The following is a 57,671-nucleotide window of genomic DNA, read 5'->3' as shown; positions in this document are numbered from 1 at the left end:
TCAACTTGCGGCAGATCAGGTCCAGTTTGTCGCGCTGGGCGTCCTCCAGGGTGCCGCCCTCGCTCCAGTACGCGCAGGAGTAGACCATCGACGGCCCCAGGACGATCTCGTAGAACGCGTTGCCCACGTCGTAGTGGTGGCTGATGGCCTGCTTGTCGCGGCGCCTGGTGTGCAGCCGGCCGGTGCGGCGGCGCAGTTCCTCGGCGGGCGGGGCGGGCGGCGGCAGCGGTCCGGCGAGCCGCAGCAGCTCCAGGGCGGCGGCCCGCAGCCTCGGGTCGCGTACGGGATGGACCGCGTCCTCGGGGTGGCCGCCGCGCTCCCAGAGCAGCCCGGCGATCAGGTCGAGGGCCAGATAGAGGTCGCCCTCGATGTCGAGCTCACCGGCCACCCAGGCGCGGGCGAGGCCCAGTTCGCCCGGGCGCCACAGCAGTCGGCGCAGGGCGCGGCGGTGGCGCAGGACGAGGACCGGCGCGCCGGGGGGACCGGCCTCGCTGCCGTCCCAGGCGCGGATACGGACCGGAAGCGGCTCCCCGAGGAGCTTGTCGGCGAGAGCGGTCAGCCGCGAAGCGGCGTCGGCCATGGTCCACACCTCCGTGAAGTCGAGCCCACGATTGCCCGGCACCCCGGACAACAGTGCCCCGGCCATCGGTCATCCCGCTACAGCGCCACGGGCGTACAGGACGGGCGTGCAGGTGATCGGAAGCGGCCGCGGGTGGGCGGGCACGCCGAGGGGTGATGGGAAGCGGTGGGCGGGCACGCCGAGGGGTGACGCGAAGGGGCCGGAGCGGTGGCCGGGTACGCCGAAGGGGCCGCCCGCACCACGGATGGCGGACGGCCCCTTCGGGGTACTTCTCAGGTGACCGAGGTCAGGAGGCCTTGGCCTTCTCCTCGACCTTCGCGGCCGGGGCCGGAGCGGGCTTGGCGGCCTCGTAGAACTCCTCGCGCGGCGTCTCCATGGCGCCGAGCGAGACGACCTCGCGCTTCAGGAACATCGCGAGGGTCCAGTCGGCGAAGACGCGGATCTTGCGGTTCCAGGTGGGCACGGCCAGACCGTGGTAGCCACGGTGCATGTACCAGGCGAGACGGCCCTTGAGCTTGATCTTCATCTTGCCCATGACGATCATCGCGACGCCCTTGTGCAGGCCGAGACCGGCGACCGCACCCTTGTTGGCGTGGCTGTACTCCTTCTGCGGGAAGCCCCGCATACCGGAGACCACGTTGTCGCCGAGGACCTTGGCCTGGCGCAGCGCGTGCTGGGCGTTCGGCGGGCACCAGGCGTTCTCGTTGCCCGCCTTGCGGCCGACGAGGTCCGGGACCTGGGCGTTGTCGCCCGCGGCCCAGATGTAGTCGGTGCCGGTGACCTGGAGGGTCGGCTGGGCGTCCACGTGGCCGCGGGGGCCGAGCGGCAGGCCGAAGCGGGCCAGCGCCGGGTTCGGCTTGACGCCGGCGGTCCACACGATGGTGTTGGAGTCGACCTCGAGGCCGTTCTTCAGCACGACGTGGCCGTCGACGCAGGAGTCCATGGAGGTCGAGAGGTAGATCTCGACACCGCGGCCCTCAAGGTGCTCCTTGCCCCAGGTGCCGAGCTGCGGCCCGACCTCGGGGAGGATCTTGTCGGCGGCGTCGACCAGGATGAAGCGCATGTCCTCGCGCTTCACGTTGGTGTAGTACTTGGCCGCGTCGCGGGCCATGTCCTCGACCTCGCCGATCGTCTCGGCACCGGCGAAGCCACCGCCGACGAAGACGAAGGTCAGCGCCTTGCGGCGGACTTCCTCGTCGGTCGTGGAGTCGGCCTTGTCCAGCTGCTCCAGGACGTGGTTGCGAAGCCCGATGGCCTCCTCGACGCCCTTCATGCCGATGCCCTGCTCGGCGAGGCCGGGTATCGGGAAAGTGCGGGAGACCGCGCCGAGCGCGATCACCAGGTAGTCGAAGGGCAGCTCGTAGGCCTCGCCGACGAGCGGCGCGACCGTGGCGACCTTGCGGTCCTGGTCGATGCTGGTGACACGGCCGGTGAGCACCTCGGCTCCGCGCACGACGCGTCGCAGCGGGACGACGACGTGGCGCGGGGAGATGCTGCCTGCGGCGGCTTCGGGGAGGAAGGGCTGGTACGTCATGTACGACCGCGGGTCGACGACCGTGACGGTCGCCTCGGCGTAGCGCATCTTCTTGAGAATGCGCCGTGCCGCGTACAGGCCTACGTACCCACCGCCTACGACGAGGATTCGGGGACGCTCCGTGGTGCTCATGCCATCGAGTATCCACCCCCCTCACACCCCTCGCTCGTGCGCCCCTTCACAAGGTCTGACGAGCCCTCTGCTACACTTCGCGGCCCACGTGACCGAGGTCATGGCGTCGGGAGGGAACCACGGTGTAGTGGGGAACGTTGTTCACCCCTTCTGAACTGGCCCTCACAGGGTTGTACGGGCTGGACCACACCCCCGCGACACACGCAGGTAACACGCCAACGTTGGCGCGTTCCGCGCCCTCCTGAGCTGTAAAGCCCCCATAAGAGACCCCCAGGACCCCTAAATGGCCTCCGCCAGCGGGTTTTCCTTGTGAAGAAGTTCACGAACTTTCTTCGGGCGGGGGGCCGGAAGGCCCCTTTCGGGGCCCTCCGGGGTCTGCCAGGGGCCTTCTCAGGCGATCGACCAGGCGATTCCGTCGAGGATGTCGTGCTCGCTGACCACGACCTCGGTCGCGCCCGTGCGGTCCATGACCGCGAGGAGGACCAGGGCGCCCGCAGCGATGACGTCGATGCGGCCCGGGTGCAGGACCGGGATCTGCTCGCGGTCCGCGTGGGTGGAGGCGAGGAGGCGGTCCGTCACCTCCTTCACGCGCGCGTAGGAGATGCGGGCGTGGTGGATCGCCGTGGAGTCGTACGCGGGGAGGTCGAGGGCGATCGCGGCCACCGTCGTCACCGAGCCCGCCAGGCCCACCAGAGTGCGGGGTTCGCGCAGCGGGACCGTCTCTTCGGCCAGGTCAAGCGCGGCCTCCACGTCCGCCCTTATCGCCGCGATCTGCTCCGGCGTGGCCGGGTCGCCGGGGTGGTGGCGTTCGGTCATCCGGACGCAGCCGACGTCGACCGAGCGGGCCGCGCGGACGTGCTGCGAGCCGACGACGAACTCCGTGGAGCCGCCGCCGATGTCGACCACCAGGTAGTCCCCGTCGCTGTGGAGCTCCTTGGTCGCGCCGGTGAAGGAGAACTCGGCCTCCTGGTCGCCGGTGATCACCTCGGGCTCGACGCCCAGGATGTCCAGGACGCCCGCCACGAAGTCGTCGCGGTTCTCGGCGTCGCGGGACGCGGAGGTGGCCACGAAACGCAGGCGCTCGGCGCCGAGTTCCTTGATGACCGCCGCGTACTCCCGGCACGCCGCGAAGGTGCGCTCCAGGGCCTCGGGGGCGAGACGGCCGGTGCGGTCGACGCCCTGGCCCAGGCGCACGATCGTCATCCGGCGGTCCAGCTCGGCCAGTTCACCCGTCGCCGGGTCCACGTCCGCGACCAGGAGGCGGATCGAGTTCGTGCCGCAGTCGATGGCGGCGACGCGCGTCGTCGTCACTTGTCCGACTCCCCCGTGCACGGCGTCACGCACGGACCCTTCGCCCACCACTCCGGCAGCATCGCGATCGCCTCGTCGCCCAGCGGGTTCACCCCGGGCCCGGCCACCAGCGAGTGGCCGACCAGGACGTGCAGGCACTTGACCCGGTCCGGCATGCCGCCCGCGCTCGGGAAGCCCTCCAGGACCTCGATGGCGTCGCGGCGGGCGATGTAGTCCTCGTGCGCGGCGGCGTAGGCCGCGGCGAGCTCCGGGTCGGCCGCCAGACGCTCCGTCATGTCCTTCATGACGCCGTTGGCTTCCAGGGTCCCGATCGCCGACGCCGCACGCGGGCAGGTCAGGTAGTACGTCGTCGGGAACGGCGTGCCGTCGGGCAGCCGGGGGGCCGTCTCGACCACGTCCGGGTTGCCGCACGGGCAGCGGTGCGCGATCGCGCGCAGACCGCGCGGCGGGCGGCCCAGCTGCTCCTCGAACGCGGAGATGTCCGCGGCGGTCGGCTCGGTGCTCGGCGTCTGGGGCGGAGGGGTGTGCATCTGGGTTTCTGTCTCTATCTATAGCTGGCTGTCGCGGGAGTGGGTCGGGTGGGTCAGTCGGCCGGGCGGTCGGCCTTGTCCACGCCGTCCCAGAGGTTCGAGTGCCAGGCGCGGCCGGTCGCGGCCTTGCCGTCGCGGCGCTCCTTGCCGGCCGCCGGCTCGGTCACGGTGTAGCCGGTCTCGCCCGGGAACTGCATGTGCAGATGCTCGCGGGCGAGCCGCTTGATGTACGCGTCGTCCTGGAGCCGCGCCTTCTCGTCGCGCAGCCGCTCGACCTGTGCGGCCGCCTCGCGCTCCTTGCGGCGCTGCTCGGTGATGTCGCCGCGCTGGGACACGTACTGCCGCATCGGGTACGCGAGCGCCACCACGAGGGAGCACATCACCAGGGCGAGCAGCGCGGCCCGGCCGGTGAGCCGGGAGCGGCGGGCCTGGCGCTTGGTCTGGGAGCGGTAGACCCGGGCGGCGGTCTGCTCGCCGAGCACCTTGAGCCGGGCCGCCGTGGAGAACCGGTCCCGGTTGCCCTTGGCCATTCGCCCCGCTCCCCTCACGTACGTACAACGTCCCCGGACACGGTACGGGACCGCGGCCGGGGACGTACGTACGACAGGGCGGTAAGCCCATGTCAGGACTGGTCGGTGCTGCTCAGCCCTTGAAGCGCGGGAACGCGCTGCGGCCCGCGTACACCGCCGCGTCGTCGAGGATCTCCTCGATGCGCAGCAGCTGGTTGTACTTGGCGACGCGGTCCGAGCGGGCCGGGGCGCCGGTCTTGATCTGGCCGCAGTTCACCGCGACCGCGAGGTCGGCGATGGTGACGTCCTCGGTCTCGCCGGAGCGGTGCGACATCATGCACTTGAAGCCGTTGCGCTGGGCGAGCTCGACGGCGTCCAGGGTCTCGGTCAGCGAGCCGATCTGGTTGACCTTGACGAGCAGGGCGTTCGCGGAGCCCTCCTCGATGCCGCGGGCCAGACGCTCCGGGTTGGTGACGAACAGGTCGTCGCCGACGATCTGGACCTTGGCGCCCAGGCGCGAGGTGATGGTGTTCCAGCCGGCCCAGTCGTCCTCGTACAGCGGGTCCTCGATGGAGACCAGCGGGTACGCGGAGACGAGCTCCTCGTAGTACTCGGTCATCTCGGCGGCCGAGCGGGACTTGCCCTCGAACTCGTACTTGCCGTCCTTGTAGAACTCGGACGCGGCGACGTCGAGCGCGAGCGCGATGTCCTTGCCCGGGGCGTAACCGGCTTCCTTGATGGCCTCAAGGATGAGGTCAAGGGCGGCGCGGTTGGACTCCAGGTTCGGGGCGAAGCCGCCCTCGTCGCCGAGGCCGGTCGACAGACCCTTGTTCTTCAGGACCTTCTTGAGGGTGTGGTAGACCTCGGCACCCCAGCGAAGGGCCTCGGAGAAGGACTCCGCGCCGATCGGGGCGATCATGAACTCCTGGATGTCCACGTTGGAGTCGGCGTGCGACCCACCGTTGAGGATGTTCATCATCGGCACCGGGAGCAGGTGCGCGTTGGGGCCGCCCAGGTAGCGGAAGAGCGGCAGGTCGCTGGCCTCGGAGGCGGCGTGCGCGACGGCGAGCGAGACGCCGAGGATGGCGTTGGCGCCCAGCGAGCCCTTGTTGTCCGTGGCGTCCAGGTCGAACATCGCCTGGTCGATCAGGCGCTGCTCGGTGGCGTCGTAGCCGACGAGCTCCGGGCCGATCTGCTCGATCACGGCGAGGACGGCCTTCTCGACGCCCTTGCCCTGGTAACGGTTGGGGTCACCGTCACGCAGTTCGATGGCCTCGAAGGCACCGGTGGAGGCACCCGAGGGGACGGCGGCACGGCCGGTGCTGCCGTCGTCGAGGCCGACCTCGACCTCGACCGTGGGGTTGCCTCGGGAGTCCAGGATTTCCCGGGCTACGACGACGTCGATGGACGGCACGAGCATCTCCTTCTGGGATGTGACGCGAATACGCCGGGCCGCGTGGTCCGGCACCCCTGAGCCTAACCGTCTCCGGGGCATCGGCCAGTCCACCGACCGGCCCGTGGGACGAAACGGGGGGCAAAATGTTCCTGAACGAAACAAAGCCCCACCGCGGCTTGTACGGGGGACGCGGGGGTGGCGGGAGTTCTGTGCGGGTCCCACCCCGCGGCCCGGGTTCAGCTTTCAGCTGAGCGAGGTCGCTGCGCGTTCAGTGCGAGCCGGTGGGGGCTTGTCGCGCAGTTCCCCGCGCCCCTAAATACCCAGGGGCGCGGGGAACTGCGCGAGCAACCCAGCACGGTCCGCAGCCGAACCGCTTAGCTCAGGTGGAGCTGCTGACCCGGGTAGATCAGGTTCGCGTCCTTCACGACGTCCTTGTTCAGCTCGAAGAGCTTCTGCCAGCCGCCCTTCACGGAGTGCGCCGCCGCGATGGAGCCGAGGGTGTCGCCGGAGACGACCTTGTACTCGCCGTCGCCCGTCTTGACCGGGGCCGGGGCCGGGCGGGACTCGCCACGGGACGCGGGGGCCGACTCGCGCTGCGGGGCCGGGGCGGACTTCGGCGCGGCCTTCTTCGGAGCCGCCTGCTTCGGAGAAGAGGACGAGCCCGACGTGTCGACGTTCGCGGACGCGCCGCCCGACGTCAGGTTGCCCGCGCCCGCGCAGGACCAGGCGCCCGGACCCTGCATCGCGAGCAGCTTCTCGGCGGTGGCTATCTGCTGGCCCTTGGTGGCCAGGTCGGCGCGCGAGGCGTACTGGGTGCCGCCGGCGGCCGCCCAGGAGGACTGCGAGAACTGCAGGCCGCCGTAGTAGCCGTTGCCGGTGTTGATGGACCAGTTGCCGCCGGACTCGCACTGGGCGACCGCGTCCCAGGTGGCGACGGAGGCGGCGGAGGCCGAGCCGGTCGCCATCAGCGGGGCGGCGACGGCCGCGCCGGTGACACCGGCGAGCGTGGCGATACGGGTGGCCTTGCTGGGGCGGCGGTGCTTGCCCTTGCCGGAAAGCAGCATGGAGTGTCTCCTCACCGACGCCTGCGAGGTGAGCTGTCGGGTTCGGGCGTGAGTTGCCCGGCCGCACCTGATGGCGCGTCTTCACCCCAAGCCGGTCCGTGGCCGTCTCGTACGTCTCGCCGTATGGCGTACGTCCCTCAACGGCCGGGCCCGGCGCTTACCTTGGGTCCCCCGCTCCTGCCTACGGCGCGTCAAGCGTCGACTGTTCCCCCGCGACCGACGGCAGGATTCGGCGTTTCCGGTCGGAGGGGCTCGTGGTGACGAGCGCTCCGACCGTAAACACACCAACCCCCGATGTTCAAAGGGGCACATCGGGGAGAAATCGCCCGCGGTCACCCTTCCGTAACGCCTGTTTCCGCAGGTGAGGGGCGTCCCGTACGTACCGGACGTACGGGGCGCACCAGTTGACGGAAAGAGACTCATGTCTCACTTGCACAGAAGTGGACATACGCCCCTGAACTACCCGTGGGTGATGGTCGGGTTGTCCGTCTTTGTCGGGTTCAGGTCAAGGCTCTGGCCGGGCAGGATGAGGTTCGGATCGGAGCCGATCGTCTTCTCGTTCGCCTTGTAGAGCGCCGACCAGCCGCCCTCGACCTTGTGCGAGCGCGAGATGTCCCACAGGTTGTCGCCGGCGCGGACGGTGTAGTCGCCGGGCGCCGTCGTGGCGTCGCCCGCCGTACGTGAGTCGGCGTCACCTCGCGAGGCGCGGGGCTGCGCCTCATGGGTGTTGTCCACGGCGCCCGGGTCGGTGGTCGCGGGCGCGCCGGTCTCGGCCGGGTCGGGGGTGCCGCGGTGCTTGCCGCCGGACGACGTACTGGGCGCCGGGGTCGCCTTGTCGGGCGCGGACGGCGTCGAGCCCGTCTTGCCGTCCTTGCCGCTCTTGCCGTCCTTGCCCGTCGACGGGGCCGTGGACGGCTTGGGCGCCGTGGAGGCGGAGCCGGAGGGCGTGCCGGGCGCCGGAGTCGTCTTGGCGGGCGCGGACGGCACGTCGGCGGACGGGGACGTGGGCGCCGCCGACGCGGTGGTGCCCGGGTCGACGCCCGGCGTGCCGCCGCCGCTGGTGAGCCCGGAGACCTCGGTGCAGCTGGTGAACGCCTTCGGGCCCTTGGCCGCGAGCACCTTCTCGCCGACGGCTATCTGCTGCGCGCGGCTGGCCATGTCGGGCCGCTCGGCGTACGCGGTGCCGCCGTACGCCTCCCAGGTCTCCTGCGAGAGCTGGAGCCCGCCGTACAGGCCGTTGCCGAAGTCGGCGCTCCACGAGCCACCGCTCTCGCACTCGGCGACCCGGTCCCAGGTGGTCGCCGAGGCCGCGTTCGCGCCGCTGGCCGCGAAGAGCGGCAGAGCGAGGGCGGAGCCCGTCACCCCTGCCGCGACGACGAGGGCGGGAGCCTGGCGAGGTCGTCGGTGACGTCCGTTCCCGGAGCGCATGCTGTGGCCTTCCGTGTGACTACGTCGGTGACCGCGGAGCCGGTTGGTGAACCGGTTGCCGAGTCGAGGGGTGAACGTAGCCGTACTCGAACGCTTGTCACAAGTCGATGCACCCGCGATAACGCGAAAGTCACAGTTTTGACGGACCGTCAGGTTACCGGCGGTGCGACGGGGGTGTGAACTCGACCGGGAGCGTACGCAGTCCGCGCATGATGAGTCCGCCGCGCCAGCGCAAATCGGCAGGATCCGCCCCGAGCCGCAGGTCAGGAAGGCGCCGCAGCAACGTCGCCAGCGCCGCCTTCGCCTCCAGGCGGGCCAGTGGCGCGCCCAGGCAGTAGTGGATGCCGTGCCCGTATCCGAGGTGCTGGTTGTCGCGGCGGCCGAGGTCCAGCCTGTCCGGGTCGTCGAACCGCTCCGGGTCGCGGTCGGCGGCGGCGAGGACGACGAGCACCGGGTCGCCCGCGGCGATGTCCTGGCCGCCGATGCACAGCGGGCTCGTGGCGAACCGCCAGGTGGCCAGCTCCACCGGGCCGTCGTAGCGCAGCAGTTCCTCTACGCCGGTGTCCAGGAGCTCCGACTCGCCCGCCGCGAGGGAGGTTTGCAGCCGCTCGCGCTGGTCGGGGTTGCGCAGCAGCGCGTACATCCCGTTGCCGATGAGGTTCACGGTCGTCTCGAACCCGGCGAACAGGAGGATGAAGGCCATCGCGGCGGCCTCGTTCTCGGTGAGGTGCTCGCCGTGGTCGCTGGCGCGGATGAGGCCGGAGATCAGATCCTCGCCGGGATTCTCCCTTTTGCGGTGGATGAGCTCCAGCAGATAGCCGCGCATCTTCTTCACCGAGCGGGCGACACCGCCGCGCGGGCCGCCGCCGTGGCGGATCATCATGCCCGCCCAGTCGCGGAAGTCGTCCTGGTCCTCGCGCGGCACGCCGAGCAGGTCGCAGATCGCGTAGATGGGGAGCGGGAACGCGAACTCATGGATGAGGTCCGCCTCCCCCTTCTCCGCGAACCGGTCGATCAGACTGTCCGTCAGTTCCTGCACCCGGGGCGCGAATTCGGCGACCGTACGGGGAGTGAACGCCTTCGACACCAGCCGCCGCAGCCGGGTGTGGTCCGGCGGGTCGATGTTCAGCAGATGGGTCATCAGATCGGCTTTGCGCTCGCCCGGGATGCCCGTCTTGCCCTTGGCGTGCGCGGGCTCGTCGTGGTGCGCGGGGTTCTTGGAGAGCCGCTGGTCGGCGAGCGCCTGCTTGGCGTCCGCGTACCGGGTCACCAGCCACGCCTCCACGCCGCTGGGCAGCTTGGTGCGATGCACCGGCGAGTGCTCGCGCAGCCAGCCGTACGCGGGGTAGGGGTCGGTGGCGAACTCCCAGGTGAACATCTCGGGGGCGGGCGGGATGTCATGGCCGGGCGTGGTCGGGTCCGGGGTCGGCGGGGTGCCCGGCGTGGTCGGGTCCGGGGTCGGCGGGGTGCCCGGCGTGGTCGGGTCCGGCACCGACGGTGTGGGGTCCTGCACCGGTTCAGCCCGTCTCCGCCGTGCGGATCGCGTCCCGGTACGCGCGGGCCGCCGCCCGCAGGGCCGCTTCCGGGTCCGTGCCGTCGGCCTCCGCCGCGACCGCGAGGGCCAGCAGGCGGTAGCCGATGCCCTCGCCGGTGGGCAGCGGGACGTCCAGGCCCGCCATGCGCACCCGGGACGCCAGCTTCGCGGCGAGCGCCAGGCCCGGCTGACCGACGGGGACGCCGTCGGTCACCGACTCGCGCTGCTTCTCCGCCGCCTTCTGCCGCAGCCAGTGCTCCTTGACCTCCTCCGGCGTCTCGGCGCTCTCGTCGCCGAAGACGTGGGGGTGGCGGTGGATCAGCTTCTCGACGATGGTCCCGGCGACGTCGTCGACCGAGAAGGGCTCCTCTTCGTCCTCCTCCGCGATGCGCGCGTGGAAGACGACCTGGAGGAGCACGTCCCCCAGTTCCTCGCGCAGCTCGTCGCGGTCGCCCTCCTCGACGGCCTCGACCAGTTCGTACGCCTCCTCAAGCGCGTACTTCGCCAGCCCCTTGTGGGTCTGCTGCGCCGACCACGGGCACTCGCGGCGGATGCGGTCCATGACCTGGACGAGGTCGAGCAGCCGGGCGCCCGGCAGGTCGTACGAGCCGGGCAGCAGCTCCAGGTCCGGCATGGAGACCCGGCCCGAACCGGCGAGCCGGGCCAGGCCGTCGGTGAGCCGCCGGTCGCCCTCGCCGGACTGCAGGACCACCACGGTCCGCCCCCCGGCGCACTCCTCGACCAGCTCCTGCGCGGCGGGCGCGGCCGTGGTGACCTCGACGCCCGCCTCGCGCAGATACGGCAGCTGCGGGTGCGCGGGGTCGGCGCAGAGCACCCGGTCGGCGGCGCGCAGCGTCTGCCACGCGGGCCAGGACAGCAGTCCGGGCGCCACGCGGTGGCTGGCGGTGAGCAGGACGACGCGGCCGGGTTCTTCGAGAGTCACCTCTCGAACCTACCCCGACCCGTTCCCTCCCGATCCGTCACCCGGTGGCGGCGGCGTCCGCCCCCGACTGGTCCGGCTTCGTCTTGGTGACCTGGGTGAGCCAGGGCGTCTTGTAGTCGGTGAGCTGGATCGCCTTGTTGTCCCAGGTGCCGTACCGGGGATTGACGTCGATCTTCAGCGCCTTCGACGCGGCCGCGAGCGTCTTCGTGACGGCCGCCTGGCCCTGCGGGGTGCCGAGGTCGGCGCCGGTCGCGGCGGCCAGCTTGTTCAGCTGGACCTGTTCGCGCACCGCGTCGTCGATCTGGTCGGGGGCGACCCCGCGCTGCTGGAGCAGCATGTCGGCGAACGCCTGCGCGCCGCCGGCCTGCTGGGCCATCGCGACCCGGGCGTCCTGGAGCTCCTTGCGGCTGACGCTGACCCCGGCGTCGGAGGCGGCCCGGTCGAGGACCTTGTCGAAGATCAGCCCGTGCAGCTTGGCGCGGCCGAGCTGCCCGGTGTTCTTGATCAGCTGCGCGGCCTGGGGCGACGCCTGCTGTGCCGTACGGACGTCCTTGACCTGGTCCTGGAGCGCGGAGACGGCGATCCGGTCGCCTCCGACGACGGCCGCGGCGCCCGGGTGGGCCTCGCTGCCGCAGGCGGTGAGAAGTGGGCCCGCGCCGAGGAGCGCGACGGAGAGGGCGAGTGCGGTGCGACGGCGGCGGTGCAAAGGAGCCTCCCGGCGGATCGTGCGACAGTGCAGCGACCTGATGACCTTGCGGTGATCGATGTTAGGCAGTCTCAGTGGCCCGGGCCACTGATTCGCCCAACGATTCGGCTGCCCCGGGGGTCTCGGGCCGCAGCATGATCGTCCGGGAGAGGACGAAGGTGACCGGAATCGCCGCCGCCGCGGCGATCAGCGGCGACCAGGTGCTGCTCAGCCCCAGCACGCCGACCAGCACGTACATCCCGGTCGTGGTGATCACGAAGTTGGCCGCGTTGGTGAGCGGGAAGAGCAGGAACTTCCGCCAGGTGGGACGGGTGCGGTAGGTGAAGTACGAGTTGAGGAAGAACGAGCCGACCATGGCGAGCAGGAACGCCGTGACATGGGCGACGACGTACGGCACCCAGCGCAGGAAGAGCAGGTAGAGCGCGTAGTACGTACCGGTGTTGACCACCCCGACGAGGGCGAAGCGGACTATCTGGGTGGCGGTTCCCGGCTTCATCGGCGGGCGAACTCCCGGTCGGGGTGCTGGCGGTCGGGCTGCTGCGGGACGCCCGGGGCCGGAGCCTGGGTGTTCGTCGCCTGGACCAGGAAGTGCGGACGGCGCTTGACCTCGTAATAGATACGGCCGACATATTCGCCGACCACGCCCAGCATCACCATCTGCACTCCCGCCAGCGCGGTGACCACCACGAGCAAGGTCACATATCCGGGGGTGTCCACGCCGTTCACCATGGCGACACCGACGATCCACGCGGAATACGCCGTGGCGATCCCGAGCAGCAGCATGCCCAGATAGACGGCTGCCCGCAACGGCTTGTTGTTGAACGAGATCACCCCGTCCATGCCGTAGTTCAGCAGCTTTCCGAACGTCCAGGCGGAACGCCCCTGTTCCCGTACCGCATTCTCGTAACCGAACGTGACGGTGGGGAATCCGACCCAGGCGAAGAGCCCCTTGGAGAAGCGGTTGTACTCGGTGAGTTCGAGTACCGCGTCGACCGTCCTGCGCGAGAGCATGCGGAAGTCTCCCACGCCGTCGACCAGTTCCACATCGACCAGGCGGTTGATCAGCCGGTAGTACAGCCGCGCGGTGAGGGTGCGGGTGACGCGGTCGCCCTTGCGGGTGCGCTGGGCGATCACCTGGTCGTGGCCCTGGTCGTGCAGCTCCATCATGCGGCCGATCAGCTCCGGCGGGTGCTGGAGGTCGGCGTCCATGATCACCACGGCGTCGCCGGTGGCGTGCCGCAGCCCGGCGAGCATCGCCGCCTCCTTGCCGAAGTTCCGGCTGAACGAGACGTAGCGGGCGCGCGAGTCCCGGGCGGCGATCTCCTGGAGCAGCGGAAACGTACGGTCAGCGCTGCCGTCGTCGACATAGAGGAGTTCGAATTCCGCGTCCAGCCGGGAGATTTCCTTGGTCACCTGATCATGGAAGCGGCCGATGATCTCCTCTTCGTTGAAGCAGGGCACGACAATCGAGATGAGCACGGTTCTCCCCCGTCGATACGGAGTACGGCTGTGGCAGTCAACGAAGAACAGCGGGGCCAGACGTCGGGGGCGGATTCACCGAATGACGGCCGAGCGTCGATTAAGTGAACTGAACCCCTGGACCGCTGATTTACGTGCACCGGTCCGGCATATTCGAGGGCAGCGAACAGCAGAGGATCTCGAAGACGATGCCGACTCTCGAAGCCGTCCAGCTTCCCCCCGCCGCCCCGGCCGTGCCCGCCGGGCCGGGCCGCCCCCGTGCGCGGGCCGCCGCTCTCGCCGCGCTGATCACCGTGGTCGCGGTCTGCGCCGCCGACGCCGTCGCCCGGACCTTCCCCTTCGGGCGGCACACGCGCAGCGTCAACGACCTGGGCAACCAGTTCGTGCCGTTCCACGCCCACCTGTGGGACCTGCTGCACGGCCGCGCCCACGGCGGCGCCCTGGTCAACTGGCAGTCCGGATACGGGACTTCGTTCCTGCCGGACGTCGGTACGTATCTGGGCAGCCCGTTCGCCCTGCTCGTCGGTCTCTTCCCGCGCGACGAGATCGACCTCGCGGTGTACGTGATCACGGTCCTGAAGATGGCGGCGGCGGCCGTCGCCATGACCGTACTGCTGCTCACGCTGCGCCCGGGGGCGGGGCGGCGCTGGGTCGCCGGGGTCCTCGGGGCCTCGTACGCGCTGTGCGGGTGGTCGGTCGTCGAGGCCACTTACAACACGATGTGGCTGGACGGGCTGATCGCCTTCCCGATGCTCTGCCTGGTCGGCGAGTGGGCGCGGACCCGGACGCGGTGGCACTGGCTCATCGGGCCGGTCGTGGTGGCGCTGGCCTGGACGGCGAACTTCTACACCGCGTACATGGCGACGATCGGGGCCGGTCTGGTCCTGCTGCTTCGGCTCTTCCTGGAGGAGACGGAGGTACGCGCGCGGGTGGGGGCGCTGGTGCGCGCGGGTCTGTCGACCGCGCTCGGCGTCGGGCTCTCGGCGCCGATCCTGTTCACCGTGTTCCTGGGCACGAAGCACGCGTATCCGGGCTGGAGCAAGGAGTTCGCGCCGGTCCCGTGGAGCGACTTCCTGGCCCGGTGGCTGCCCGCCACCTACAGCTTCTCCAGCCCCGCGCTCTTCCTCGGCACCGGCGCCCTGCTGCTCGCCTGCACCCTCGCCTTCAACTCCAGGGTGGAGAGCCGGGAGCGGTACGCCTGGACCGGGCTCGCGCTGCTCGTCGCGCTCTCCTTCCAGTGGAAGCCGACGCATCTGGCGTGGCACGCCTTCCAGACCCCCAACGGCAGCCCCTACCGCCAGACGTTCGTGCTCAGCGGCATCCTGGTCATCGCCGCCTGGCTCTCCGTCGCCAACGGGCTGCCCGGTAGGCGCGCGCTGCTCGGCGGCGGCGGGGTGCTCGCGCTGATCGCGCTCGGCGCGGCCTTCAGCGATCTGGTCTCGGCCTGGTCGTATCCGATGTTCGCGGGCGGGCTCGCGCTCGCGCTCGGCGGACTGCTGCTTGCCGCGCGGGCCCGGGGGCGGCGGGGCGTGGTCCTGGTCGCGGTGCTGCTGATGGCCGGGGCGCAGACCGCGCAGGCCGCGGTGACCGTGGCGTACGGCGACCGGGAACGGCTGCACCGGCTCGACAGCTACCCGGCCTGGGGCACCGCGCACGACCAGCGCGAGGCGGCGGTGAGCAGGGCCGACGGCTGGCCCGCGTACCGCACCGACCCGGGCCGACGGCAGATCACCGGCAACGACCCGCTCCTGATCGGCGGCGAGGGCTCCTCGTACTACAGCAGCCTCACCCCGGACGTCCTGACGAAGACCATGACCGCGCTCGGCGGCGGCTGGACCTCGCGCGGCCGGTCCGTGCAGAGCCTGGACAACCCGGTGACGGACGCGATCTTCGCGGTGGGGGCGCGGGTGCACACCGAGAAGGGCCACGCGCCGACGCTCACCCGCGCCCCGGTGCCGCCGCTGGTGACGGTGCGGGACGCCAACAGGAGCCCGAAGTACGGGAGTTCGCCGTTCCGGAATCAGGAGATGCTGCTCGGGGCGCGGGTGTACTCGCTGCCGCGTACGGTCGCGCAGGGGTGTGCGGCCGGGCAGGAGGTGTTCCTGTGGGCGCCCGAGTACACCGGCTGGGCGCGGCTCGGCACCGGCAAGTGGGTCGAGTTCCGGGGCGGTGCCCCCAAGCGCCGCGCGGCCCTGGCCCCGCTGGGCATCGCCACGGGCACCTCGTCCGGGGTGACCCTGAAGCCCGCGTACAAGAAGGCGAAGATCGGCTGCCTGGACCGGGGCGCGCTGACGACGGCGGTGGACCACCTCCGTACGACCGGCGCCACGAACGTGAAGGTCACGGACAGTGGCGTCCGGGCCACGCTGCCCGCCGGGGCGCGCGGCACGGCGGTGTTCGCGATGCCGCGCATCGCGGGCTGGCGGTGTGCCGTCGGCGGGGGTTCGGCGAAGCCCGCGAAGGCGTATCTCGGCCTGGTGTCGGCCGAGTTGAAGGGGAGCGCCTCCCCGTCCACCGTCTCCTGCACCTTCCGCCCGCCGGGCCTCAAGGCGGGGTCTGCGGCGGGGGCGGCGGCGCTGGTGGGGCTGATCGGGGTGGGGGCGTTCACGGTCGTCCGCAGGCGGCGGGCCGGGCTCTAGCGGTACGCGAACGGCGGGCCGGGACGGCAAACCGCCCCGGACCCGCCGCGTCCCGCCCGCTACTTGGCGACGACCGCCACGAGCGAGTCCCACGCGTTGTGGTCGACGGTGAGCGTCACGCCGCCGTACGTCTCCTTCTTCTCCACCGCGTACTGGTGGCCCCGGCGGTGGCCCGCCCACTTCGTACCGAAGGGGTAGCCCGTGGTCGTCGACGCCGTGTCGTCGTACGCCGCGTACCAGATCGCGTCCGGCATGTCGGTGCCCGGCGACTCGGCGGCGACGGCGGTCGCGCTGGAGGAGACGAAGCCGTAGAAGCCGGTGCGGTACGCCTTGGCGTGCAGGGCCTTGTTCCAGGCGCGGGTGTAGCTGAGCACGGTCTGCTTGCAGGAGGTGTTCGTCTTGTCGAAGCCCTCCATGTCCAGATAGACCGCGCCGCCCGGCCGCATGCCGAGCGCGGACGCCTTGGCGGCGGCGTCCGCGCCGTCCGTCGCCCCGAGGGAGGCGGCGTTGGCGGCGGTCATCTTCTCGGGGTTGCTCCCGGACTTGCACGGCGGCTGCGCGCCCACGTACAGCGGGATCAGCTTCCAGCCCGCGGCCGAGACCGACTTCGTCCAGGAGGCGGTGAGCTGCGGCTGGGCGCAGCCCCGGTTCTTCCCTCCGATGTAGACGGCGGCGGCCCCGTACGGCGAGGCCGTCTTCCACGCCTTCATCTGCGCGAGCGTGGGCGCGGTGCAGGTGTCGAAGGCGCGGCCGGTGAAGGTGGCGGGCTTGGAGAGCGACACCGACCGGGCGGGGGCGGGAGCCGCGGCCCCACCGGTCCCACTGGACGAGGAGGCCTGGGCGGTGAGCGCGCCGGCCCCGAGCAGGAGGACGCCGCCCGCGGCCATGGCGAGGGTGCGGTGCTTCTTGGATATGCGGTGCTTGGGCAACGGATCCCCCGGTTCCTGTCTGAGATACGGCGATGCCCGGGCCACCGCCGCGAGTTCCGGCGAAGGCTCAGGCATCGGGGAGAAGACTACGTTCCGAAGGCGCAGGTCAGGAGCGGGTCGTGAGCCCCGAAATCCGGACCAACTGGTCGATCCGGTGGCGGATCTCGGCCGCCCTGGCCGGGTCGCCGGTGCCGTACGGGCTCTCGAAGTACGGCAGGACCGCACGGTATTCGGCGAGCGCGGCCGCCGGGTCGCCGAGCTGTTCCAGGCAGAGCGCCGCGTCATGGCGGAACGCCAGGGCCTGTGCGTCGGCCGGGCCCGCCTCGGCGGCGCGCTCCTCGGCGAGGCGGCGCAGCTCGGGCAGCGCGCGGCCGTACTGGCCGTCGTCCATGAGCGTCGCCGCGTACTGCTTGCGCAGGATCCGCACCACCGGGGAGCCCTCGCCGTGCTGTTCGGCGGCGGCGGGGAGGATCGCGCCGAGGATGTCCACGGCCTGCGTGATCCGCCCCTCGCCGAGCAGCCGCTTGGCCTCGTCGACGGCGCCCGCGACATCGGGCTGAGCGGGACGGGGTGCGGGTGCCTGGACCGGCACCGGGGTGGCCGCGCGGTCGGGCCAGGGGGCGTGCGGGCGCAGGAACGGGCGGGTCGGGTCGAGCGGGCGCCCGGACGGGGCTCCGCGCGTCGGCAGCAGCGGGGCCAGCGCCTCGTACACCTCCTGCGCGGAACCGGGCCGGTGCGCCGGGTCCTTGGCGAGCAGCCGCAGCACCAGCGCCTCCAGCGGCTCGGGCACCTCGGGCCGGACCTGGCGGACCGGCAGCGGCGGCTCGTACAGGTGGCGGTGGAGAACGCCGAGCGCGGTGGACCCGGCGAACGGCACGTTTCCGCTGAGCAGTTCATGGAGCAGCACACCGAGTGCGTACAGATCGGTGTACGGGCCGACCGCGCCGCCCATCGCCTGCTCGGGCGCCATGTACGCCGGGGAGCCGATGGGCGAGCCGGTGCGGGTGAGGCGGGTGGTGTCGTGGTCGAGGGCGGCGGCGACGCCGAGGTCGAGCACGGTGAGGGTGCCGTCGGGCCGCACCATCACATTGCGGGGCTTGAGGTCCCGGTGCACGATCGGCACCGCGTGCACCGCCGAGAGCACCGCGCACAGTTGAGCCGCGACCGCCACCGCCCACGGCCAGGGGTACGGCTCGTGCTCGGCCAGATGGTCGGCGAGGTCGGCGCCCTCGACGTGCTGCATGACGAGATAGAGGTCGTCGCCGTCGCTGCCCGCGTCGTGCACGGTGACCAGGCCCGGGTGGTCGACCTGCGCGGTCACCCGGCACTCGCGTACGAACCGGCGCCGCGTCTCGTCGGCGGCGCTCGCGCCCGCCACCACATCGGGGCGGAGCAGCTTCACCGCGACCCGCCGGTCCAGACGCTGGTCGTACGCGGTCCACACCTGGCCCATCCCGCCCTGACCGAGCAGCCCCACCAGCTCGTACCGCCCGGCGATCACCCGCCCGGCACTCACCGGCCCTCCTCCTGGCGCAGCAGGCTGCTCAGCTCGTCGAGCTCGGCGCGGACCTGGTGGATGCGCGGGGACGGCGGCAACGGGGGGTGAGGCGGAAGCACGGGGAGGCTGCGCTGGTGGAAGTGGATGTCGGCGATCAGGTAGTAGACGACCACCGCGAGGCCCTGGAGCAGCAGGACCGCCATGCCCACATTGGAGACCCAGGTGTCCTTGAAGTGCGTGTGCAGCATCGACAGACAGCCGAGGTTGACCGTCAACTGGGCCCAGAACAGCGCCCAGTCGCGCCGGGTGCGGCGCACGATGGCGAGCCGCAGCATCGCCGTCCACGCCAGCAGCCCGAGGGTGAGCACCACCAGCACGGAGAAGACCACCCGCACGGTGATCACCTTCACGCTCGCGGGGCTCTGCATCCGTGCTCCTGACAGGGCGGTACGTACATGGCTGGCCAGAGCGTAAAGGTGCCGCCCGGTCAGGGTCCACCCAGGTCAGAGAGGCCGGGGCGGAACTTTCCGGTCCGGATCTACTCGGGCCGTACGACCCCGTCCGTCAGCCCGTCGTGCAGCCCCTGCACCAGTTGCTCGCCGAGCCTGCCCGCGAGCCGCAGCGCGTCCTCGAACGCGGCCAGGGCGCGGAACCGCTCGCCGTAGCCGCGCTGTTCGGCAAGCGGCAGGCGGGGCAGCTGGAGGCGGCGCACATCGAGCCGGGACGCGGTCGTCATATAGCTGCTGGCCTGCCGGTTGTTGGCGGTGGAGCGCAGGAAACCGGCGAGGAACCAGGGGTCCAGGGCGACCGGTTCGGGCCGCAGCAGCTGAAGCCCTCGGCCGAGCGCGGCCCCGGCGGTGGCCTCGTCGACGACGCGCGCGACGGCGCCGCCGCCGAGCACCGGCACGACGACGTCGCCGGGTGCGGTGAGCACCGGCTCCTCGGCGGGGCCGTCGGGCAGGGTGCCGGAGGGGGCGGTGCCGTTGAGGACGTCGTACTCGGTCAGGACCGGCACGCCGGAGGCGGAGGTGCCCGCGCCGCCCGAGCGCAGCACCAGGGCGCCCGCGCGGGCGAGTTCGCCGACCGTGGTGAGCGGCAGCCGGGCTCCCGGGTGCGGGGCGACGGGGGCGGGCGGGGGCGTGAGCTCGGCGGTGCGCCGCAGGGTCACGCCCAGCTCCTCGCGTACGGCGTCGAGCGCGTCGGCGCCGCCCGCCGCGGCCGGGGGCGGCAGATGACGGGCGGGGGCCAGGTCCACGTCGTCGTCGAGGAGTTCGAGCACCGGAACCGAGCGGCTGAGCCCCGGCTGCTCCTCGGCGGTGCCGTCCCGCTCGAACGGTGCCCAGGCGTCCAGGACCGCGCTCTGCACGGCCTGCCAGGGCAGCTTGTCGCGGCCCGCCTCGGCGGCGCCCGGCAGCCCGGCGGCGTCGACGAGCAGCAGCTCGGGCGCGGGCGGGCTGCCCGCACCGGGCCTGCGCAGCACCCACAGGTGGAGGGGAATTCCGTACGGGGGCGCGGCTCCGGCGGGCAGCGCGATCACCGCGCGCAGCGCTCCCCGACGCAGCAGCCCGGCGCGGATACGGCGGCCGGAGCGGCGGGATGCGGCGGCCGGGGGCATCAGGAGCACGGCGGTGCCGCCCTCGCGCAGCCGCGCCACCGCGTGCTGCACCCAGGCGAGTTCGGACTCGGTGCGGGCGGGCAGTCCGTACTCCCAGCGCGGGTCGTACGCGAGCTCGTCATGGCCCCAGTTGCGCTCGTTGAACGGCGGGTGGCACAGGACCGCGTCGACGGCGAGGCCGGTGAAGGCGTCGGCGCGCAGCGAGTCGGCTGCGGCGGTACGGACCTCGGCGCGGCCGTGCAGGGCGAGCCGCAGCCCGGTGAGCGCGGCGAGATCGGGGTCGGCGTCCTGCCCGTACACCGCGTCGGCGTGCTCGACCGCCCGCAGCAGCGTGCCGGTGCCGCACGCGGGGTCGAGCACGGAGCCCGCCGACGAGCCGAGCGCGAGCGCGGCCATCAGCTCGGCGGGGCCGGGCGGGGTGAGGGTGTACTGGCGCGGGTTGGCGTCGAGATGGCGGCCGAGCAGGAACTCGAACGTCTGCCGGGCCCCCAGCTCGGCGGCGAGCTCCCCGACCCCGCGCAGCAGCGGGACGGAGGGAGCGAGGTCGGCGGCGCTCGGGGTGTTCACAGCGTCCCGGGTCGTCACGGCACCTGACGTGTTCACAGCGTCCGGGGTGTTCACAGGGAGGCCGTGAACCGCCACATCCTCCAGGAGGTGCGCGAGCAGCTCCGCCATCTGCTGGTCCGGGAGCGCGGTCAGCTGGAACCACTGCTCCGGCCGCTCTCGTACGACAAGGAGCGCGCAGCCCGCGTGGACCAGGCCCGCGACGGCGCCGGCGGGGTGGCCGGTCAGCTGCTGCCAGACGCGTTCACGGAGGGGGACCTCGGCGAGTTTTCCCTGGTCGCGCAGCCACTGCTCGACCTCGCCGAGCGCGAAGGCCGGGCTGGTCTCGGTGCCGCCGACGGGCTTGGGGAAGTCGGGGTGGCGGCGCCGCCAGTTGCTGACCGCCGCCCGGCCCACCCCGGCGAGCCGGGCGATTCCGGCAGCGGTCACCTCTGCTGCGTTGTCCGGCACGGGCCCGACTCCCCTCGTCTGTTGTGGCGTCCAGCATAGCGAGCACCGAACAAGCGATCCATACACGCGAGTGAACAGGTGAAGCACTGTGAATCATGTTGACTCGGTTCACAGTCTCTGTTGTGATTAACCCATCGGTTCGAACGGCCCATCGGGCCCGTCGGAAAGGCTCCGCCATGTCTCAGCAGAAGCAGCGCAACTGGTTCGCCCGCCACAAGGTCCTCACGGGCGTCGGCGCGGTCGTCGCGGTGATCGCGATAGGCGGCGCGGTCGGCTCCGGCGGCGGCTCGGACGACAAGTCCTCGACGAGCGCGACCACGCAGGACGCTGCCAAGAAGGCGGACACGCCCAAGAAGGCGGAGGCCAAGAAGGCTGCGAAGCCCAAGGGACTGGGCGGCGACGGCAGCTACGAGGTCGGCTCGGACATCAAGCCCGGCACCTATGTGAGCAGCGGCAACAAGGACGGCTGCTACTGGGAGCGCGCCAAGGACGCCTCGGGCAGCCCGGACGCGATCACCGCCAACGACAATGTGACGGGCACCAGTTACGTCACCGTCGCGGCGGGCGACAAGATCTTCAAGACCAGCGGCTGCAAGGACTGGCAGCTCGTCGACCCCAAGGCCACGGGCACCCCGAAGAGCACCCTCAGGGGCGCCGGGGGCATGTTCAAGGTGGGCGTCGACATCGCGCCCGGCACGTACAAGTCGATGGGGAACACGGACGACAAGTGCTACTGGGAGCGTGCCAAGGACGCGTCGCACGGCATGGACTCGATCGCCGCGAACGACAACGTGACCGGCACGGCGATCGTGACGATCGACGCGGGCGACGCGTACTTCAAGAGCAACGGCTGCCAGGACTGGGTGAAGACGGGCTGAGGCGGCAGCCCGGACCGCGCGGGACCGGGCCCGTCACCCCCTCACGCACTCAGCCCGTCGGTCCTCACCCCGTAGGCACCTTCTGCTGGGGGCACTCGGTGAGCACCTTCTTCATCGCGGCCTTCTCCGCGTCCGTCACCCACAGCTGGTACTTGACCTTGACCGCCACCTGGTCGGCCACGTACGGGCAGCGGCCGCCGGCGAACGTGGGCAGCCAGGTCGCCGCGTCCCCGTCGCTCTTGCGGCGGTTCGCGCTCGCGTCGACGGCCAGCAGGTTCAGCGGGTCATTGGCGAAGGCCACCCGCTTCTTCTTGTCCCACTGCTGGGCGCCCTTCTGCCAGGCGTCCGAGAGCGCCACCACATGGTCGATGTCGACCTTGCTGGCGCCCCGCACGAACTTGATGCTCTGGCCGGTGTACAGGTCCTGGTTGAGCGTCCCGGACGCGACGTCGCACTTGTTCTTCAGCTTCACGTCCTTGAGGTCCCGCTTGAGTATGTCCTCGCGGGTGGCGCAGCCGTTGGAGTCGGTGTCGGTCCAGCCCTTGCCGAACTGGTCCCGGGTGTAGCCGGTCTTGGCGGCGCGTCCCTTGACGGGCAGCGAGTCGACGGCGGCGAGCGCCGTCCCCTTCGCGGCGGGCCCGGCGGGTGCGGGCGCACCGGACTTGCCCTTACTGGAGTCGGACTTGGAATCGGAGCAGCCGGTGAGAGCGAGTGCCGTCGCGAGCAGCGCGGCGGGCAGGGCAGTTCGATACGTACGCAACACAGCGGGCCGTCCTCACAGGAGTTGGCGGAACCCGGCAATCCTATGAAGTCCTACCCCGCGAACCGGCGGCCAGAGCGGCGTGAAGGCGTACTGCGCGCGAGAGGGCGACCGCCCGCGCGCAACACGGGCGGTCGCTGATCCCTACGACCCCAGAATGGTGGTGAGGAACTCCCCGGTCCACGCGAGCAGTTCGCGGCCCACCACCGGCTTGCCGCCGATCTTGCCCGCCGTCGGGCGCGGCACCAGGATCTGGCGCGTGGGCGCCTTGATCACCGTGCGCGGGTACAGCCGCTTCAGGCGCAGCTCCTGGGATTCGCGCAGCTCGACCGGCGCGAAGCGGATGTTGGAACCCTGGAGGACGATCTCGCCGACCCCGCAGGCCCGCGCCAGCATCCGCAGCCCCGCGACCAGGAGCAGGTTCTCGACCGGCTCGGGCAGCTTGCCGTACCGGTCGGTCAGCTCCTCGCGTACGGCCTTGATGTCCTCCTCGGAGTTGGCCGAGGCGATCGCGCGGTAGGCCTGGAGCCGCAGGCGCTCGCCCGGCGCGTAGTCGTGCGGGACGTGCGCGTCGACCGGGAGCTCGATCTTGACCTCCAGCGGCGCCTCCTCCTCGGCGCCGCCCTCCATCTGGGCCCGGTAGTCGGCGACGGCCTCGCCCACCATGCGTACGTACAGGTCGAAGCCGACGCCCGCGATGTGGCCGGACTGCTCGCCGCCCAGGAGGTTTCCGGCGCCGCGGATCTCCAGGTCCTTCATCGCCACGTACATGCCCGCGCCCATCTCGGTGTGCTGGGCGATGGTCGCCAGGCGCTCGTGGGCGGTCTCGGTGAGGGGCTTCTCCGGCGGGTAGAGGAAGTAGGCGTAGCCGCGCTCGCGGCCACGGCCCACGCGGCCGCGCAGCTGGTGGAGCTGCGAGAGGCCGAAGTTGTCGCCGCGCTCGACGATCAGCGTGTTGGCGTTGGAGATGTCGATGCCGGACTCGACGATCGTGGTCGAGACGAGCACGTCGAACTTCTTCTCCCAGAAGTCGACGACGACCTGCTCCAGCTGGCTCTCGCCCATCTGGCCGTGGGCGGTGGCGATGCGCGCCTCGGGGACGATCTCGCGCAGCCGCGCGGCCGCCCGGTCGATGGACTCGACCCGGTTGTGGATATAGAAGACCTGGCCCTCGCGCAGCAGTTCGCGGCGGATCGCGGCGCCGATCTGCTTCTCCTCGTACGGGCCCACGAAGGTGAGCACCGGGTGGCGCTCCTCCGGCGGGGTGGTGATCGTCGACATCTCGCGGATGCCGGTGACCGCCATCTCCAACGTACGGGGAATGGGCGTCGCGGACATGGTCAGCACGTCGACGTTGGCGCGGAGCTTCTTCAGCTGCTCCTTGTGCTCCACGCCGAAGCGCTGCTCCTCGTCGACGATGACCAGGCCGAGGTCCTTGAACTTGGTCTCGGAGGAGAAGAGGCGGTGGGTGCCGATGACGACGTCGACGGCGCCGTCCTTCAGTCCCTCCAGGGTCGCCTTCGCCTCGGTGTCCGTCTGGAAGCGCGAGAGCGCCTTGGTGACGACCGGGAACTGCGCGTACCGCTCGGAGAACGTGCCGAAGTGCTGCTGGACCAGGAGCGTGGTGGGCACCAGGACCGCCACCTGCTTGCCGTCCTGGACGGCCTTGAAGGCGGCGCGGACCGCGATCTCGGTCTTGCCGTAGCCGACGTCGCCGCAGATCAGGCGGTCCATCGGGACCGTCTTCTCCATGTCCTCCTTGACCTCGGCGATGGTGGAGAGCTGGTCGGGCGTCTCCGCGTACGGGAACGCGTCCTCCAGCTCGCGCTGCCAGGGGGTGTCGGAGCCGAAGGCGTGGCCGGGCGCGGCCATGCGCGCCGAGTACAGCCTGATCAGGTCGGCGGCGATCTCCTTGACCGCCTTCTTGGCGCGCTGCTTGGTCTTGGTCCAGTCGGCGCCGCCGAGCCGGTGCAGCGTCGGGGCCTCGCCGCCGACGTACTTGGTGACCTGCTCCAGCTGGTCGGTGGGGATGTAGAGCCGGTCGCCGGGCTGGCCGCGCTTGGCGGGCGCGTACTCGACGAGCAGGTACTCGCGGGTGGCGCCCTGGACCGTGCGCTGGACCATTTCGAGGTAGCGGCCCACGCCGTGCTGCTCGTGCACGATGTAGTCGCCGACTTCGAGGGTGAGCGGGTCGATGGTCTTGCGGCGCCGGGCCGGCATGCGGCCCAGGTCCTTGACGGCGGTGCGCTGGCCGGTGAGGTCGGTCTCGGTGAGCACGGCGAGCTTGAGGGCCGCGTCCACGAAGCCGTGGTCGATGGCGCCGCAGGCGACATGGACGACCGAGGGGCTGATTTCGGCCAGATCCGCGTCGAGCCGCGCGGCGATGCCCTCGCCGCCCAGGACCTCCACGGTGCGGGAGGCCGGGCCGTGGCCCTCGGTGACATACACGGCACGCCAGCCGTCGGCGAGCCACTGCTTGGTGTCGGCGAGCGCCCGCTGGGTGTCGCCCCGGTAGGTCTCGGGCGCGTGCATGCCGAGCTTGAGCGTCTCATCGTCGAGGTCGGTGTCGTCGGCCGCGAACGGGGAGACCGACCACCACATCATGCCGAGCTCGCGGGCCCGGTCGCGGACGTCCGCGATGCCCCACAGCGAGGCCGCGCCGACGTCGATGGGCGCGTCCCCGCCCCCGGCCGTCGCCGCCCAGGAGGCCTGGAGGAACTCCTGGCTGGTCGCCACCAGGTCGGTGGCCCGGGTGCGCACCCGCTCGGGGTCGCAGACGACGGCCATCGCGCCCTTGGGCAGTACGTCGAGCAGCAGCTCCATGTCGTCGACGAGGACCGGCGCGAGGGACTCCATGCCCTCGACCGCGATCCCCTCGGCGATCTTGCCGAGCAGTTCGCCCAGCTCGGGGTGCGCCTCGGCGAGCGCGGCGGCTCTTGCCCGTACGTCGTCGGTGAGCAGCAGCTCACGGCAGGGCGGCGCCCACAGGCCGTGCTCGGCGACTTCGAGGGAGCGCTGGTCGGCGATCTTGAAGTAACGGATCTCCTCGACGTCGTCGCCCCAGAACTCGACGCGGAGCGGGTGCTCCTCGGTCGGCGGGAAGACATCCAGGATGCCGCCCCGGACCGCGAACTCGCCGCGCTTCTCGACCAGTTCGACCCGCGAGTACGCGGCGGCCGCGAGCCCTTCCACGATCTCGTTCAGATCCGCCGACTGCCCGCTGCGCAGCGCCACCGGCTCTAGGTCGCCGAGTCCCTTGACCTGCGGCTGCAGTACGGAACGGATCGGCGCGACCACCACGCTCACCGGGCCCGCCGCCGGGTCGTCGTCGCGGGGGTGCGAAAGGCGCCGCAGCACGGCGAGCCGGCGGCCCACCGTGTCGCTGCGGGGCGAGAGGCGCTCGTGCGGCAGCGTCTCCCACGACGGGTACTCCGCCACCTCGTCCGGGGGCAGCAGCGAGCGCAGGGCCGCCGCCAGGTCCTCGGCCTCCCGGCCGGTCGCGGTCACGGCGAGCACCGGGCGCCCGCTCTCGCGGGCGAGCGCGGCCACCGCGAAGGGGCGCGCGGCGGGCGGGCCGACCAGGTCGACATGCATCCGGTGGCCGTCGGTGGCGGCCTTCACCGCTTCGGCGAGCGCCGGGTCTCGTACCACCGCGTCCAGCAGACCGTGCAGGCTCATGAAGGGCATCCATCCCGGGGAGAGGGCAACGCGAACCACCCGACACGTCACACGGGCCGGGGGCTCCCAGCCTACGACGCACCACCGACAGCCGCCCGCGTACACCTGTCCAGGCCATCAGGTGGGCCGAATCACCCCGGTCGTGGTAGTCCTGAGCAAAGGGTGAGCCTTTGCAAATCTTGTGGAACGCCATAGGCTCCGGCGGACGTGCCTTTCGCCCCGAGCCAGACGGCGGCGTCGCGGCGCAGGCCATGACATCAGTGCCCGAGGGGAACCCGCTCGACATGCCCGACCAGGCGCGGACAGCGCTCCTTCAGCCCGAGCCGGCGCTCCCGAGCACCGGCACCCAGCAACGCACCGGCCCCGCCGTCGAGGGGGCCCGGCCGAGCCGTATCTACGCGCTCGACGGACTGCGTCTCCTCGCCGCCCTCACCGTGGTGATGTTCCACTACATGGCGCTCAGCGGACGATGGCCGGAAACAGACTCCAGGGCCCGGTTCCCGGCCACTTACGCGGTCTCCGCCTACGGCTGGCTCGGCGTACAGCTCTTCTTCCTCATCAGTGGCTTCGTCATCTGCATGAGTACGTGGGGCAAACCACTGCAGTCGTTCTTCGTCTCGCGCGTGGTGCGGCTCTACCCGGCGTACTGGTTCGCGGTGATCGCGACCACGATCGTGGTGGCGGCGGTTCCGGGCGGGATGAGGCCGCTCTCGCTCTCCGACGTCGCCACGAACCTGACGATGTTCCAGGAGCCGCTCGGCGTCGAGCACGTCGACAGCGTCTACTGGACCCTCTTCGCCGAACTCCGGTTCTATTTGCTGTTCGCAGTGATCGCATGGCGCGGGCTCACCTACCGCCGCCTGATCGTCTTCTGCTCCGTCTGGGCGGTGGCCAGCGCGCTCACCTACCAGTCCGACGACAGCACGCTCCGGATGATCGTGATGCCGGACAACAGCTGGTACTTCATCGCGGGTGTCGCGTTCTATCTGATGTACCGGTTCCGGCCGAACCTGATGCTCACCGGCATCGTGCTGTTCTGCGCCGCTGCCTCGCTGCCCGCCGCCCACGCCACCTGGCGGCACTCGCAGGAGCGCCTGGCGCACCCCATGCCGTACTGGCCGGTGCCCCTGGTCATCGCCGCCTGCTTCGCGATCATGGGCCTGGTCGCTACGGGGAAGCTCAACTGGATCCAGTGGCGCTGGCTGCCGTACGCGGGCGCGCTGACCTATCCCCTCTATCTGCTCCACGAGTACATCGGCTGGGAGATCATCGGCTCGCTCTCCCCGTATGTACGGCCGATCCCGCTGGTCAGCGGCCTGATCGTGTTCATGCTGCTGATGGCCTGGCTGGTCCACCGGTTCGTCGAGCGCCCGCTCGCCAAGCGGCTCAAGCGGGGGCTCCAGCAGCTCTGAGCCCCACCTGGGAAACTTCGGCTCCGGGAAACTTCCGAAAAAAATGACGGCGGCCTGTCAACCGGACGGCCGCCGTCAGGCGTACATCCCGTGAGACCTGTCCGCCGACAGGTCTGTCCAGCCGACGGGAGCCGCTTTGACCGACGACGAGTTCGAGGAGTTCTACGCTCACTCGGTCACCCGGCTTGTCGGGCAGCTCTACCTCATGACCGGCGACCTCCACGAGGCGCAGGACGTCGTCCAGGAGGCGTTCGTACGGGCCTGGGGGCGCCGCGCGAAACTGCTGCGCGAGGCCGGGCCCGAGGCGTGGATCCGCACCGTCGCCTGGCGGCTCGCGGTGAGCCGGTGGCGGCGCGGCAAGCGCGCCGGTGAGGCCTGGCTGCTGCACAGCGGCGGCCGCCCCGAGGCCGAGCACGGCCCCGACCCCTCCTCGGTCGCCCTGGTCGACGCGCTGCGGCTGCTGTCCGAGCGCCAGCGGCGCGTCGCCGTCCTGCACTACGTCTGCGATCTCACCGTCGAGCAGGTGGCCGCCGAGACCGGCCTGTCCACCGGCACCGTGAAGACGCATCTCTCCCGTGCGCGCGCCGCGCTGCGGCCCCACCTCACCTCCGAGGAGGAGCAAGGTGTCTGAGAACAGGGATTCCCGGCCCGGCGACGGCCCCGAGCGCGATCCGGCGCTGGCCCGGGCGCTGAAGCGGGCCGCCGACGACGGCGGGCGGCGCGTGCTGCCGCAGCCGCCCGCCAAGGTCGCCGAGCGCGGGCTGCGCCGACGCCGCCGCAATCTGGCCGCGACCGCCGCGTGTGTCGTGTGCGTGGTCGCCGGTACGGGTGCGGTGGCCGCGGTACGGCTCCAGAGCGGGCCGGACGCTACGGTTCCGGCCAACCCGTCGACCCCGACCCGGCGCGTCTCGGAGTCGCCCGCGCCGCCGTCGGAGTCACCGTCGTGGTCCGAGTCGAACCGGCCGGGGTCCCGGCGCCCGGACCTGTCCTCCCCGCCCCGCGGGACCGGCCACGCCACCCCGTCCGCGTCGAACCCGCCGCTGATGACCCCGAGCGGCTCACCCGGCGACGGCGCAGTCGGCGCCTCCCCCGGCAGCAGCCCGCCCACGCCGACGACGCACCCGAACGCGAACGGCCGCCCCCCGACGGGCACCGCCACCGCCACCCCGTCGCACTCGCCCCGCACCCGCTGACCCCAAGGACCTCACCGTGCACGGAGCTCTCCTCACGCTGCCCGAAAACAGGGTTCAGCCCGCTCCCATATCCGACGAAGCAGGATCAAAAGGGCGTCGGCGAATACCCGGCGCCCGTGACCCGTACGTCCTCGCCGCCGCGCTGTTCGCCGCGTACGCGACCGTCTCCGTGCTCCGGTTCCGGCGGATGGAGACGCTCTCCTGGGACCTCGGGATCTTCGAGCAGGCCATCCGCGGCTATGCCCATCTGCGGGCGCCCGTCGCCGACTTGAAGGGGCCGGGTGCGAACATCCTCGGCGACCACTTCAGCCCGGTCACCGCGCTGCTCGCCCCCGTCTACCGGATCTTCCCCACCCCGGTCACGCTGCTCGTCGCCCAGTCCGCGCTCTTCGCGCTCTCGGCGGTGCCGGTGACAAGGGCCGCCGCCCGGCTGCTCGGGCGGGGCGCCGGGCTGGCGCTCGGGGTCGCGTACGGCCTGTCGTGGGGCCTTCAGCGCGCCGCCGACTTCGACTTCCACGAGATCTGCTTCGCGGTGCCGCTGATCGCCTTCTCGCTCGAAGCGGTCCTCGCCCGGCGCTGGCGGGCGGCGCTGTTCTGGGCGCTGCCGCTCGTCCTGGTCAAGGAGGATCTGGGGCTGACGGTGGCGGCCATCGCGGCCGTGGTCGCGCTGCGCACCCGGCGGACCTCGCGGCGCACCGCCGCGTACGCGGCCGGAGTCGCGGCCTTCGGGATCGCCGCCGTCGCGCTGACCCTCACGGTGGTGATACCGGCCTTCAACTCGACCGGCGCGTACGACTATTGGAGCAAGACCAGTGGCGCCGGGCCGTTCACCGCGTCCGGCACCAAGCTGCGCACCCTGCTGTGGCTGCTGCTGCCCACCGGGCTGCTCGCGCTGCGCTCGCCGCTGATGCTCGCCGCCGTGCCGACGATCGGCTGGCGGTTCCTGTCCTCCGACGACCACTACTGGTCGACCGACTGGCACTACAGCGCCGTCCTGATGCCGATCCTGGCGCTCGCCCTGGCCGACGCCGTGGACAGCGGCCGCCGCAGCCCGCGCCCGTGGCTGCGTACGTACGCCCGGCAGCTGCCCGCCGCCGCGGCCGCGGCGGCCCTCGCGCTGACCACGGCGCTGCCGTTGTCCGCGCTCACCCATTCGGACACGTACGCCAAGAGCACCGAAGTGAGCGCGCGCGAGCGGATGTTGGACCGGATCCCGGACGGCGCCACCGTCGAGGCGAACGTCGGGCCGATCTCGCGGCTCACCTCCCGCTGCCGGGTCCTGTGGGTCGGCGACGCCCGGCGGGTGATCCCGGAGTACATCGCGCTCGACAACACCTCGGGCTGGGCGGGCGACCCGCTGGAGTACGCCCGCCAGCTGCATCCGTCCGCCCGGTACGCGATGACGGGTGTCGCGTACGGATACGTACTCCTCGAACGCCAGACATGACCTGACGTCAGACATGAAGCGGCCCCGGGGAGTTCGTGGTGAACTCCCCGGGGCACGCCCCGCCGACCCCCGTACGGCGGCTAGTCGCTCGCGATTGCTCCGAGCACATTCATACGGCCCGCCCTAAAGGCCGGGACCAGGGCGGCGAACAGGCCCACGAACGCCGAGGCGACGAAGACCGTGATGATCGTCGGCCACGGGATGTCGAGGACACCCATGCCCTCCAGGGCCAGCAGCTTCTGCGCGGTCGTTCCCCAGCCCATGCCGAGGCCGAGGCCGAGCAGCGCGCCGAAGAGCGCGATCACCACCGACTCCAGGCGGATCATGCGGCGCAGCTGGCGGCGCGAGAGGCCGATGGCGCGCATCAGGCCGATCTCCCGGGTCCGCTCGACCACCGACAGGGCCAGGGTGTTCACCACACCGAGGACGGCGACGATGATCGCGAGGGCCAGCAGGCCGTACACGATGTTCAGGAGCTGGCCGATCTGGTCCTTCAGGTCCTTCTTGAAGTCCGTCTGGTCCTGCACCTTGTACTGCGGGTAGGGCTTGAGGGCGTCCTTCAGGGAGGCGTACGCCTCCTTGGCCTTGCCGTCCTGCGCCTTGGCGAACATGATCATGTTCTTCGGCACCCGGTCGGCGGGCAGATAGCGCTCGGCGGTCGTGACGTTGGTGTACATCGCGCCCTTGTCGACATTGGTGTCGTCCGAGGTGATCGCCGCGACCTTCAGCTTCGCGGTGCGGCCGCCCTTGAAGGCGACGGTGAGCGAGTCGCCCACCTTGACCTTGTGGTCCTTGGCGAACTTGTCGCCGACCGACATCGCGTCCTTGCCGTAGGCGTCGGCCAGCGTGCCGGAGACGATCACCCGCCGCAGGTCCTGGGCGTACGTCGGGCTCACGGCGGCCAGCGTCTTGCTGTCCGTCGTGCCGTCGGGCGAGGTGACCTTCGCGTCCACCGCCTTGTAGTCGGTGACATGGGCGATGCCCGGGGTCCGGCGCAGCGCGTCGGCCGCCTGCGGCACGATCGGCTGGCCGTTGCCCGCCTGGACGATGAAGTCCGCGCCGACCGACTTGTCGAGCTCGTCCGTGGCCGAGGCGACCATCGAGGAGCCGACCACCGACAGGCACGCCACCAGGGCGAGACCGATCATCAGGGCGGCGCCGGTGGCTCCCGTACGCCGCGGGTTGCGCAGCGCGTTGCGCTCGGCCATCCGGCCGACGGGGCCGAACATCCGCAGCACCAGGACGCTGATCACCCGCACCACACCGCCGGCGAGCAGCGGGCCGATGACGACGAAGCCGATGAGCGTGAGGACCACGCCGAGGCCGAGGACGCCCGCACCGGAGCTCGCCTTGTCGGCGTGCGCCGCCGCGTACAGGGAGGCGGCGCCCGCGCCGGTCAGGACCAGGCCGATGATGGCCCGGATCATGCCTGCCTTGCCGTCCGCCGGCGTACCGGCGTCGCGCAGCGCGGCCATCGGGGAGATCTTGCCCGCCCGGCGGGCCGGGAGGTAGGCGGCGAGGACGGTGACGACGATGCCGAGCAGCATGCCGATCGCCGGGGTCGTCCACTTGATGGTGAGGTCCGCGGTGGACAGCTCCAGGCCCATCGAGCCCATCAGCTTCATCAGGCCGACGGCCAGGCCGACGCCCGCACCCACACCGAGCACCGAGCCGAAGAAGCCGAGCAGCAGCGCCTCGACCAGCACCGAGCGGTTGACCTGCTTGCGGCTGGAGCCGATGGCCCGCATCAGACCGATCTCGCGGGTGCGCTGGGCGACCAGCATCGAGAAGGTGTTGATGATCAGGAAGATGCCGACGAGGAAGGCGATTCCGGCGAAGCCGAGCATCGCGTACTTCATCACGTCGAGGAAGGAGCCGACCGAGTCGCGGCTGGAGTCCTTGGCCTCGGCGGCCGTCTCCAGCTTGTACGTCCCGGCGCCGAGCTTGGCGGTGACGTTCTGCTTCAGCTGCTCGTCACTGACGCCGGGGGCGGCGGTGAGCGAGATGTTGGTGAACAGGCCGGTACGGCCCAGGAGTTCACGCTGGGCGGTGGGCGTGTCCAGGTAGACGATCGCCGCGCCCGGGTTGGTGACCTTGAAGGAGGCGATGCCGGTGATCTTCGCGGTGAAGTCGCCGGTCACCGCGATGGTGCGCAGCTCGTCGCCGATCTTCAGGTGGTGCTTGTCGGCGGTGTCCGCGTCGACCATCACCTCGGTCGGCCCGCGCGGGGCGTGGCCGGAGGTGATCTCCATGGCCTTGAGGTCGTTCTGCGTCCAGTTGCCCGCGATGGTGGGTCCTCCGTTGGAGGAACCCATGTTCTCGTTCTTGGAGTTGACGACCGTCACGCTCATGCTGGAGACGCCGCCCTCGGCGGACTTCACCCCGGCCGCGCCGCGCGCCTGCTCCAGGGCCGAGGCGGGCAGCGTCTCGGGCCTGCCGGTCTGCGGCCGGTCGTCGTCCTTCGCGTTCTTCGGCTTGACGGTGACGTCGGCCGAGGTGGCGGCGAAGAGCTTGTCGAAGGTGGTGTTCATGGTGTCGGTGAAGACGAGCGTGCCGCACACGAACGCCACCGACAGCAGGACCGCGACGGCCGAGAGCGCCATCCGTCCCTTGTGCGCGAAGAAGTTGCGCATCGAGGTCTTGAGCACGGTCACGACGTCCGCCCCCGCGCGTCGAAGTCCTTCATGCGGTCGAGCACGGCGTCGGCGGTCGGGCGGAACATCTCGTCGACGATCCGGCCGTCCGCGAGGTAGAGCACGCGGTCCGCGTAGGAGGCGGCGACCGGGTCGTGGGTGACCATCACGATGGTCTGGCCCAGCTCGTCGACCGAGCGGCGCAGGAAGCCCAGGACCTCGGCGCCCGCGCGGGAGTCCAGGTTTCCGGTCGGCTCGTCGCCGAAGATGATCTCGGGGCGGGCCGCGAGGGCGCGGGCCACCGCGACACGCTGCTGCTGGCCGCCGGAGAGCTGGGTCGGGCGGTGCTTGAGGCGGCCGGCCAGGCCCACGGTCTCGACCACGCGGTCCAGCCACTCCCGGTCGGGCTTGCGGCCCGCGATGTCCATCGGGAGCGTGATGTTCTCCAGCGCGTTGAGCGTCGGAAGCAGGTTGAACGCCTGGAATATGAAGCCGATCCGGTCCCGGCGCAGCTGGGTGAGCTTCTTGTCCTTGAGCCCGGTGATCTCGGTCTCGTCCAGGTAGATCTGCCCGCCGGAGACCGTGTCGAGCCCGGCCAGGCAGTGCATCAGCGTGGACTTGCCGGAGCCCGACGGGCCCATGATCGCGGTGAACTGCCCCCGGGCGATGTCCACATCGACGTGGTCGAGCGCGACGACCTTGGTCTCCCCCGACCCGTACGCCTTGACGACCTGGCGCGCCCGAGCCGCGACAGCGGTCCGCCCCTCAGTACCCCCGTGCCTGGGAATGGTCACAGCCGTTGTCACGGTTCTTCTCCTCGGTGCGAGTCAGTTCGGTACGCGTCGTACGTACGCCCTGATCGCGTTCGTACGGCTCGATCGCGGCGCACGTCGTGGTGGCGTGCGCCGTTTCGTCTACGTCTTGAGTCTGTCGAGCGCGGGACTCCGGCGCCCTGGTGCCCGGCGGTGTCTTCCACCGGGGGTTTTCCCTACCCCGTTCGCGCGGCCCCCCCGTGGCCGCGGTGTAAGACCACGTTAAAGAACCGCGCCCCCGCTTCTCGTCCTCCGCCAGGACGAACAGCACCCGACCCCAAGTAGGGAGTGACCCCTAGGGGCTCTCCACCCAAGGGCGGAGATCACTAAGGGACTTCTCCACCCCCTTCCGCAGCCCCCTCCACCCGCCCCGGTCTCTGTCGCCGCTCAGGGCCCGGATGAGAAGGTGGACCCGGCCCAATACGTGCACCATGAAGGGATCTTGGGGTGACCACTCAGGGCGGCGGGTCCGGCGGCAGTACGCACGCGATACCCGGCGCGACGACCTCCGCCGTCCCCGCCAAGGGGCGCGGCCCGGTCGTCGCGGCCCTGATGCTGGGCATGGCGCTCGCCGCGCTCGACGGCACCATCGTGTCGACCGCCGTCCCGCAGATCGTCGGCGACCTCGGCGGCTTCTCCGTCTTCTCCTGGCTCTTCTCCGGCTATCTGCTCGCCGTCACGGTCACCCTGCCGGTGTACGGCAAGCTCTCCGACACCTTCGGCCGCAAGCCCGTACTGATCGCGGGCATCATCCTGTTCCTCGCCGGGTCGGTGCTCTGCTCGATCGCCTGGAACATGGCCGCGCTGATCGCCTTCCGGGTCTTCCAGGGCCTGGGCGGCGGCGCCCTCCAGGGCACGGTCCAGACGGTCGCGGCCGATCTGTACCCGCTCAAGGAACGCCCGAAGATCCAGGCGAAGTTGTCGACAGTCTGGGCGGTGTCGGCAGTCGCGGGCCCCGCGATCGGGGGCGCCCTCGCCTCGTACGCGGACTGGCGCTGGATCTTCCTCATCAACCTGCCGGTGGGGGCGGTGGCGCTGTGGCTGATTGTCCGTCACCTCGCCGAACCCGTACGGGACAAGCCCGCCGAGCGGCCCCGGATCGACTGGGCGGGCGCACTGTGCGTGTTCGCGACGGGCGCGCTGCTGCTCACGGCGCTGGTGCAGGGCGGAGTGGCCTGGTCGTGGCTGTCCGCGCCCTCGCTGGGCCTGTTCGCCGCGAGTGCCGCGCTTTGTGCGGTCACGGTGGTGGTCGAGCGGCGGGCCGCCGAGCCCGTCATTCCCGGGTGGGTGTGGCGGCGGCGCAGTATCTCGGCGGTCAATCTGGCGATGGGGGCGCTGGGGCTGCTGATGGTGGCGCCGACCGTCTTCCTGCCGACGTACGCGCAGTCCGTGCTCGGCCTCAGCCCCATCGCGGCGGGCTTCGTCCTCTCGGTGATGACGCTGAGCTGGCCGGTGTCGGCCGCGCTCTCCAATCGTGTGTACACGCGGATCGGGTTCCGTGACTCGGCCGTCATCGGCATCGGGCTCGCGGCGCTGATCCTGGCGGCGTTTCCGCTGCTGCCGTTCCCGGGGCACGCGTGGCAGCCCGCGCTGATCATGCTGGCGCTGGGTGGGGCGCTCGGGCTGTTCCAACTCCCGCTGATCATCGCGGTGCAGTCGTGTGTGGGGTGGTCGGAACGGGGGACTGCGACCGCCTCTGTGCTGTTCTGCCGACAGGTGGGGCAGTCGGTCGGCGCCGCGCTGTTCGGGGCGGTGGCGAACGCGACGATCACTGGGCGGCTGGCCTCTGTTCCCGTGGCCGGGCTGCCCTCCGATCTCGACTCGGTGTCGCGGGCGTTGGCGCATCCCGGTGGGCTGAGCGTGTCGGCCGTCGACTATCTGCGGCGGTCCGTCGCGACGGCGGTTGACCATGTGTACGTCGGCGCTGCGCTGGCCGCCGTGGTGGCTCTGCTTGTTTTGCTGCTGCTCGCGCCCAGGCGGTTCCCGGTGCTCGCGGAGCACGAATCCGACTGACGCGCTCCGCGCGGGGGCGATGCTTTCGACTGCGGGCCGGTGGGGGCTCGTCGCGCAGTTCCCCACGCCCCTGAAAGGCCTCCGGGAACGCAGCAGATCCCCACAGCCCCGGGCCCCCAAGGGGGTTGGGCCCGCGCGTCTCGGCGCTGGGGGCCTATAGGGGCGCGGGGAACTGCGCGACCAGGCCCCACCGGCCCACAGGCGGACCTTGGGCGTTACCTAGGGTAACCATGAGTTCTTGCCGAAAACTTCACGCCAAGGGCTCCCCACGCTGCATACCGACCGGTAAGTTCGCCGCCACTCCCCAGCGCTCCCGGCTCCCCCGTCCCCCTCTGCAAGGAGCAGCCGATGTCGCATCACCGGTCGTCCCCCGACATCCGCCAACTGCGCACCGCCTACCGTCTGTTGCGGCGCGTCTCCACCTTCACCGCCCTCGGGTACTTCGTTCTCTTCCTCGTCCTCTCCGCGTACGCGCCCGGCCTGCTGGGCCACCACGTCAGTGGGGGGCTCACCGCCGGGCTGTTGCTCGGGCTCTGCCAGTTGCCGGTGATGATCGCCGCGATCGCCGTGTACGAGTGGACCGCGCAGCGGACCGTCGACCCGCTCGCCGCCGCCATCCGGCACCAGGCCGAGCGGGCCGTGCCGAACGCCCGGCGGTACACGGACGGAGCCGCCCGATGACCGGATCCAACTCCCAGGCCATGTCGCTGATCGCGTTCATCACCGTGATCAGCGTGACGCTGCTGCTCTGTGTGATGACCGCGCCCGACCGCGACGACCTCACCGAGTTCTACACCGGCGCCCGCTCGCTCTCCCCACTCCGTAACGGCCTCGCCATCGCCGGGGACTACATCTCGGCGGCCACCGTGCTCAGTACGGTCGGGGTCATCGCGCTCACCGGGTACGACGGGATCGTCCTCACCCTGAGCACCGCGCTCTCGCTGGTGCTGATGATGTTCCTGCTGGCCGAACCGCTGCGCAACGCGGGGCAGTTCACCATGGGCGACGTACTCACCCGGCGCACCCCCGGCCCCGCCGTGCGGATCACCGCGTGCCTGGTCACGCTCGCCGCGCTGCTCCCGCTGATGGTGGTGCAGCTGGCGGGCGCGGGCGACCTCATCGCGTTCGTGCTCGGCTTCGACGCGGCCGCGTTCAAGACCGGCATCATCGTGATGCTCGGGCTGCTGATGATCGGCTACGCGGCGATCGGCGGCATGAAGGGGACGGCGTTCATCCAGGCCGTCAAGACCGTGGTGCTGGCCGCCGCCTCGCTCGCCGTCGCCGGTCTGATCCTGCACCGGTACGGCTGGAGCCCCGGGCGGCTGCTCGGCCAGGCCACGCGGGGCAGCGGCGCGGGGCCCGCGTACCTCTCCTCCGGGCTCCAGTTCGGCGGCGACAAACTGGACATGATCAGCTCCGAGCTGACGGTGGTGCTCGGCGGGGGCTGTCTGCCGCACATCACCATGCGCATGTACAGCGCCCCCAGCGCCCGCGCGATACGGCGCTCGCTGTCCTGGGCGGTGTCGGCGGTCGCCGTGATCTGCCTGGCGCTGATCGTCATCGGCGTCGGCGCGGCGGCCGTGGTGGGGCGCCACGCGATCACGGCGGCGGACCCGCAGGGCAAGACGTCCATGCTGCTCACCAGCCAGGCACTGATCGGTACGCACGCCTCGACGGCGGGGGCCGTGCTGTTCACCGTCGTGGCCACGGCGATCTTCCTGACCCTGCTCGCCTCGATCTCCGGGATGACCCTGGCGTGCGCCAACACGCTCGCCCACGACCTGGTCGCGCACGGGCTGCGCGGCCGGGCGGGGGTGCGGGGGACGACCGAGACGAACACGGCGCGGCTGGCCGCGCTCGCCGTCGGCGTCCCGGCGCTTCTGCTCGCGGCCGCGACCCAGCACCACAACCTCCAGCCGCTGGTCACCGTCTCGTTCTGCCTCGGCGCGTCCGCGCTCGCCCCGGCGCTGGTGCTCACGCTGTTCTGGCGGCGCTACACGCGGGCGGGGCTGCTGTGGACGCTGATCGGCGGGACGGTGTTCACGCTGGTGGTGATGTCGGGCACGAAGCTGGTGTCGGGCTCGCCCCAGTCCGTCTTCCCCACCCATGACTTCAACTGGTTCCCGTTCACCACGACCGGCATCGTCTCGATCCCGTTCGGGTTCGTGGCGGGGTGGCTGGGGACGGTGCTGAGCCGACGCGATGTGTATGCGCAGCGGCAGCGGTACGAGGCGGTGGAGGGGTGGATCTTGGCGGGAGCCCGCCGATGATCCACCCTGGGCTGTAAGGCGGTTCGTCTGCGGACCGTGCGGGCTGCTGCCGCTGGAAGGGGTTCGCCTGCGGACCGTGCTGGGTTGCTCGCGCAGTTCCCCGCGCCCCTTAATTGGCCCTCCGGGCCTCTTAAGTTGCCCGGGGCGTCAGGCCCGCCAGGCTGCTTCGCACATGTGCCATGTGCTCGACCGTTTCCTCTCGGGTTTCCGCGTGTTCGCGGAGGATGCGGTCCGTCTCTCGGGCGATGCGTTCGGCTCGTACCTGGGCCGCCGCGATCAGCTCCGCGCCCTGCGCCTCCGCGTCCTCCTGGCCGTGGCGGGCGTACTCCTCGGACTGTGACAGGGCCCGCTCGGCCTCGGCCAGCTCCGCCTCGGCGAGGGCGGTGAGTTCGGCATGGCGGGCGTCCAACTCGGCCTCCCGCGCGGCCACTTCACGGTCTAGGGCCTCGACGCGCTCCGCGTGCTCCCTCGCCTGGTCGGCCAGTGTGCTGGCGGTCCGGTCGCGGACCTCGCGCAGCGCGTCCGTCGCCTCGGCGCGGCGCTCGGTCGCCTCCGTACGGGCCTCGTTGGTGTGGTCGTCGGCGGTGGTGCGGGCGGCCAGCAGCGTCTGCTGGGCGCGGGCCTCGGCCTCGGCGAGGACCGCCTCCGCGTACGTACGGGCCTCGTCGCGCACCGAGCGCCCCGCCACGTCCGCCGTGTCGCGCAGGGACGCCGCCTCCTCGTCGGCGGCCGCGCGTACGGCGTCGGCCTCCTCCACCGCGAGCGCGTACAGCGTGCGGGCGCGGCGGCCCAACGCCTCGTACGACTGCGGGGCGAGGGCGGCGACCCGGTCGCGCAGGGCGGTCGCCTCGGACTCCATCCGCTTGGCGAGGACGGTGAGCCGGGCGGCTCGCTCCCACGCGGCGTCGCGTTCGGCGCCGACGGCGGCGAGGCGGCGCTCGACCTGGTCGGGTCGGTAGCCGCGGCCGCCGCGCGCGACGGCGAAGCCCTGCGGTGACTGCGGTGACTCAGGCGCTGCACTCATCCTTGCCGTCCCTCTCCGAGCTCTGCGGCCTCTCCGGCGCACATCCTGCTGGATCGAAGCGAAGCGGTCATAACGCGACACTCCGCCCATACGTAACGGTCAAGCATGCGCCAATCAGCAGCAGAACCGGAAACGGCGACGAGGCGCCCACCGCTCTGCGCGGTGAACGCCTCGTCGTACCAACCTCTTTACGTACTACGTACGGATCAGAGCAGGCCGTCCCAGAACTGCTCCAGGAGCACCGACCACCAGCTCTCCGGCGACGCGAGCGCCGCCGGGTCGAGGGCGGCCAGCTGGGCCTGGAAGTCGACCGTCCAGCGGCCCGCCTGCTCGGGGTTGAGCCCGTACCGCAGGCGCCACATGGTGCCGAGCAGCGCCATGCACCGTACGAACTCGGGCAGTCCGGAGTTGACGAACTGCGGCGGCACCGACTGGCCGCCCGGGCCCGCCTCCACCGGCACCGCGACGATGTTCGCCGTGCCGTACTGGACACAGATCGCGCGGCCGAAGTCGGAACCCATCACGAGGTACGAGCCGGCGTCCGGCGCGGCCTGCACCTGCCGCTGCGCGGCGAGTTCGGCGAGCGTCGGGACCGGCTGGCCGGGCACGGCCTGCGCCCAGAAGAACGGCCCGAAGTCCACCGGCAGGCCCGCCCACATCAGCGTCATGGCGACGACCTCGGGCACGCCCTGGCGGGACACCGCCCGCTGGTCGAAGCGGAAGACGCCCTGTGGGCCGAAGGCGGCGCCCAGTTCGTGCGCGACGCCCTCCGGCGGGAGCGGCGGCGCGGGCTGCACCTGCGGCAGCGGCGCGCGCACCGGCTGCGGCCGGGCCGGACCGTCGGCCACCTGCGCCAGCTCGCCCTGGTGGGTGAGCAGATGCTGGACGCCCTGACGGCGCGAGGCGTGGTCGGTGCCGTACGGAGCGACGGAGGTGATCCGCACCTGCGGCCAGGTCTCCCGGATCATCCGGGCGCAGTAGCCGCCGGGCAGTTCGCACGACGCGAGCTCGGTGTGCAGCTCCAGAACGTGGTCCGGCGGCACGTTCATCCCGCGCAGCTCGTGGAAGATCTGCCACTCGGGGTGCGGGATGCCGGGCGCGGAGCGCCGGATGAGCTGCTGCTCGGACCCGTCGGCCGCGCGGTAGCGCAGCACGGCCTGGTAGCCGGGCCCGACCGTCGGCAGCCCGGTGGGCTGCTGCTGCGGATAGCCGTACGCGGGCGGCGGTACGGGACCGGGCGCCTGCGGCGCGCCGGGGCCCATCTGGGCGGGGCCGGCCAGCATGGTCGCGGCCTGGTGCACCGCGCCGGGGGCGGGCGTTCCGGGCGCGGCCTGCGCACCGGGCATGCCGGGAGCGCCCGGCGGCGCGGGCGGCTGGGGCGCGCCGGGCACACCGGGAGGCCCGGGCGGCTGGGGCGCGCCGGGACGACCGGCACCGGGGGCGCCGGGCGGGCCGGGCGGCTGCGGAGCCCTCGGTCCGGCCGGGCCCAGCTGGCTCGGGTCGGCGAGCATCGTCGCGGCGTGGTGGACCCCGCCCCCGGGCGGAGGCGGTGTCGGCGGCCCGGGCGGCTGCGGTCCGTCGGGCCCGAGCTGCGAGACCAGCTGCGTCGGTACGTACGGAGGCGCCGCGGCCGGAGCCCCGGGCACACCGGGGGCACTGGGAGGCGGCGGAGTACCGCCCCGGGCCGCACGCGGCGGCGGCGCCTTACTGGTGGCGGCCTCGGCGATGTCGGCGGCGGAGACGGGGGCGGGGGTCGCGGGATTCGCGGGCACGACGGGATTGACCGGCGCACCCGGAACAGCCGCACCCGGGATGCCCGCGGGCGGCTGGCCGACCGGCGCACCCGGGCGGGGCGCGTGCGGGTCGAGCGCCGGGGCCACCGCCGTCGGCGGAAGCTGGCTGCCGCCCTGGAGCAGCGCCGTCTTCGCCTCGGGCAACGCCCTGGGCGGCGGGGTGTCGTCCGCGTCCGAGCCCGACAACGGCGGCGCGAACACAGTCGCGGGCAGCGGTACGGACCCGTCGTCCGACCCGGCGTTGGTGTCCGTACCGGCCCACGGGGTCGCCCCGGCAGGCGCCTCGGCAACCGGCGCGGGCCACGCGGGAGCCGGCGCGGGCAACGGCGGCGACACGGGAGCGGGCGCGGCGGGTGCGGGTGCGGGCGCCGACTGCGGCGCCGCCACAGGAGCACCCGGGGCCTCGGCCCGGGCAGGCACGACCGGCGCACCGGCACCGGCAGGCTCCGCGCCCCCGCCACCGCCACCGCGTCGATCCGGAATCCCGATCCGATCCGCCGCCTCCTGAAGCCACTCCGGCGGCGTCAGCAGGAACGACGTCTGGTTCAGGTCGATGCGTTCGGGCGGCGGCGCGGGCACCGCGTCCTCGGCGTCGGACGGCACCCCGTACTCCTCCTCGTAACGGCGGATCACCTCACCCACCGGCAGACCCGGCCACAGCGTGGCCTCCCCGCTGTCGCGGGCGATGACGAGCCGCTGGCGGCCGCCGTCCGAGGACGGGCCGTCGGCGCGGTCCTCGGCCCACACCACGAACCCCAGCTCGAACTCCCGCACCTGCACCTCGCGGTGCTGATACGCGGGCACATCGCCGTTGATCCACTCTTCCGCGCGCTCCTGCGCCTGGGCGAAGGTCACCATCACACTCACTCCCCCACCGGCACGGCGCGCGCGAAGCCGCCGTCCACCATCAGGTTCGCCACGGTCTCCAGCTCCGGCGGGTTGCCCGCGAGCCGTGCCAGGAATTCGTCGAAGTCGGCCCCGCAGGGCAGCAGCAGGCGCTCCACGCGCTCCTGCACGGTCCAGCCGTCCCGGTCGCGCGCGTCGTCGTACGCGCAGAACCAGACCGAGCCGACCGCCTGGCCCCGCACCTTCACCGCGAGGATGCCGCCCTGGACGAAGGCGACGCCCAGGTAGTCCTTGGTGAGATGGTCGCGCAGGCACTTGTTGATGTAGACGAGGTCGTTGACCGCCGCCTCGTCCCGCACCGTGAAGAACGGCTGGTCCACCAGGAGCCCCAGCTCCGCGTCGAGCGCCGCGCCGACCGGGGCGCAGCCGCCCGCCGCCTTCAGGAAGGACCGGTAGGCGCCCGGCAGCCGGTAGCCCAAGTCCTCCTCCACGCCGAGCAGTTGGGACTCGGAGACCGAGACCAGGTGCTTGGGCACGCCGAAGTGCGCCGGGCGCGTCTCCTGGAGCGGGCGCGTGCCGCGCTTGTCCTGGTCGACGTCGGCCGTCGCCAGACCGCCGTGGTGGCGCAGCAGGGCCTTCACCTCGACCGGGACCAGTTCGAGCCGGCGGGTGCCGGGCACGTGGTGCCAGGTCCAGCCGTGCGGGGTGGCGACCGCCGGGATGGTGTCCCAGAGCTCATGGCCGTCGGCGGCGAGCGCCGCGTTGGCCGACACGTAGTCGGTCAGCCGCAGCTCGTCCACGCCGAAGCCCTCCGGCGGCTCGGCGATCTCGGCGACCGCGCGCGCGTACGCGGAGAAGTCCGGGTGACCGTTCCCGTCCACCCGCACCCCTCTGAGGTGCCGGGCGGCGCGGACCGGGTCCGGGAAGTTCACGACCTGCCCGGCATAGGCCGCGTTGGGTGGCGCGGCGTGCCCGAGCCGACCTGTCGTCATGGCGGATGCCCCCTGCGTGCGTCCTGCTGCGTCTGGCTGGTGAGGACCAGACTATGCGGTGGGGCAATACCGGGTCCGTGCCCCGCACCCCCACCCCCGCCCCACTGTGACCAGCTGTCACAAGCAGGTCACCGAGCGACGACCGTGACGACACGGACCTTCTCGTAGCAGTGCCCCAGCTTCCGTACCACTGGGCACATTTGGCAGTCTGTTCCCTCAACGGGGCGTTAACGGGGGCGTTGACAACCGGCGGCCGAACCCGTCGGCAACGGGGAGGGACAACCAGCACCATGCACGGAACGACCGACATATCGGGTACGACCACGGGCGGCCCGCGGACCGGCGACCCACGCCTTCAGTGGAGCGCCACCACCGCGTCCGCGCCCGTGCTCAGGCACCGCCGCGACGGCATCCTCCCCGCCGTCGCCGCCGCGCTCAGCGTCCGGGGCGAGACGCTGACCTGCACCGCGGGCAAGGGCGACGCACCGCCCGCCCTCCACCCGCTCGTACAGGACTTCCACGACACCCTCACCAGCGGCCAGCGCGAACGGTTCACCGGCCGCTGCCCGGAGGCGATCCTGCTCTCGCGCCAGCTCGCCGCCCTTGAGTCCGGCCGCTCCAAGCGCGCCGCCCGCAAGCCGCTCACGCACGGCGAGGCCCGCCGCGCGCTCAAGCACGCCAAGCTGACGGCCCGCCGCATCCGCGAGGACGGCGACCCGCTGCACGGCAGCTACGCGCCGCCCTGCCGCTCCTGTACCGCGCTCCTCGCCCACTTCGGGGTGCGTGCCGTCGACCCCGCCGAGAAGGGCTGAACCGACCGCGATGCCGGACGTCTCCACCACCCGCTTCCCCGTCCCCGTCGACGCCGCGCTGCGCGCCGCCGGGTGGCACCCCGGCCGCTGGGACATCAGGCAGGCCGAGGCCTGGGCCGACGTCCTGCGCTCGCACGCCTCGCCCGCCGGGCACCGGCACACGGTGTTCCCGGCCGCCGTCGAGGCGTGGGCGGAGTTCGGCGGGCTGCGGCTGACCTCGCCGGGGCCCGGCCGCCACAACGCCCCCGCGACCGTCCGCTTCGACCCCGTCGCGGGCCTCCACCTCGCCCGTACCTTCGCGGACCTGGGCCGCGCCCTGGGGACCGAACTGGCTCCGCTCGGCGAGGAGGGCGACCAGCAGGCCGTCCTCGCCATCGACGCCGAGGGCCGCGTCTACAGCATCGACCACACCGGCGACTGGTACCTCGGCGCGGACCTCGACCTGGCCCTGAACACCCTGGTCACGGGCGTCCAGCCGGTCCGTCTGACGTCGGCGGGCTGAGTACGTACGGGACGGACGCGGTTCAGTCGGGGCAGCCCGCGCGGTCCGGGAGGACCGCCGAGACCCGCCAGCCGCCCGCGTCCGTCACGCCGGACACGAACACGCCGCCCAGGCCCATCACGCGCTCGCGCATCCCGACCAGGCCGTTGCCACCGCTGGGCAGCCCGGCGTCGGCCGTGGCGCCGTCGGCCGGGCCGTTCTCGATCTGCATGGCGACCTCGTCCTCGCGGTGGGCCAGGCGCACCATCACCTTGGCGCCCGCCGCGTGCTTGTGGACGTTGGTCAGTGCTTCCTGGATCACCCGGTACGCGGTCTGCTCCACCAGCGCGTCATACGCGCGCCCCTCGCCGTGGACCGCCAGCTCGACCACCATCCCGGCCTGGCGGGACTGGCCGACCAGCGCCTCGATGTCCGCCAGGCACGGTCCCTCCTCGGCGGCGGCAGCGGCAGCCGCGGCCGCGGCCCCCACGGCGGCCAGCGGGACGGGCGCGTCGGACCGCCGCACCGGCTCGCCGGTGCGCAGCACGCCCAGCATCTCGCGCAGTTCGGTGAGCGCCTGGCGGCCCATGTCGCCGACCAGGACCGCGTTCTTGACCGCCTTCTCCGGGTCCTTGCGGGCCACCGCCTGGAGCGCGGCCGCGTGCACCACCATCAGCGAGACCCGGTGGGCCACCACGTCGTGCATCTCGCGGGCGATCCGGGTGCGCTCCTCCGTACGGGCCCACTCGGCGCGCTCCTCGGCGCGGTCGGCGAGCAGCGAGAGCTCCCGCTCCAGTGAGTCGGCGCGCTCGCGCAGCGACTCCATCAGCCGTCTGCGGGCACCTATGTAGAGCCCGAGGAGCAGCGGCGGGCCGGTCAGGCCGAGCGACATCACGCCGGAGAAGAGCGGCACCAGCCAGCGCCCGCCGCTGAAGGCGCCGTCGTCGACGCTCTGGTTCATCCGGACGAAGGTGACGATGAACGTCCCCGCCAGGCACATTCCGGCCAGCGTCGCGGTGATCCGGCGCGGCACCTCGGAGGCGGCGAGCGTGTAGAGCCCGACGATGCCGAGCAGGAAGCCCATGTTGGCCGGGGTCACCGCGATCGACACCAGGACGACCGCGACCGGCCACCGCCGCCGCGCGGCCAGCGTGGCCCCGGCGACCAGGCCGAACAGCACCCCTACCGGAACGGGAACCCCCGCATCCCCGGCGAACTTCACACCCTCCAGTGCGCACTCGAACGCGGACGCCAGCCCGAGCCCTATGTCCAGGACGGCACTGCGCCGCCGTTCCCACCACCACCAGCCGCGGGAGGTCGTCCCCGCGGTGACGTGGTCTGCCCCCGTTGCGGTCATACCTCCCAGCCTACGGGCGCCCGCCAGCGATTTTCCGGCGACTTCGGCCGCCTTCACGGCGATCGGACGGTGATCAAGGTGATCGACACCGTCGCACGGAAGGCACTCGGTACGGCATAGTGTGGGGTGCCGATCCGGTGACCTGACGCAATGTCCGGCTGAACCGGTTTCCATCCCCCGTGGTGTAATTGGCAGCACTGAGGCTTTTGGTGCCTTATGTCCGGGTTCGAGTCCTGGCGGGGGAGCCAGCGCAGTTCGGGTCCTGACCTAAGAGGTCGGGACCCGGTTGTTTTTCCGGCCCACGGCCCCCCACCCGGATTTCCGCCTACGAACCCCCCGGTATCCTGCGGATGTCCACCACCCAAAGCCGAAGGGCATTACCGTGAGCGCCAATCGCCCGGCAGCCGTCGTCGTCCTCGCAGCGGGTGAGGGCACCCGCATGAAGTCGGCCACCCCCAAGGTCCTGCACGAGATCTGCGGGCGCTCGCTCGTCGGCCACGTCGTCGCGGCCGCCCGTGAGCTCGACCCCGAGCACCTGGTCGTGGTCGTCGGCCACGCCCGCGAGCAGGTCGGCGCCCACCTCGGCGCGATCGACGCCTCGGTGCGCACCGCCGTCCAGTACGAGCAGAACGGCACCGGCCACGCGGTCCGGATGGCGCTCGAAGAGCTCGGCCAGACCATCGAGGGCACCGTCGTCGTGGTCTGCGGCGACACCCCGCTGCTCACCGGCGACACCCTGGCCGCCCTGACGCGTACGCACGAGGCGGACGGCAACGCCGTCACCGTGCTGACCGCCGAGGTCCCGGACTCGACCGGCTACGGCCGGATCGTGCGCGACGCCGCGTCGGGCGCGGTCACCGCGATCGTCGAGCACAAGGACGCCACCGACGCCCAGCGCGCGATCAAGGAGATCAACTCCGGCGTCTTCGCCTTCGACGGCGCGCTGCTCGCGGACGCGCTCGGCAAGGTGCGCACCGACAACAGCCAGGGCGAGGAGTACCTCACCGACGTCCTCGGCATCCTGCGCGAGGCCGGGCACCGTGTGGGCGCCTCGGTCGGCGGGGACCACCGCGAGATCCTGGGCATCAACAACCGCGTCCAGCTCGCCGAGGCCCGCCGCCTGCTCAACGACCGCCTGCTTGAGCGCGCGATGCTCGCGGGCGTGACCGTCGTCGACCCGGCGACCACGTTCGTCGACGTCACCGTCACCTTCGAGCAGGACTCGCTCGTCCACCCGGGCACCCAGCTGCTCGGCACGACGCACCTGGCCCGCGGCGCCGAGGTCGGCCCCAACTCCCGCCTGGCGAACGTCCAGGTGAGCGCCGACGCGCGCGTGGACAACACCGTCGCGTACGACTCCGAGGTCGGCGAGGGCGCCAGCGTGGGCCCGTACGCCTATCTGCGCCCGGGCACCCGCCTCGGTGTGAAGGCGAAGATCGGCACGTACGTCGAGACCAAGAACGCGACGATCGGCGAGGGCACCAAGGTGCCGCACCTGTCGTACGTGGGCGACGCGACCATCGGCGAGTTCACGAACATCGGCGCCGCGAGCGTCTTCGTGAACTACGACGGCGAGGCCAAGCACCACACCACCATCGGCTCGCACTGCAAGACGGGTTCGGACAACATGTTTGTTGCTCCTGTCACAGTCGGGGACGGCGCGTACACCGCCGCCGGGTCCGTCATCACCAAGGACGTACCGGCCGGTTCGCTGGCCGTCGCCCGGGGCCAGCAGCGGAATATCGAGGGCTGGGTGGCCCGCAAGCGTCCGGGCAGCGCGGCCGCGCAGGCGGCTTCGGCCGCGTCCGAAGACGCCGTTGGCGAAAACTGACCGGAAACACCTACGCCTGGCACGGCGTACCGTGATAGACGCACACGATTCGGCTGGCTCGTCGCCAAGGGACCGCGCGGGCTCAGCAGCAGATGACACCTCTGAGGAGACAGTGCTGTGACCGGGATCAAGACGACCGGCGAGAAGAAGCTGATGCTCTTCTCCGGCCGCGCCCACCCCGAGCTGGCCGAGGAGGTCGCGCACCAGCTGGGTGTCGGCCTCGTGCCGACGAAGGCCTTCGACTTCGCCAACGGTGAGATCTACGTCCGCTTCCAGGAGTCGGCGCGCGGCGCCGACTGCTTCCTGATCCAGAGCCACACGGCTCCGATCAACAAGTGGATCATGGAGCAGCTGATCATGATCGACGCGCTGAAGCGCGCGTCGGCCCGCTCCATCACGGTGATCGTGCCGTCCTACGGGTACGCCCGCCAGGACAAGAAGCACAAGGGCCGCGAGCCGATCTCGGCCCGTCTGATCGCCGACCTCCTGAAGACCGCCGGCGCCGACCGCATCCTCACGGTCGACCTGCACACCGACCAGATCCAGGGCTTCTTCGACGGCCCGGTCGACCACCTCACCGCCCTGCCGGTCCTCGCGGACTACGTGGGCGCCAAGGTCGACCGCTCCAAGCTGACGATCGTCTCCCCGGACGCCGGCCGCGTGCGCGTCGCCGACCGCTGGTGCGACCGCCTGGACGCGCCGCTGGCGATCGTCCACAAGCGCCGCGACAAGGACGTCGCCAACACGGTGACCGTCCACGAGGTCGTCGGTGACGTCAAGGGCCGCGTCTGCGTGCTCGTCGACGACATGATCGACACCGGTGGCACCATCTGCGCCGCCGCCGACGCGCTGTTCGCGCACGGCGCCGAGGACGTCATCGTGACGGCCACGCACGGCATCCTGTCGGGCCCGGCCGCCGACCGCCTGAAGAACTCCAAGGTGAGCGAGTTCGTGTTCACGAACACCCTCCCGGACCCGTCCGACCTGGAGCTCGACAAGATCACGGTCCTGTCGATCGCCCCGTCGATCGCCCGCGCGATCCGCGAGGTCTTCGAGGACGGCTCGGTCACGAGCCTCTTCGAGGAGCAGTAGGCACCGGGATCCTCCGGGGTCCAGAAGATCCTTTTGGGTGCGGCCTCCCGGCCGGGTAGACTCATCGAGTTGCTCGGCGAGGGAGGCCGTACCTGTATCGGTACGGCGGTCCGTTATCGACGCGCTCTTCGTAGCAGGCCAGTCGTGGCCGGGTAACCAGCCACAGCTATCCATCTGGTTATACGAGGAGTGCACATGTCCGAGGTCAAGCTCGCCGCTGAGGTCCGTAACAGCTTCGGCAAGGGCGCCGCCCGCAGCATCCGCCGTGAGAACAAGGTTCCGGCCGTCGTCTACGGTCACGGCACCGAGCCGGTCCACATCACGCTGCCGGGCCACGAGCTGCAGCTCGCCCTGCGTACCGCCAACGTCCTGCTTTCCCTGGACATCGACGGCAAGAACGAGCTGGCGATCCCGAAGGCCGTCCAGCGCGACGCCATCAAGGGCTACCTGGTCCACGTCGACCTGCTGCTCGTCCGCCGCGGCGAGAAGGTCACGGTCGAGGTCGCCGTCGAGACCGAGGGCGACCTCGCCCCGGGCAGCTTCCTCGTCGAGAACGTGCTGAACACGCTCTCCGTCGAGGCCGAGGCCACCCACATCCCGACCTCCGTCTCCGTCTCCATCGAGGGCCTGGAGGCCGGCGCCTCCATCCACGCCAAGGACATCGCGCTGCCCAAGGGCACCACGCTGGTCACCGACCCCGAGGCCGTCGTCATCCAGATCCTGGCCGCCCAGGCCGAGGAGCCGGCTGCCGAGGCCGAGGGCGACGCGTCCGCCGAGGCCTGAGCCGTACGCTCTGCCTGACGGGGTGGCGGGCCACTGCGGCCCGCCACCCCGTTTTTCTTGTCGTCACGCGAGGAGAGACGCAGCACAGATGACCACGGAAGCGAACGCCCCCTGGCTGGTCGTGGGGCTCGGCAACCCCGGCCCCGAGTACGTGGGCAACCGGCACAACGTCGGCTTCATGGTGGCCGACCTCCTCGCCTCCCGCATCGGCGGCAAGTTCAAGGCGCACAAGGCCCGCGCGCAGGTCGTCGAGGGCCGCATCGGCCCGGCCGGCCCGCTCAACCGCCGGGTGATCCTGGCCAAGCCGCTCTCGTACATGAACCTGTCGGGCGGCCCCGTCACCGCGCTGCGCGACTTCTACAAGGTGCCGGTCGAGAACATCGTCGCCGTCCACGACGAACTCGACATCGACTACGGCGTGCTCCGCCTGAAGCTCGGCGGCGGCGACAACGGCCACAACGGCCTCAAGTCGATGACCAAGTCGTTCGGCCCCGACTACCACCGCGTCCGCTTCGGCATCGGCCGCCCGCCCGGCCGCATGCAGGTCGCCGACTTCGTCCTCAAGGACTTCTCGTCGACCGAACGCAAGGAACTCGACTACTTCGTGGACCGCGCGGCCGACGCCGTGGAGGCCCTGGTCATCGAGGGCCTTGAGCGGGCGCAGTCGACGTACAACTCCTAGCGCGCGTACGTACGGGAAAGCCCCGGCGGCCGATCGGCCACCGGGGCTTCGCCATGTCCGCGCGGCGGTCAGCCGGTGTTACGGAGCCCCGCCGCCACGCCGTTCACCGTCAGCAGCAGCGCCCGGGCGAGCAGCGGGTCCGGGGTCTCGCCGCGTTCCGCCTCTGCGCGCTGGCGGGCCAGGAGCGCGACCTGGAGGTAGGAGATCGGGTCCAGATAGGCGTCGCGGATCGCGAACGTCTGCTGGAGGACCGGGTGGGAGCCGAGGAGTTGGTCGCCGCCGGTGATGCGCAGGACCTCGCTCACCGTGAGCGCGTGCTCCTCCTCGATGTCCGCGAAGACGTGCTTGAGGTCGTCGGGGACGAGCGTGTCGACGTAGTGGCGGGCGATCCGCAGGTCCGTCTTGGCCAGGGTCATCTCGACGTTGGAGATGAAGTTCTGGAAGAAGTGCCAGCGCTCGTGCATCTCGTCGAGCACGGTGTCCAGGCCCGCCTCGCGCAGCGCCTTCAGGCCCGAGCCCACGCCGTACCAGCCGGGCACGATCTGCCGCGACTGCGTCCAGCCGAACACCCACGGGATCGCGCGCAGGCCGTCCAGGCCCGCGCCGGAGTCCGGGCGGCGCGACGGGCGCGAGCCCAGGTGCAGCTCGGCGAGCTGGTCGACCGGCGTGGAGGCGAAGAAGTACGCCGGCAGGTCCGGGTCCTCGACCAGCTTGCGGTAGGCCGCGTGCGCCGCTTCGGACACCGTGTCCATCGCCGCGTCCCAGCGCGCCAGCGCCTCGTCGGACTGGCGCGGGGCGGTGTGCAGCGCGGACGCCTGGAGCGTGGCCGCGACGGTGAGCTCCAGGTTCTCCCTGGCCAGCGACGGGATGAGGTACTTGTCGGAGATGACCTCGCCCTGCTCGGTCACCTTGATCTCGCCCTCAAGCGTGCCCCACGGCTGCGCCAGGATCGCGTCGTGCGAGGGGCCGCCGCCACGGCCGACGGTGCCGCCGCGGCCGTGGAAGAGCCGCAGCCGTACGCCGTAGCGGTGCGCCACGTCGCGGAGCCGCCGCTGGGCACGGTGGATCTCCCACTGCGAGGTGGTGATGCCGCCGAACTTGGAGGAGTCGGAGTAGCCGAGCATGACCTCCTGGACGTCGCCGCGCAGCGACACCAGACGGCGGTACGACGGGTCCGCCAGCATCTCGTCCAGGATCACGTCGGCCGCGCGCAGCTCGTCCGTGGTCTCCAGGAGCGGCACGATGCCGATCTTCGCCCAGCCCGCGTGCAGATCGACGAGCCCGGCCTCACGGGCGAGCACGGCGGCCGCGAACACGTCGTCCGCGCCCTGGCACATCGAGATGATGTACGACTCGATCACCTCGGGCCCGAACCGCTCGAACGCCTCCGTGATCGTGCCGAAGACGCCCAGCGTCTTCTGCCCGGCCTCGTCCAGCGGCGCGGGCGTGGGCGCCAGCGGGCGCCGCGAGCGGAGCTCCTTGGCGAGCAGCTTCTGGCGGTACTCGCGCGGCATGTCCGCGTAGCGCCAGGACTCCTCGCCGAGCCGGTCGAAGAGCTGCCCGAGCGCGTGGTGGTGCGCGTCGGCGTGCTCGCGTACGTCCATGGTGGCGAGCTGGAGGCCGAACGCCGCGAGCGTGCGGATCGTGCGGTCCATACGGCCGTCGGCGAACAGACCGCCGCGGTGCTCGCGCAGCGACGTCTGGATCAGGGTGAGGTCCGCGAGCAGCTCGGAGGTGCCCAGGTAGTCGCGGCCCGGCTGGTGCGGGGTGCCCTTGGCGAGGCGCTCCTTGGTGTTCACCAGCTTCTGGCGTACGCAGGTGGCCTTGAGCCGGTAGGGCTCCTCGGCGTTGAGCCGCTTGTAGCGGGGGCTGATCTCGGGCAGCGCCTCAAGGTCGGCCTGGAGGGAGGAGAGCAGTTCCTCGGTGGCGCCCGCGTACCGGATCGAGTTGGAGAGCAGTCCGCGCAGGAAGTCGATCAGTTCGAGCGCGTCGTTGATGCCGTGCTCGTGCTGGAGGATCAGCACGTCCCAGGTGACCTGCGGGGTCACATTGGGGTTGCCGTCGCGGTCGCCGCCGATCCAGGTGCCGAAGGTGAGCGGCCGGGTCCCGGCGGGCAGCTCGACACCGACCCGCTCCAGCTCGGCCGCCAGGTCCTCCAGGACGTCGCCGACCGCGTTGGCGTGCAGCTCGTCCAGGTAGTAGATGGCGTTGCGCGCCTCGTCGGCGGGCTCGGGGCGGACCACCCGCAGCTCGTCGGTCTGCCAGATGAGGTCGATGTTCTCGGCGAGCCGCAGGTCCACGCGGCGCCGGTCGGCCTCGGTGACCGGCGTGTCCAGGAGGGCCGCGATACGGCGCAGCTTGTTGAGCACGGAGCGGCGGGCCGCCTCCGTGGGGTGCGCGGTGAAGACCGGGCGCACGTTCAGGTTCTTGACCGTCGCGCGCAGGTGCTCGGGGTCGGCGTCCTTGAGCATGTCGGCGGTACGGGCGAGGAGCCCGCCCTCGGCGGCCCGGTGGGCGCGCAGCTCACGGCCGCGGTGCACCTGCTCGGTGACGTTGGCGAGGTGGAAGTAGGTGGAGAAGGCGCGGACGAGCTTGGCGGCGGTCTCCACCTCGGTGCCGCCGAGCAGCTCGGCGGCGGCCTCCCCGTCCGTACGGGTGAGCGCACGGACGCGCTCGACGAGCTCCAGGAGCTCGGGGCCTTCCTGGCGCACCAGGGCCTCTCCGAGGAGGTCACCCAGTCGGCGGATGTCGGCGCGAAGCTCGGGGCTGGCGGCGGGGGTCTGGTCGGCACTGCTCACAGGTGCGGCTCCTTGCAGTGTTTGAGCACGTCTGGAGGGGTACTGGAGGCTTGCGGACCGCGCTGTCCGACGACACCCAGGATAGGTGTCCCTCCGCGCGGCGCAGTCCACTGCCCTCTTGTACGGGGCCGGGTCACTGCCATACTTACGTCGCCGTAGGTTACGCATCCGTAGCCAGGCGTCTCGTCTTCTTCACTTAACCCCCCGGGGGGACGCCCCATGACCACCAGCCCCGACCTGATCGACCCGGCCACCGAGCCGCCGGACTCCCCCGCGACCCGCGGGGGCGAGAGCAAACGGTCCGTCGAGCAGATCGCCCTCCTGTTCTTCATCGTCGTGCCGTTCGTGGCGTTGCTCGCGGCCGTGCCGCTGGCCTGGGGCTGGGGCGTGAGCTGGCTGGACCTGGGCCTGATGGTGTTCATGTACTACCTGGGCTGCCACGGCATCACCATCGGCTTCCACCGCTACTTCACCCATGGCTCGTTCAAGGCGAAGCGCCCGCTGCGCATCGCGCTGGCCGTCGCCGGGTCGATGGCCGTCGAGGGCCCGCTGGTGCGCTGGGTGGCCGACCACCGCAAGCACCACAAGTTCTCCGACGCCGAGGGCGACCCTCACTCTCCGTGGCGGTTCGGCGAGACGCTGCCCGCGCTGATGAAGGGCCTGTGGTGGGCCCACATCGCGTGGATGTTCGACGAGGAGCAGACCTCGCAGGAGAAGTACGCGCCCGACCTGATCAAGGACCCGGCGATCCGCCGGATCTCGCGCGACTTCGTCTACTACACGATCCTCTCCCTCGCCATTCCGCCGATCGTGGGCGGTCTGGTGACGATGTCGTGGTGGGGCGCGTTCACCGCGTTCTTCTGGGGCTCGATGGTCCGCGTCGCGCTGCTGCACCACGTCACCTGGTCGATCAACTCCATCTGCCACGCGGTCGGCAAGCGCCCCTTCAAATCCCGTGACCGCTCCGGGAACGTGTGGTGGCTGGCGGTCCTCTCGTGCGGCGAGTCCTGGCACAACCTGCACCACGCCGACCCGACCTCGGCCCGCCACGGCGTGATGCGCGGCCAGATCGACTCCAGCGCCCGCATCATCCGCTGGTGCGAGCAGCTGGGCTGGGCGTACGACGTGCGCTGGCCCACCGAGGCCCGCCTGGAGTCCAAGCGCAGCGAGCCCGGCGCCCCCTCGCGGCGCACGGAGAAGGCCCACGAGGAGAGCTCTCGTAAGGAGAAGGCCGCAGAGGCGGCATGATGGAGGACGTGGCGACCGACTCCAGCACCACCCGCGCGACCAGCACCAACGGTCCGACGGGCCCCGACAGACCCCGGCGGGCCCGCCGCACCCGGATGACGGGCGCGGAGCGCCGGGAGCAGCTGCTGGACATCGGTCGCACGCTCTTCGCCGAGAAGGGCTTCGAGGGCACCTCGGTCGAGGAGATCGCCGCGAAGGCCGGCGTCTCCAAGCCCGTGGTGTACGAGCACTTCGGCGGCAAGGAGGGCCTGTACGCGGTGGTGGTCGACCGCGAGATGCGCTCGCTCCTGGACGGGGTGACGGGCGCCCTGACCGCCGGTCATCCGCGCGAGCTCCTGGAACAGGCCGCGTTCGCCCTGCTCGACTACATCGAGAAGTACACCGACGGCTTCCGGATCCTGGTGCGCGACTCCCCCGTGGCGCAGTCCACCGGCACCTTCGCGTCGCTGATCTCCGACATCGCCACCCAGGTCGAGGACATCCTCGGCCTGGAGTTCAAGGCGCGCGGCTTCGACCCGAAGCTCGCCCCGCTGTACGCGCAGGCCCTGGTCGGCATGGTCGCGCTCACCGGTCAGTGGTGGCTGGACGTGCGCAAGCCCAAGAAGGCGGAGGTCGCCGCCCATCTGGTGAACCTGGCGTGGCACGGCCTGGACGGCCTGGAGCAGAAGCCGCGCCTGATAGGGCACCGCAAGAACTGAGGCGGCGGGAGCCGGGAGCCCGGGAGTTTCCTGGGCGGCCACCGGGGGTTTCCTCCATGGCCCATTTTCCCCTTCAACCACAGCCGCAACAGCTGTAAGCTTCACGCACATTCCCGGGGGGGAATTCGCCATTTCCACGCGAGCGGCAACGTGTGCGCAGAACTGCGCCGCGGATGCCCCGCGAGGAATGTTCCGCGTGCGCCGCTCTTCGTCCGCGCCGCGATGAATTCGACCCGGTTCCACGCACATTCCCTGGGGGGAATTTTGTCTTCTGTGCGCATTCCGCGCGCCGGCCGCCTCGCGGCCTGCACCGCCCTCGCGCTCTCGGCCGGCATGCTGCTCTCCGGCACCGCCACCGCCGACGCGAAGCCGGCGGCGCCGCACGCCACCACCGAGAGCGCCAGGCCCGCCGCCGCCAAGCCGTCGGCCGCGCTGCCCAAGCACCGCGTACGGGCGTCGGCCCTCGCGGCCGCCCACCCGGCCAAGCCGCGTCTGGACCTCAACAAGGACGGCGTGACGGACCTGCTCTACCGGGGCCTGGACAGCAAGACGTACCTGGAGACCTGGAAGGAGAAGGAGAACGCCGAATTCGCCAACTCCTTCGGCACCTACAAGGACCTCATCACGCCGGGCGACCTGGACGGGAACGGCAGCCCCGAGCTGCTGACCCTGGGCGCCGACGGCACCCTGTCGCTCTACGCCGACGTCTCGAACAACGGCGCCTCGTACCCGACCTGGTCCGGCGGCGGCTGGAACGCCTACAACAAGGTCGTCGGGGCCGCCGACCTCACCGGTGACGGCAAGGGCGACGTGCTGGCCCGTACGCCCGGCGGCGACCTGTACCTCTACCCGGGCACGGGCACCGCCCACGGCGACCCGTTCGGGAGCCGGATCAAGGTCGGCGGCGGCTGGGAGGCCTACGACCAGATCGTCGGCGCCAACGACATGAACGGCGACGGCTTCGGCGACGTCGTGGCCCGTACGCCCGGCGGCGACCTGTACTTCTACGCGGGCACCGGCGACGCCTCCGCCCCGTTCAAGCCGCGCGTGCGCATCGGCGGCGGCTGGGACGCGTACAACCAGCTGATGTCCATCGACGACGGCAACGGCGACGGCTACGCGGACCTCGTCGCCCGCAGCAACAGCGGCACGCTGTACTTCTACGCCTCCGACGGCAAGGGCAACTTCGCCAGCCCCCAGGAGATGGGCACGAACTGGCAGGAGACGCAGGCCTTCAGCGGTTCGGGCGCCAACCCCACCCCGGGCAAGAACGGCATCATCGGCCGGGACAACCGGGGCACGCTGTACCACTACTACACCGTGTACAACGGGCAGCTCTCGCCGCGCGTCCAGTCCAGCCCCACCGGCGACTTCGCGGACGCCGACCACATCGCCTTCGCGGCCTCGCTCAGCGGCTCGATCTACGGCGACGTGCTCCAGTGGGACTCCGGCCACCTCTACATCGGCTCGGCCCAGAACGACGCGGGCGGCGGCTGGGGCCAGTACAACACCCTCGTCGGCGCGGGCGACCTGAACAACGACGGCAAGAACGACCTGCTGGCCCGCGACGGCTCCGGCACGCTGTACCTGTACCGGGGCTACGGCAACGGCTACCAGTTCGCCCAGCGCATCAGGATCGGCGGCGGCTGGAACGCGTACGACAAGATCGTCGGGGCCGGTGACATCAACGGCGACGGGCTCGCGGACATCGTCGCGCGCACCCGCGACGGCCGCCTCTACCTGTACCCGGGCACCGGCAACTCGTCGGCGCCGTTCGCCTCGCGCGTCTACATCGGCGGCGGCTGGGACCAGTTCAAGAACATCGCCGCCCCCGGTGACATCAACGGCGACGGACGCGCCGACCTGGTGGCCACCAACTCCCGTGGCGAGGCGTTCCGTTACGTCTCCAACGGCTACGGCGGCTTCAAGTCCCGCGTGAAGCTCGGCGACGGCTGGAACACCTACCGCGACCTGTACTAAGAGACAGGCGTGAGTGCCCCGCTGCCGGGTTTCCGGCGGCGGGGCACTCGTATGCGCCCTCTAGAACGGCTCCAGGAATTCCAGCCGGTTGCCGACCGGGTCCTCGGAGTAGAACCGCTTGTGCCCGGGCAGGTTGGCGTCCCAGACCACTTTGGCGCCGCGCTCCTCCAGGCGGCGCGCGTACGCCTCGATGTCCGTGACCCGCAGCCCCGGGTGGGCCTTGCGAGCGGGGTGGAAGCCCTCCTCCACCCCCAGGTGGAGCTGGACCGGACCGTACGCGAACCAGCAGCCACCACGGGCCGCGAGCACCGGCGGCTTGGGGATCTCGGTCATGCCGAGGACCCCTTCGTAGTACGTACGGAGCAGGTCCTCGCTGCCTATGGGGGCGGCGAGTTGGACGTGGTCGACAGCGGCGAGCATTCAGGAATCCTTCCTTCGCGCGACGGCGAAGATGCGGCGGAACGGGAAGACGGTGCCGTGCGGGCCGGGTGGATAGGCCGCGCGCAGCAGGTCGCGGTACTCGCCGAGGAAGGCGGCCACCGCCTCCTGGTCGTCGGCGAGTTCGGTGAGGACCGGGCGCAGGGCCGTGCCCTTCACCCAGTCGAGAACGGGGTCCTCGCCGGGCAGCAGCTGGGAGTACGTGGTCTCCCAGACGTCGACCTCACAGCCCAGGTCGTTGAGCCGCAGCAGATAGTCGGCCGGTTCGAGGATGTGGACATAGCGGCGTCCGTGGTCGCCGAGGCGCGTGCGCCAGCGCGGGGACTCGCAGAGCTCGCCGAGCAGGGCGTGGCTGGGCGCGGTGAAGTTGCCGGGCACCTGGAAGGCGAGGGTGCCGCCGGGCGCGAGGCCGTCGATCCAGGGCGCGAAGGACTCGGGGTGGTTGGGGACCCATTGCAGGGCGGCGTTGGAGACGATCAGGTCGTACGGCTCCTCGGGCGTCCAGTGCGCGAGGTCGGCCGGGCGGAAGTCCAGCCAGCCGCCGCCCGCCGTGGTGCCCGCGTGGTCCTTGTCGGCCTGGGCGAGCATCTCGGGCGAGAGGTCGAAGCCGGTGATCCGGGCATCGGGCCAGCGGTCGGCGAGCAGCACGGTGACATTGCCGGGGCCGCAGCCGAGGTCCGCGATACGAGGCGGACGCCGGCCCCCGGCGCCGAACGGGCCGCGGCGGCCGGGCACCCACCCGGCGGGCCGACCCGCCCCGGCGAGGCGCAGCCGAGGTCCGCGATACGAGGCGGACGCCGGCCCCCGGCGCCGAACGGGCCGCGGCGGCCGGGCACCCACCCGGCGGGCCGACCCGCCCCGGCGAGGCCGGTGCGGCCC

Annotated in this window: 45 protein-coding genes, 1 tRNA gene, 1 pseudogene and 1 riboswitch (1 of these 48 running past the window's edge); of the genes and pseudogenes, 19 read left to right on the top strand and 28 right to left on the bottom strand. The window is 71.6% G+C overall.

What is annotated here, in order from left to right:
* From BG418_RS30895 to BG418_RS30835, 13 genes are all read right to left on the bottom strand, one after another.
* A protein-coding gene (locus tag BG418_RS30895) for a cyclopropane-fatty-acyl-phospholipid synthase family protein (RefSeq protein WP_188277416.1) crosses the window boundary here: on the bottom strand, positions 1-580 show its 5' end (the start). The gene continues 722 nt to the left of window position 1, outside the view; only the first 580 of its 1,302 coding nucleotides appear in the window; its start codon is at positions 578-580; its stop codon lies beyond the left edge, outside the window.
* Positions 581-866: 286 nt separating this feature from the next.
* The gene (locus BG418_RS30890) at positions 867-2,246 is read right to left on the bottom strand and encodes an NAD(P)/FAD-dependent oxidoreductase (RefSeq protein ID WP_188277347.1); all 1,380 of its coding nucleotides are present in this window, start codon (positions 2,244-2,246) and stop codon (positions 867-869) included.
* A gap of 390 nt (positions 2,247-2,636) precedes the next feature.
* Positions 2,637-3,557: a Ppx/GppA phosphatase family protein gene (locus BG418_RS30885; protein ID WP_188277346.1), complete on the bottom strand. Its 921-nt coding sequence runs from the start codon at positions 3,555-3,557 to the stop codon at positions 2,637-2,639.
* Positions 3,554-4,087, bottom strand: coding sequence for a DUF501 domain-containing protein (locus BG418_RS30880; protein WP_188277345.1), 534 nt, complete (start codon positions 4,085-4,087; stop codon positions 3,554-3,556). The genes BG418_RS30885 and BG418_RS30880 overlap by 4 nt, the downstream gene beginning before the upstream one ends.
* Positions 4,088-4,140: 53 nt before the next feature.
* Complete coding sequence (locus BG418_RS30875; RefSeq protein WP_188277344.1) at positions 4,141-4,617, bottom strand: septum formation initiator family protein; 477 nt, start codon at positions 4,615-4,617, stop codon at positions 4,141-4,143.
* A 112-nt stretch (positions 4,618-4,729) separates the two neighbouring features.
* Positions 4,730-6,016, bottom strand: a complete 1,287-nt coding sequence (gene eno / locus BG418_RS30870) for a phosphopyruvate hydratase (protein WP_188277343.1) — start codon at positions 6,014-6,016, stop codon at positions 4,730-4,732.
* A 350-nt stretch (positions 6,017-6,366) separates the two neighbouring features.
* A complete protein-coding gene (locus tag BG418_RS30865; RefSeq protein ID WP_188277342.1) occupies positions 6,367-7,056 on the bottom strand; it encodes a transglycosylase family protein in 690 nt (229 codons plus the stop codon).
* 3 nt (positions 7,057-7,059) lie between these two features.
* A riboswitch (cyclic di-AMP (ydaO/yuaA leader) is annotated at positions 7,060-7,255 on the bottom strand.
* A 260-nt stretch (positions 7,256-7,515) separates the two neighbouring features.
* Positions 7,516-8,484 carry a transglycosylase family protein gene (locus BG418_RS30860; RefSeq protein WP_188277341.1) on the bottom strand — a complete coding sequence of 323 codons (969 nt, stop codon included), beginning with the start codon at positions 8,482-8,484 and terminating at the stop codon, positions 7,516-7,518.
* A 154-nt stretch (positions 8,485-8,638) separates the two neighbouring features.
* Entirely contained in the window at positions 8,639-9,862 is a 1,224-nt protein-coding gene (locus BG418_RS30855; protein ID WP_188277415.1) for a cytochrome P450, read from the bottom strand.
* Positions 9,863-10,001: 139 nt separating this feature from the next.
* A complete protein-coding gene (locus BG418_RS30850) occupies positions 10,002-10,961 on the bottom strand; it encodes a nucleoside triphosphate pyrophosphohydrolase (RefSeq protein WP_188277340.1) in 960 nt (319 codons plus the stop codon).
* Positions 10,962-10,998: 37 nt separating this feature from the next.
* Entirely contained in the window at positions 10,999-11,667 is a 669-nt protein-coding gene (locus BG418_RS30845) for a SurA N-terminal domain-containing protein (protein WP_188277339.1), read from the bottom strand.
* A 61-nt stretch (positions 11,668-11,728) separates the two neighbouring features.
* Positions 11,729-12,163 (bottom strand): GtrA family protein, encoded by a 435-nt coding sequence (locus BG418_RS30840; protein ID WP_188277338.1) that lies wholly within the window; start codon positions 12,161-12,163, stop codon positions 11,729-11,731.
* Entirely contained in the window at positions 12,160-13,146 is a 987-nt protein-coding gene (locus tag BG418_RS30835) for a glycosyltransferase family 2 protein (protein WP_188277337.1), read from the bottom strand. The genes BG418_RS30840 and BG418_RS30835 overlap by 4 nt, the downstream gene beginning before the upstream one ends.
* A 188-nt stretch (positions 13,147-13,334) precedes the next feature.
* Between BG418_RS30835 and BG418_RS30830 the strand changes: the two genes are divergently transcribed.
* The gene (locus BG418_RS30830) at positions 13,335-15,785 is read left to right on the top strand and encodes a YfhO family protein (RefSeq protein WP_188277336.1); all 2,451 of its coding nucleotides are present in this window, start codon (positions 13,335-13,337) and stop codon (positions 15,783-15,785) included.
* 59 nt (positions 15,786-15,844) lie between these two features.
* Here BG418_RS30830 and BG418_RS30825 read toward each other — a convergent pair whose 3' ends face one another.
* The 4 genes and pseudogenes from BG418_RS30825 to BG418_RS30810 all read right to left on the bottom strand — a co-directional run bounded on the left by BG418_RS30825 (position 15,845) and on the right by BG418_RS30810 (position 20,841).
* Positions 15,845-16,714, bottom strand: a complete 870-nt coding sequence (locus tag BG418_RS30825; protein ID WP_399001002.1) for a glycoside hydrolase domain-containing protein — start codon at positions 16,712-16,714, stop codon at positions 15,845-15,847.
* A 124-nt stretch (positions 16,715-16,838) separates the two neighbouring features.
* Positions 16,839-18,230 (bottom strand): annotated as a pseudogene (locus BG418_RS30820) (serine/threonine-protein kinase); the annotation flags it as partial.
* Positions 18,227-18,640: a hypothetical protein gene (locus tag BG418_RS30815; protein WP_188277335.1), complete on the bottom strand. Its 414-nt coding sequence runs from the start codon at positions 18,638-18,640 to the stop codon at positions 18,227-18,229. The gene BG418_RS30815 and the pseudogene BG418_RS30820, both read right to left, overlap by 4 nt.
* Before the next feature lie 110 nt (positions 18,641-18,750).
* Positions 18,751-20,841: an N-6 DNA methylase gene (locus BG418_RS30810; RefSeq protein ID WP_188277334.1), complete on the bottom strand. Its 2,091-nt coding sequence runs from the start codon at positions 20,839-20,841 to the stop codon at positions 18,751-18,753.
* 176 nt (positions 20,842-21,017) lie between these two features.
* Here BG418_RS30810 and BG418_RS30805 point away from each other — a divergent pair, with 176 nt between their 5' ends.
* Entirely contained in the window at positions 21,018-21,719 is a 702-nt protein-coding gene (locus tag BG418_RS30805; protein WP_188277333.1) for a hypothetical protein, read from the top strand.
* A 64-nt stretch (positions 21,720-21,783) separates the two neighbouring features.
* On the opposite strand, the gene BG418_RS30800 is transcribed toward BG418_RS30805, so the two are convergent.
* Together BG418_RS30800 and mfd are read right to left on the bottom strand one after the other, a co-directional pair.
* Entirely contained in the window at positions 21,784-22,479 is a 696-nt protein-coding gene (locus BG418_RS30800) for an HNH endonuclease family protein (RefSeq protein ID WP_188277332.1), read from the bottom strand.
* A 144-nt stretch (positions 22,480-22,623) separates the two neighbouring features.
* On the bottom strand, positions 22,624-26,157 hold the full coding sequence (mfd, locus tag BG418_RS30795) for a transcription-repair coupling factor (protein WP_188277331.1): 3,534 nt from the start codon (positions 26,155-26,157) through the stop codon (positions 22,624-22,626).
* Between the two features lie 251 nt (positions 26,158-26,408).
* Here mfd and BG418_RS30790 point away from each other — a divergent pair, with 251 nt between their 5' ends.
* From BG418_RS30790 to BG418_RS30775, 4 genes are all read left to right on the top strand, one after another.
* Positions 26,409-27,569, top strand: a complete 1,161-nt coding sequence (locus BG418_RS30790) for an acyltransferase (RefSeq protein WP_223185700.1) — start codon at positions 26,409-26,411, stop codon at positions 27,567-27,569.
* A 136-nt stretch (positions 27,570-27,705) separates the two neighbouring features.
* Entirely contained in the window at positions 27,706-28,200 is a 495-nt protein-coding gene (locus BG418_RS30785; RefSeq protein ID WP_188277330.1) for a SigE family RNA polymerase sigma factor, read from the top strand.
* Complete coding sequence (locus BG418_RS30780) at positions 28,193-28,762, top strand: hypothetical protein (protein ID WP_188277329.1); 570 nt, start codon at positions 28,193-28,195, stop codon at positions 28,760-28,762. Before BG418_RS30785 ends, BG418_RS30780 begins: the two co-directional genes overlap by 8 nt.
* A gap of 16 nt (positions 28,763-28,778) precedes the next feature.
* Positions 28,779-30,209, top strand: a complete 1,431-nt coding sequence (locus tag BG418_RS30775; protein ID WP_399000946.1) for a DUF2079 domain-containing protein — start codon at positions 28,779-28,781, stop codon at positions 30,207-30,209.
* A gap of 80 nt (positions 30,210-30,289) precedes the next feature.
* Here the strand turns inward: BG418_RS30775 and BG418_RS30770 are convergent, their stop codons facing one another.
* Together BG418_RS30770 and BG418_RS30765 are read right to left on the bottom strand one after the other, a co-directional pair.
* Positions 30,290-32,863, bottom strand: coding sequence for an ABC transporter permease (locus BG418_RS30770; protein WP_188277328.1), 2,574 nt, complete (start codon positions 32,861-32,863; stop codon positions 30,290-30,292).
* Positions 32,860-33,648, bottom strand: coding sequence for an ABC transporter ATP-binding protein (locus BG418_RS30765; RefSeq protein ID WP_188277327.1), 789 nt, complete (start codon positions 33,646-33,648; stop codon positions 32,860-32,862). Before BG418_RS30765 ends, BG418_RS30770 begins: the two co-directional genes overlap by 4 nt.
* A gap of 558 nt (positions 33,649-34,206) precedes the next feature.
* On the opposite strand from BG418_RS30765, the gene BG418_RS30760 reads away from it, so the two are divergent.
* From BG418_RS30760 to BG418_RS30750, 3 genes are all read left to right on the top strand, one after another.
* Entirely contained in the window at positions 34,207-35,667 is a 1,461-nt protein-coding gene (locus BG418_RS30760) for an MFS transporter (RefSeq protein ID WP_188277410.1), read from the top strand.
* Between the two features lie 348 nt (positions 35,668-36,015).
* Entirely contained in the window at positions 36,016-36,348 is a 333-nt protein-coding gene (locus tag BG418_RS30755) for a DUF485 domain-containing protein (protein WP_188277326.1), read from the top strand.
* Positions 36,345-37,937 (top strand): cation acetate symporter, encoded by a 1,593-nt coding sequence (locus BG418_RS30750; RefSeq protein WP_188277325.1) that lies wholly within the window; start codon positions 36,345-36,347, stop codon positions 37,935-37,937. The genes BG418_RS30755 and BG418_RS30750 overlap by 4 nt, the downstream gene beginning before the upstream one ends.
* 130 nt (positions 37,938-38,067) lie before the next feature.
* Here BG418_RS30750 and BG418_RS30745 read toward each other — a convergent pair whose 3' ends face one another.
* The 3 genes from BG418_RS30745 to BG418_RS30735 all read right to left on the bottom strand — a co-directional run bounded on the left by BG418_RS30745 (position 38,068) and on the right by BG418_RS30735 (position 42,592).
* Complete coding sequence (locus BG418_RS30745; RefSeq protein ID WP_188277324.1) at positions 38,068-38,961, bottom strand: cellulose-binding protein; 894 nt, start codon at positions 38,959-38,961, stop codon at positions 38,068-38,070.
* 206 nt (positions 38,962-39,167) lie between these two features.
* Positions 39,168-41,612 carry an SUKH-4 family immunity protein gene (locus BG418_RS30740; protein WP_188277323.1) on the bottom strand — a complete coding sequence of 815 codons (2,445 nt, stop codon included), beginning with the start codon at positions 41,610-41,612 and terminating at the stop codon, positions 39,168-39,170.
* Between the two features lie 5 nt (positions 41,613-41,617).
* Positions 41,618-42,592 carry an SMI1/KNR4 family protein gene (locus BG418_RS30735; protein ID WP_188277322.1) on the bottom strand — a complete coding sequence of 325 codons (975 nt, stop codon included), beginning with the start codon at positions 42,590-42,592 and terminating at the stop codon, positions 41,618-41,620.
* Between the two features lie 290 nt (positions 42,593-42,882).
* Here BG418_RS30735 and BG418_RS30730 point away from each other — a divergent pair, with 290 nt between their 5' ends.
* Together BG418_RS30730 and BG418_RS30725 are read left to right on the top strand one after the other, a co-directional pair.
* Positions 42,883-43,404 (top strand): YwqJ-related putative deaminase, encoded by a 522-nt coding sequence (locus BG418_RS30730; protein ID WP_188277321.1) that lies wholly within the window; start codon positions 42,883-42,885, stop codon positions 43,402-43,404.
* A 10-nt stretch (positions 43,405-43,414) separates the two neighbouring features.
* Entirely contained in the window at positions 43,415-43,906 is a 492-nt protein-coding gene (locus BG418_RS30725) for an SUKH-3 domain-containing protein (RefSeq protein WP_188277320.1), read from the top strand.
* A 22-nt stretch (positions 43,907-43,928) separates the two neighbouring features.
* Here BG418_RS30725 and BG418_RS30720 read toward each other — a convergent pair whose 3' ends face one another.
* Positions 43,929-45,242, bottom strand: a complete 1,314-nt coding sequence (locus BG418_RS30720; protein WP_188277319.1) for a sensor histidine kinase — start codon at positions 45,240-45,242, stop codon at positions 43,929-43,931.
* A gap of 173 nt (positions 45,243-45,415) precedes the next feature.
* Between BG418_RS30720 and BG418_RS30715 the strand changes: the two genes are divergently transcribed.
* The 5 genes from BG418_RS30715 to pth all read left to right on the top strand — a co-directional run bounded on the left by BG418_RS30715 (position 45,416) and on the right by pth (position 49,630).
* Positions 45,416-45,490: transfer RNA gene (locus tag BG418_RS30715), tRNA-Gln, on the top strand.
* A 134-nt stretch (positions 45,491-45,624) separates the two neighbouring features.
* Positions 45,625-47,073, top strand: a complete 1,449-nt coding sequence (glmU, locus tag BG418_RS30710) for a bifunctional UDP-N-acetylglucosamine diphosphorylase/glucosamine-1-phosphate N-acetyltransferase GlmU (RefSeq protein ID WP_188277318.1) — start codon at positions 45,625-45,627, stop codon at positions 47,071-47,073.
* 117 nt (positions 47,074-47,190) lie between these two features.
* Positions 47,191-48,165 carry a ribose-phosphate diphosphokinase gene (locus BG418_RS30705; RefSeq protein ID WP_188277317.1) on the top strand — a complete coding sequence of 325 codons (975 nt, stop codon included), beginning with the start codon at positions 47,191-47,193 and terminating at the stop codon, positions 48,163-48,165.
* 195 nt (positions 48,166-48,360) lie between these two features.
* The gene (locus tag BG418_RS30700; RefSeq protein ID WP_188277316.1) at positions 48,361-48,948 is read left to right on the top strand and encodes a 50S ribosomal protein L25/general stress protein Ctc; all 588 of its coding nucleotides are present in this window, start codon (positions 48,361-48,363) and stop codon (positions 48,946-48,948) included.
* 88 nt (positions 48,949-49,036) lie between these two features.
* Entirely contained in the window at positions 49,037-49,630 is a 594-nt protein-coding gene (pth, locus tag BG418_RS30695) for an aminoacyl-tRNA hydrolase (protein WP_188277315.1), read from the top strand.
* Between the two features lie 68 nt (positions 49,631-49,698).
* On the opposite strand, the gene ppc is transcribed toward pth, so the two are convergent.
* Positions 49,699-52,428, bottom strand: a complete 2,730-nt coding sequence (ppc, locus tag BG418_RS30690; RefSeq protein WP_188277314.1) for a phosphoenolpyruvate carboxylase — start codon at positions 52,426-52,428, stop codon at positions 49,699-49,701.
* Between the two features lie 219 nt (positions 52,429-52,647).
* On the opposite strand from ppc, the gene BG418_RS30685 reads away from it, so the two are divergent.
* The 3 genes from BG418_RS30685 (at position 52,648) to BG418_RS30675 (ending at position 56,354) form a co-directional block, all read left to right on the top strand.
* Positions 52,648-53,676 (top strand): fatty acid desaturase, encoded by a 1,029-nt coding sequence (locus BG418_RS30685; RefSeq protein ID WP_188277313.1) that lies wholly within the window; start codon positions 52,648-52,650, stop codon positions 53,674-53,676.
* The gene (locus BG418_RS30680; protein ID WP_188277312.1) at positions 53,673-54,374 is read left to right on the top strand and encodes a TetR/AcrR family transcriptional regulator; all 702 of its coding nucleotides are present in this window, start codon (positions 53,673-53,675) and stop codon (positions 54,372-54,374) included. Before BG418_RS30685 ends, BG418_RS30680 begins: the two co-directional genes overlap by 4 nt.
* Positions 54,375-54,647: 273 nt before the next feature.
* Complete coding sequence (locus tag BG418_RS30675; protein WP_317453813.1) at positions 54,648-56,354, top strand: VCBS repeat-containing protein; 1,707 nt, start codon at positions 54,648-54,650, stop codon at positions 56,352-56,354.
* A gap of 60 nt (positions 56,355-56,414) precedes the next feature.
* On the opposite strand, the gene BG418_RS30670 is transcribed toward BG418_RS30675, so the two are convergent.
* Complete coding sequence (locus tag BG418_RS30670; RefSeq protein WP_188277311.1) at positions 56,415-56,774, bottom strand: VOC family protein; 360 nt, start codon at positions 56,772-56,774, stop codon at positions 56,415-56,417.
* Positions 56,775-57,563: a methyltransferase domain-containing protein gene (locus BG418_RS30665; RefSeq protein WP_188277408.1), complete on the bottom strand. Its 789-nt coding sequence runs from the start codon at positions 57,561-57,563 to the stop codon at positions 56,775-56,777.
* Positions 57,564-57,671: the final 108 nt, after the last annotated feature.

The organism is Streptomyces sp. CBMA152 (assembly GCF_014596475.1).
Classification (GTDB): Bacteria; Actinomycetota; Actinomycetes; order Streptomycetales; family Streptomycetaceae; genus Streptomyces.
Note: the sequence above shows the minus strand (reverse complement) of the source record. Positions and strands in the feature narration are given on the sequence as shown.

Excerpts from the sequence above, each read along its gene's own strand:
- BG418_RS30890 (WP_188277347.1), bottom strand. The coding sequence starts at position 2,246 with ATGAGCACCACGGAGCGTCCCCGAATCCTCGTCGTAGGCGGTGGGTAC.
- BG418_RS30880 (WP_188277345.1), bottom strand. The coding sequence starts at position 4,087 with ATGCACACCCCTCCGCCCCAGACGCCGAGCACCGAGCCGACCGCCGCG.
- BG418_RS30875 (WP_188277344.1), bottom strand. The coding sequence starts at position 4,617 with ATGGCCAAGGGCAACCGGGACCGGTTCTCCACGGCGGCCCGGCTCAAG.
- eno (WP_188277343.1), bottom strand. The coding sequence starts at position 6,016 with ATGCTCGTGCCGTCCATCGACGTCGTCGTAGCCCGGGAAATCCTGGAC.
- BG418_RS30865 (WP_188277342.1), bottom strand. The coding sequence starts at position 7,056 with ATGCTGCTTTCCGGCAAGGGCAAGCACCGCCGCCCCAGCAAGGCCACC.
- BG418_RS30860 (WP_188277341.1), bottom strand. The coding sequence starts at position 8,484 with ATGCGCTCCGGGAACGGACGTCACCGACGACCTCGCCAGGCTCCCGCC.
- BG418_RS30855 (WP_188277415.1), bottom strand. The coding sequence starts at position 9,862 with ATGTTCACCTGGGAGTTCGCCACCGACCCCTACCCCGCGTACGGCTGG.
- BG418_RS30840 (WP_188277338.1), bottom strand. The coding sequence starts at position 12,163 with ATGAAGCCGGGAACCGCCACCCAGATAGTCCGCTTCGCCCTCGTCGGG.
- BG418_RS30830 (WP_188277336.1), top strand. The coding sequence starts at position 13,335 with ATGCCGACTCTCGAAGCCGTCCAGCTTCCCCCCGCCGCCCCGGCCGTG.
- BG418_RS30815 (WP_188277335.1), bottom strand. The coding sequence starts at position 18,640 with ATGCAGAGCCCCGCGAGCGTGAAGGTGATCACCGTGCGGGTGGTCTTC.
- BG418_RS30805 (WP_188277333.1), top strand. The coding sequence starts at position 21,018 with ATGTCTCAGCAGAAGCAGCGCAACTGGTTCGCCCGCCACAAGGTCCTC.
- mfd (WP_188277331.1), bottom strand. The coding sequence starts at position 26,157 with ATGAGCCTGCACGGTCTGCTGGACGCGGTGGTACGAGACCCGGCGCTC.
- BG418_RS30790 (WP_223185700.1), top strand. The coding sequence starts at position 26,409 with ATGACATCAGTGCCCGAGGGGAACCCGCTCGACATGCCCGACCAGGCG.
- BG418_RS30760 (WP_188277410.1), top strand. The coding sequence starts at position 34,207 with ATGCTGGGCATGGCGCTCGCCGCGCTCGACGGCACCATCGTGTCGACC.
- BG418_RS30755 (WP_188277326.1), top strand. The coding sequence starts at position 36,016 with ATGTCGCATCACCGGTCGTCCCCCGACATCCGCCAACTGCGCACCGCC.
- BG418_RS30750 (WP_188277325.1), top strand. The coding sequence starts at position 36,345 with ATGACCGGATCCAACTCCCAGGCCATGTCGCTGATCGCGTTCATCACC.
- BG418_RS30745 (WP_188277324.1), bottom strand. The coding sequence starts at position 38,961 with ATGAGTGCAGCGCCTGAGTCACCGCAGTCACCGCAGGGCTTCGCCGTC.
- BG418_RS30740 (WP_188277323.1), bottom strand. The coding sequence starts at position 41,612 with ATGGTGACCTTCGCCCAGGCGCAGGAGCGCGCGGAAGAGTGGATCAAC.
- BG418_RS30735 (WP_188277322.1), bottom strand. The coding sequence starts at position 42,592 with ATGACGACAGGTCGGCTCGGGCACGCCGCGCCACCCAACGCGGCCTAT.
- BG418_RS30730 (WP_188277321.1), top strand. The coding sequence starts at position 42,883 with ATGCACGGAACGACCGACATATCGGGTACGACCACGGGCGGCCCGCGG.
- BG418_RS30725 (WP_188277320.1), top strand. The coding sequence starts at position 43,415 with ATGCCGGACGTCTCCACCACCCGCTTCCCCGTCCCCGTCGACGCCGCG.
- BG418_RS30720 (WP_188277319.1), bottom strand. The coding sequence starts at position 45,242 with ATGACCGCAACGGGGGCAGACCACGTCACCGCGGGGACGACCTCCCGC.
- BG418_RS30700 (WP_188277316.1), top strand. The coding sequence starts at position 48,361 with ATGTCCGAGGTCAAGCTCGCCGCTGAGGTCCGTAACAGCTTCGGCAAG.
- pth (WP_188277315.1), top strand. The coding sequence starts at position 49,037 with ATGACCACGGAAGCGAACGCCCCCTGGCTGGTCGTGGGGCTCGGCAAC.
- BG418_RS30685 (WP_188277313.1), top strand. The coding sequence starts at position 52,648 with ATGACCACCAGCCCCGACCTGATCGACCCGGCCACCGAGCCGCCGGAC.
- BG418_RS30680 (WP_188277312.1), top strand. The coding sequence starts at position 53,673 with ATGATGGAGGACGTGGCGACCGACTCCAGCACCACCCGCGCGACCAGC.
- BG418_RS30670 (WP_188277311.1), bottom strand. The coding sequence starts at position 56,774 with ATGCTCGCCGCTGTCGACCACGTCCAACTCGCCGCCCCCATAGGCAGC.